Origin of the sequence: Chitinophaga sp. S165 (assembly GCF_003182155.1) — a bacterium.
GTDB lineage: Bacteria > Bacteroidota > Bacteroidia > Chitinophagales > Chitinophagaceae > Chitinophaga.
On record NZ_QGTG01000002.1, the window covers coordinates 576715 to 634385 of the forward strand.

Genomic DNA, 57671 nt, shown 5'->3' on the forward strand with positions numbered 1-57671 from the left:
CCATGGAATACGCCCTGGAGATGATCTTGTTAAGTTGTTCATCTTTCAGCCAGTAAGCCTCTCCTGAAACGTAATATTTCTCGACCATGTGCACGAACACGGCGTCCATACCCATGTATTTTGAAGTCTCGTATGTATAGGTTAGCCACCATACAACGAACTTGAACATCTCTTTATCTTTCCGCGTCTTTGCTACGATCTTGTCTGCCTCGGTGATAATAGAATCCGGGTCCATCGCCACTAACTGTGTAAAATAGCGGTTCAGTTTTTTCTCAATGATATCTGTTCTTACCAGTCTGCCGTCATTCAAATTCACGCTATCCCAGTAATGGGCTTTGTAATAGCGGTAGCCGAACGTAGAGTCTTCGCCGGGAGGCGTTGGCGGCACTTCAGGATCTTTCATAGCCCTGAAAATACTGGTGAGCAAACTTTTGGGGTATTGTCCAACTATATTGCTCCGGAAGTCCGTTAGTTTTTTACCCAGTTCAACCTGCATTGGTTTTGCTGCTGCACTGTCAGCAGCCGTACGTTTAGCAAACAGGGCATTGATCTGCCTGTCCTGTGGCGCGACCTCTTTTGACAGGAATTTATTATATGACTGGAAGATCTCGTTCTCTTTGGAGGTTTTGAACACCGTCTTGTTGATCAGGTCAGTGGTATCTATGCTGACAGAAAATTGCTGGTCCTTGTTGTCGAGCAGCATTTCAAAATAGCGTTGTCTGCCGGGAAGCAGCACAATATAGATCCCGCCCTGTAAAGGCTCCTTATTCTTCATTACAGCAATACCCTGTGCATTGATCTGGGCGGAATCAGCCATGTAAAAGCTTTTCCCCATATAATGCGCCAGGCAGATCTGGCCTCCGGTATATTGTTTTAACTGGAAAGTAAGCTGGTAGCCCTGCGCCTGTAGCTGCCAGTGGCAGAAAATGCAGGCGAGTAATATCATAAGTTTACGCATAGGATATCGGTTACTGTAAAAGTAGCAAGGAAAAGGCAATTTCAAAAATCAGTGATCAGCTAAAATCCTACCTTTGCACCCGTGAGGAAAAAAAATGTTATTCTTGAAAATGTCCCTGTAAGCGCTTATGCAGCAGAAGGGAAGGCACTGGCCCGGATAGATGGCAAAGTGATATTTATTGAAGGCGGAGTTGTACCGGGAGATGTCGTTGACGTACGCCTCGGTAAGAACAAAAAAGACTGGGCAGAAGGGAAAGCCATCCGCTTCCATTCTATGGCGCCTAACCGTGTTGATCCTTTCTGTGAACATTTTGGCAATTGTGGCGGCTGCAAATGGCAGATGCTGCCCTATTCCCTGCAACTGGAATATAAACAGCAGCAGGTAGCCGACAACCTCCAGCGCATCGGTAAACTGGAACTTCCGCCTATGCAGCCCATTCTCGGCTCCAGGCATACTACCCATTACCGTAATAAACTCGAATTTACTTTCAGTAATAAAGCATACCTCCCTGCAGAGGAACTGAATGAAGATGGCAGCATTCCCAGAAAGAATGCGCTTGGTTTCCATGTGCCAAAGCTATTTGACAAGGTGCTGGATATCAATACCTGTTACCTTCAGGCAGAACCGGTGAATGCCATCCGTAACACGATCCGCGAATATGCACTGGCTAATGAGCTTTCTTTCTACGACATCCGCGCCAAAGAAGGCTGGCTCCGTAACCTGGTGATCAGGATCTGTACTACTGGAGAGGTGATGGTCAACCTCGTGATCCATCACGAAGACAAAAAAGCCAGGGAAGCCTTATTTGAGCACCTGCTGGCAACCGTACCCGGCATTACGTCAGTACTGTATACCATAAATCCTAAACTGAACGATACCATCTTCGACCTGGAGCCGAAGGTCTATTTTGGAAAAGGATATGTAGAAGAAAAACTGGAAGACTTCACCTTCAAGATAGGGCCTAAGTCATTTTTCCAGACCAACACCTACCAGGGTGAGGCGTTATACCAGGTAACCAGGGAATTTGCCGGACTAACAGGAACAGAAATTGTTTACGATCTCTATTGCGGTACGGGCAGTATTGGTATTTTTGTGTCCCGGCAGGCCGGTAAAGTGGTAGGCATTGAACTGATAAAAGAGGCAATTGACGATGCCATCGAAAACGCTGCCCGCAATAATGTGAACAATGCACAATTCTTTGCCGGAGATGTAGTGGATATTTGCAATGATGCTTTCTTTGCCCAACACGGGCAACCAGACGTTGTCATCACCGATCCTCCAAGGGCCGGCATGCATGAAAAACTGGTTAATAAGCTACTCGAAATTGCTGCTCCCCGCATAGTATACGTAAGTTGTAATCCCGCTACACAGGCAAGGGACCTGGCGCTGCTGGATGCGATGTACAGTGTAAAAAGGATACAACCGGTGGATATGTTCCCACACACGCATCACATTGAGAACGTGGTGCTATTGGAGAAAAGAATTAATCATTAAAGAATAAGGTAGAAATGAGCGAGTTCAGGCCCGGCAGATTTGAGATACTTCCCACGGTGATCAAGAACCTTCTGATCATCAATGGCTTAGTGTTCCTTGCACAAAACACACTGGGAAGCAGCTTTGGAGTTAATAAGATTGATGACATCTTCGCATTGCATTACTGGGGATCTGATCTTTTCAAGCCTCACCAGTTTATTACACACCTGTTCATGCACGCTACCTGGGGGCATTTGTTCATGAACATGTTCACCCTCTGGATGTTCGGCGCAACACTGGAAAACATCTGGGGACCTAAAAGGTTCCTGATCTTTTATGTGGTATGCGGACTGGGCGCTGCACTTTGTCACATGGGCGTGCTCACATACGAGAATGTACGACTGGCACATGATGCCAAGGCATTCCTGAGTGATCCTTCCATTACCAATTTCAGGTTGCTGGACGACCGCTATGACCTGGACTCAGGCCGGTACCTCGCCGAAGGCACTAAAAATATCTTCTACCAGTTCCCGAACGATCCTGGTGTTATTAACGATACCAAGGCCTTTGTACGGCAGTTTGCCCATGATTACCCAGATAGCGCCACACTAGGTGCTTCCGGTGCCGTATTTGGGCTGCTGTTCGCATTCGGGTACCTGTTTCCGAATAATCTCATTTACCTTTACTTCCTGTTCCCTTTAAAAGCGAAATACTTTGTAGGGATTCTCATCCTCCTGGAACTGTATTCAGGTATCCAAAACTCTGCCGGAGATAATGTGGCCCATTTTGCCCACCTTGGCGGAGTGCTCTTTAGCTACCTTCTCCTCAGGATGTGGAACAGACATAACCGTCAGCATTTTTATTAAACATTAAAGATCTTGTGACATGATGCACGTTGAGGAAAGGACTAACACTCCCCTGTCCCTGGGAGAAGAAAAAAATATGGTTATCCAGCTGCTGCTGATCAATATTACCATATTCATCCTGCTGTTTTTCACAGAAGTCGTCTACCGTATGGAGGGCAATCCGTTGTCACGCTACCATAGTGATGTATTATCGCGCGTGGTACTGCCGGCCAATTTTGAAACATTACTGAACAGTCCCTGGGCATTGATCTCCTCCATGTTTACACACAATAGTTTCTGGATGATCGTCAGCAATATGATATGGCTGGCCTGCTTCGGCACCATGCTTCAGAACCACGCAGGTCGTGATCGTATACTTCCGCTGTACCTGCTTAGCGGAGTTGTAGGCGCCGTATTTTATCTGCTGGGCATGCAGTTCATTCCTGCTTTTCGGGAATTGCAACCATTTGCTACCATGACTGGCGCAGCGGCCCCGATCATGGCATTCGCCATTGGTGCAACTGTAGTAGCTCCCAAGTACAGACTACTGCCGAATCTGCCCATTCCCTTCTGGATCATCACGGCTATATTCCTGCTCGTGAATATCTATACACACGTCATAAACACACATGATATGACGATGCTGCCACCACTGATCGGTGGAGGATTGACCGGCTTTTTTTATATGCAACAGTGGAAGAAAGGCAATGATCTGGGTGCAGGCTTTAACAGGTTTATGCACAGGATCACGCATCTTTTCCACCCCAAGACGCATTTGCATATCGTCAAATAGCCTATTGACATTTCTATATATAAAGCCCTCCGGTATACAGAACCGGAGGGCTTTTCTTTTCCCGGTTTTATCACTATTTTTAATAAAACCCCCTATGTCGTGCCGTTTGTAGCAAAACTTCTACCCCGATTCCTGTTCTTATGCAATCTGCTGATCACTATCAGCCTTCTGCTTTCTGCCTGGCTTCCCTATCTCGATCCAAGGCAATATTGGCCCAGTGGGTTCGCTGGATTATTCTTTCTGATCTCCTGGACCATTAACTTTATCTTTATCATCCTGTGGCTGATCTGGAAAAAACATTATTACTGGATCTCCCTCTTTGGTGTAGTGTTGTCCGGAAATGCCTTATATAACAGTGTTGGTATGCGATTTTCTTCAGAGCGGCCAGTCAGTGACCCGGATAAAAAACAGTTCACCCTAATGACCTTCAACACCAGCAATATGGGCCTGAAAGACTACCGGGAAGACACTTCTCTTCAGCTGTCCATTTACAATACTTTGCGGCATGCCTCTCCCGACATTCTTTGCCTGCAGGAGTTCTACACAAATGAAGGCCCTGGCTTTTCCAATCACATTGATTCCATGAAACGTGTATTACAATATCCGTATCACTTCTTTACCAGGGATAAAACGCATTGGAATTACTGGCATTACGGCATTGTATTATTCTCCCGTTACCCGATAGTCAGGGCTAGCAGAATCCCCTGCGGATACAGCACTGCAGGCAGCGGTAGCAGTATTCTCCAGGCAGATGTATTGCTATATGGAGACACTGTGCGCATCATTACCGCACAACTGCAATCATATATGTTCCGGGACGATGATTATAAATTGCTGGAAGCAGGAGAAGGATCTTTCAGTTCAGTAAGAACGCTTGCATCAAAAATGAAACAGACTATTTACAAAAGAGCCGGTCAGGCGCGGCAACTGGCAGGACTGATCCTGTCAAGTCCTTACAAAGTGATCGTGTGCGGTGATCTGAATGATACGCCTGTTTCGTATACCTATTACACGGTCAGCGCCAATTTGCAGGATGCATTTCTTCATAAAGGATACGGTATCGGACGAACTTTATCCTTTCTTGCGCCCACACTGCGGATTGATTACATTCTGGCACAACAGCCATTAAAGGTTCATGCTTATACAACGTACGTCAGGAAAGACTTTCAGCATTTCCCTGTAATGGCAAGCTTATCATTATAACGAATGAATTCACCATTTCTCCTATCTTTAACCTAAAATGCGATAGGCGTTGAGATTTCTGAGGCTATTCACAAAAGGTTTCTTTTTATCGGTGAACACCATTGTAGTGCTCCTTTTTCTGGTGGCCTGCCTGGCTCCCTATGTATCGCCGGAGCAGTGGTGGCCTATAAGTTTTATTACGCTGTTCTTTCCATTACTCTTACTCGCGCTGGTGCTGTTCTTCATTTGCTGGCTGCTGTTCGATTTTAAATACTGCCTGTTGCCCATGTTGCCGATCCTGATCGGATGGAAGTCCATTTCAGCTTTTATCGCTTTTAACTATCCAACAGCGGGTAAACAATTTGCGAATCCCGATGGCAGTCTGAATATCATGAGCTATAACGTAGCCCAGTTCGGACTATACCGCGAAAAGGACAGTAAATACAACAGAGAGGCTATGTTCGCGCTGATTAAAAAACAGGAGCTGGACGTACTTTGCATCCAGGATTTTTATACCTCAGAAAAGAAGAATGACTTCAATAACAGGGAAGATATTTCCCGGGAGATGAAGCTCCCCTATCGATTCTTTTCCAGCGATTTTAACCGGGATGGCATGCAGCACTGGGGCTCTATCATCTATTCCCGGTATCCTATCATAAATACAGACAAGGTGAAACTGTCTCAGGGGCCTCTCAGCGAAAGCCTGATCTATGCTGACATTGTCCGCAACAATGACACTTTCCGTATTATTAATATGCACCTGGCATCTTACCGGTTCAACGAAAGGGATTACCGCTCTATAGAGAAGATCAGGAAACAGGAAGATACCGGGCTGGTGGCTACACGTAATATCGTTCAGAAAATGCGCGATGCCTATGTGGGCCGCAGCAGACAAGCGGATATTGTAGCAGCATTTATTAAGACAAGCCCTTACCGCGTGATAGTATGTGGAGACTTTAATGATACTCCGGCATCTTACACCTATTTCACGATCAGAGGGCCATTGCAGGATGCCTTTCTAAGAAAAGGAAGCGGTATCGGCCGGACATATGCCGGACTGGCACCCACCTTGAGGATAGACTACATATTTGCCGATAAATCATTCAAGATCAATTCATTCCGAAAAATCAACTCCGGGCTGTCTGATCATTATCCTGTAATAGCCAATCTTAGTCCTCCCCGGTAATGCCACTCACGAAACAATAATTATCTTTGCAATCCAAACAAAAGGAAGTGTAGCTTACACTACCTGAAATTATCTGATATGTCTGAGCTTAAAATATACAATTCGCTACAGCGGCAAAAGGAAGTATTCACATCTCTCTATCCCGGACATGTCGGTATGTATGTATGTGGTCCTACCGTATCGGGGGAATCACATCTGGGTCATGCCCGCCCATATATCACCTTTGACGTCGTTTACCGGTATCTCCAGTTCCTGGGATATAAGGTCCGCTATGTAAGGAATATCACTGATGCCGGCCACTTCGAAGAAGAAGGCCGTGAAGCAGAAGATAAGATTGCCAAACGCGCCCAGCTGGAAAAGCTGGAGCCGATGGAACTGGTGCAGAAATACACGAACCTGTTCCACTGGGCATTCAACCAGTTTAACTGTCTGGAGCCGAGCATTGAGCCCACGGCTACCGGTCATATCATAGAGCAGATCGAGATGATCAAAACGATCATGGAAAAGGGCTATGCGTATGAAAAGAATGGCTCTGTATACTTTGATGTAAAGAAATATGCTGAAACCCATGAATATGGGATTCTTAGCGGACGTGTACTTGAAGACATGCTGGAAACCTCCAACCGCGAGCTGGAAGGTCAGGATGAAAAGATAAATAATGTTGACTTTGCCCTCTGGAAAAAGGCTCCGCCTGAACATATCATGCGTTGGCCCAGCCCATGGGGAGAAGGTTTCCCGGGATGGCATATAGAATGTTCTGCTATGAGCAACAAGTATCTTGGCAAACAGTTCGATATTCACGGTGGAGGTATGGACCTGCAATTCCCGCATCATGAATGTGAGATCGCACAAAGCCAGGTTGCACATGGAAATATGATGGCCCGTTACTGGATGCACAATAACATGATTACCATCAACGGCCGCAAGATGGGTAAGGCATATAATAACACTATCAAACTGACTGAACTTTTTACCGGCAACCACCATTTGCTGGAAAGAGGTTATAGCCCGATGACCATCCGTTTCTTCGTGTTGCAGACACACTATCGCAGTACGCTCGACTTCTCAAATGAAGCCCTACAGGCTGCAGAGAAAGGACTACATCGTTTATGGTCTGCTTACGAAGTATTGCAGAAACTCACCTATGCTCCGCTGGACGGGCAGCCGGTGAACGAGGAACTGGATAAACAGGTACGTGACTGGTGCCACGAGTGCCATGAGTTTCTGAACGACGATTTTAATACTGCCAAGGTATTGGCTAACTTGTTTGAACTTGCCCCTGTCATTAACTCGATTAAGGGTGGACAGGTAAAGATCCACGAGTTGAGCGAAGAAACCTTCCAGCTTTTGCAGAAGACCTGGACGACCTTCCTTATAGAAATACTGGGACTACAACCTGAAACGCTTAACACTGACAACAGTAAGCTGGATGGTGTAATACAACTGCTAATGGAAATGCGCAAAGAAGCCAAAAGCCGTAAAGACTATGCCGCTTCTGACAAAATACGCAATCAGCTGTTATCTGTAGGTATACAACTGAAGGATGAAAAAGACGGTAGTATGACCTATTCCATACAGTAAAGCAGTTATGATAAAACAGCCATTTCTCAATATGTACAAGATATTCAGCATTGCTACAGGCGCGGCATTGTTAATGTTTGCCTGTAAGCAACCGGGAAAAACCAATCAGCAGGAGGAAGATAAAAATGCACCACAGGCTACCACTTCCAATGTAAAAGTGCCTGTATTTCAGGTAGACAGTGCGTATGCCTATACGGCCAAACAGGTAGGCTTTGGTCCGCGTATTCCAAACACTCCTGCCCAAAAGAAGTGTGCAGATTGGTTGATCGAACAATTGAAACCACTCGCAGATACCGTATACGTACAGCGCACAACAGTGATCGGTCCTAAAAAAGTATCGCTGCCATGCATTAATATCATCGCCAGTTTTAATCCTGCGGCTAAGCAGCGCATTCTGTTACTTTCTCATTGGGACACGCGTCCACATGCAGACCAGGATGCCTTTGATAAAACAAAACAGCTGGATGGTGCTGATGACGGCGCTAGTGGTGTAGGCGTACTGCTCGAAACAGCCCGCCAGCTCCATGCCGAGAAGCAACAAGTGGGTATTGATATCTTACTGACAGACGTGGAAGATTATGGTGTGAGTGAGGAAGAAAACAGTTTCTGCCTCGGCACACAATACTGGGCGAGAAATCCGCATGTGCCAGGGTATAAAGCCAACTATGGTATGCTGCTGGACATGGTGGGCGGCCGTGCATCTCAATTCTTTATGGAAGCCGGCTCTCAACAGTATGCATACGGACCGATGAAGATGTTCTGGGACGTGGCTAACCGGCTGGGGTATTCCGATTACTTCCGTTATGAAAATATCGGTGCCGGAATCACGGACGACCACGTATACGTCAATACGATAGCCAACATTCCAACATTCGACATTATCGCCCTGCAGCCAAACGGCAACTTTGTACCACACTGGCATACTAGCAATGATAATATGACGGTGATCGACAAACGTACCTTACAGGTAGTAGGACAAACGATACTTGAGGTTATATACAGGCAACCTTTCGAGTACTAAATATTCCGGAACTTCAGGCGCGGCAATGCTCCTGGTGATGCAAAATTCAATACCTTGCTTCATCAGGAGCATTCCCTTTTTAAATGTGAACTTATGAGACAGTCTACAGAAGAATATCTGATACATCTCAGTAAAGACAAAAAGCTCGCGGCCATCATGGCAGAGGCCCTTCCGGCACTTTCAAAGAGTAAAAACATCCCCCTGAGGCTGATCGCATCTATTATGAGCCAACAGTTAAGTGTAAAAGTGGCTAATGTGATCTACACACGTTTCCTTGCATTATATGATGGCAAAGAGCCTGCACCACAACAGGTACTTGATACACCGGCGCCTACTTTGAGGGCTATCGGATTGTCAAACGCCAAGGTAAGTTACGTACATAACGTCGCGCGGTTTGCGGTAGAAGAAAAGCTGACGGATAAGAAGCTGGAAAAAATGAACAATGATGAGGTGATCAAATACCTAACGCAAATTAAAGGTGTAGGTCGTTGGACAGTAGAAATGCTGTTGATGTTTTATCTGTGCCGGGATGATGTTTTTGCAATCGACGACTGGGGTTTACAACAGGCAATGATCAAAATTTACAAGCTGGATAATACCGATAAGAAAGCCTTTAAAGAAAAGCTGCTGAAGATCTCCGGCAAATGGTCACCATACAGGACTTATGCCTGTCGTTATTTATGGGCCTGGAAGGATATGAAACCTACTGCAGGGGAATAAATTGATAAAAAAACAATCCCCGCCCAGGAGAAGGCAGGGATATACGTTAATACTAACTAACCCAATGCTTATATCTAAAACTAAAACAACTCTTTTGAAGGCGGCAGTACTTAACTACACATTAGTGCCTGTTAAGCTTGTGCCTGTTGCTCTGCTAATTTCGCCTTGATCTTTCCTTCAATTTCTGCAGCAACTTCCGGATTATCCAGAAGCAATTGCTTCACAGCATCACGGCCCTGGCCCAGCTTGTTGGTATCATAACTGAACCAGCTGCCGCTTTTTTGAACGATGCCATATTCAACACCCATATCGATAATTTCACCCACTTTGGAGATACCTTGTCCAAAAATGATATCGAATTCAGCTTGGCGGAAGGGAGGTGCAACTTTGTTTTTTACTACTTTTACTTTAACGCGGTTACCCACAGCTTCATCACCATCTTTGATCTGGGTCATACGACGAATGTCCAAACGCACAGAAGCGTAGAATTTGAGCGCGTTACCACCGGTAGTAGTTTCCGGATTACCAAACATCACTCCTATCTTTTCACGCAGCTGGTTAATAAATATGCAGCAGCAATTTGTTTTTGAAATTGTAGCGGTCAGTTTACGCAGTGCCTGTGACATCAGACGTGCCTGTAAACCCATTTTGCTTTCTCCCATTTCACCTTCCAGCTCGCCTTTTGGTACCAGGGCAGCTACGGAGTCAATTACAACTACGTCCACCGCTCCGGACAAGATCAGACGATCCGCAATTTCCAGTGCCTGTTCACCATGGTCTGGCTGGGAGATCAGCAGCGCATCCACATCTACGCCCAGTCTCTGAGCATAGGAACTGTCAAACGCATGTTCCGCATCTATGATTGCGCAGATACCACCCTTCTTCTGGGCTTCTGCAATTGTATGTATAGCCACGGTAGTTTTACCGGAAGACTCTGGTCCATATATTTCAATGATCCTTCCCTTAGGGAAACCACCGATACCGAGCGCAATATCCAGACCCAGTGAGCCAGTTGATATTACTTCCATCGGATCTGTGCCTTTCTCTCCCATCATCATCACGGATCCCTTTCCGAAATCCTTTTCAATCTTATCCATCGTAAGGCGCAGCGCCTTGAGTTTGTCAGTATTGGCTGTAGACATTTTAGTAAGTTTTTTTACAAATTTAATGGTGTGCTAAGTTATGATCTAATTTTCTATTATCCTAAAATTTTTAGCATTTTGGCCATAAATACTAAATGTTATAGTAAATAGAATCAACCTTTCACATTTATTGTTATGCTGTTTATAAAAAGTTTAAGGGCTAACGCACAACAGAAGCATATGTCAATGTTCAAATAACACTACAAAGATGAGCAGGCTGCACGCACTGGATGTGCGTAGCAAAAAAAAGTTTTTCAGGCTGTTTTATCCTGCTATACCATATGCTATCAGCTGTGAGATAATGCCCAGTATAAAACCGGCATAGATTTCCGCCGGGGTATGGGCTCCCAGTAGAAGACGGGCAGTACCAACTACGCCAGTGATCAGGAACGCCACCATCAGCACCAGGCTGATATTCATGTTCATTCCTATCATCAACATCAGCAGGAAACCAACAACTCCTCCCCATCCTATCGTATGCATACTGATCTTAACATAAGTATTAGCCACCATACCAATTACGATGGCTAGAAAAATACCCAGGAAGAATGCATTGAAAAAAGGAGGCGCTACGGCTTCACGCTTAAAGGCGAAATAAGTCCAGAAGTAAAAAGTAGTGCAGGCTATATAAGGAATGATACGGTCCTTTTGTGACCGTAACTGGAAAGACGTCACAAAACCCAGCGCCTTGCAAAGGGCCACCACAAATAAAGGCAGGAACAATGTTGAGAACAGTACCCTGATAAACAGCTTGTCAAATGCAAAGCGAACGCTGTCCTGTTTGAACAGAACAAAATATTCGGGCATCGCGTTCGCCAGGAACATGGTTACCAATATTGGCAAAAATAAGGGATGCGACAGATAAGAGATCACTTCCGCTGCCTTACGCAATGCAGGTGAAAATACCGGCTTTTCCTGCCGTGAATCATCAGTTGTGGGTATAATTACTTGTTCCATTCACAGATTTCCGTCGCTTCAGGGCAGGACCGGTTGCCACGTCGTTAAAGTTCTTTTCTCAACCTCGCCACCGGAATATTCAGCTGCTCACGATACTTGGCCACCGTACGGCGGGCAATATTGTACCCCTTATCCTGCAGCATTTTGGTCAGGTTCTCGTCGCTGAGCGGCTTCCGTTTATTTTCCCCCTCTATCAGGTCAGATAATATCTTTTTTACCTCACGGGTAGATACTTCCTCCCCGCTATCGGTCGATAACGATTCACTAAAGAAAAATTTCAGCTTAAAAGTACCGAACTCCGTCTGCACATATTTACTGTTTGCTACACGGCTGACGGTAGAAATATCCAGCTGGGTAATGTCGGCAATATCTTTCAGGATCATCGGACGCATGGTCGTCTCATCCCCTGTCAGGAAGAACTCCCGTTGATATCCCATGATGGATTCCATTGTTGACAGCAGGGTATGCTGCCGTTGCTTGATTGCGTCAATAAACCATTTGGCTGCGTCAATCTTTTGTTTGATGAACAAAACTGCTTCTTTCTGACGCTTATCCTTTTTGTCTCCACGGTCATATTCTTTCAGCATGTCCCTGTAGCCTTCCGAGATCCGGAGGTCCGGGGCATTTTTGGAATTCAGTGTCAATTCAAGCTTACCATTATTATTCAGGATAAAGAAGTCCGGCACTACATAGCTCTCCGCTTTGTTCAGTGTAGCAAAGTTACCCCCCGGTTTCGGCGTCAGCCTGATGATCTGGCCAATTGCCTCCTTTAGGGTTTCATCACTCATATTCAGCCCCTTCTGGATCTTCTCATAATGCTTCTTGGTAAATTCGTCGAAGTAGTTTTCCAGGATCTGGTAGGCTCCTACAACTCCAGGATCATCCTGCGGCTTCCGTTTCAACTGCAGCAGCAGGCATTCCTTCAGGTCCGTTGCACAAATACCCGGCGGATCAAATTCCTGTATCCTGCGTATCAGTTCTCTGATCTCTTCTTCATCTGTCGCAACATTCTGGGAAAAAGACAGATCATCCACTATCGCACTTACTTCCCTGCGCAGGTAACCGTCGTCGTCAATACTGCCGATGATCTGTTCTGCGATGCTATTCTGCCTGTCATCCAGTTCCAGCATTCCCAACTGGCTCAAAAGATGCTCGTGGAAAGAAGTTTCCACCCTTACCGGGATGGTTTTGTTCTCATCCTGGTCAGGGTAATTATCATCCCGTAGCTTATAGTCGGCTATATCGTCATCTCCTTCACTTACATATTCGGAGATGTCAATATTATCATATTCGTTTTCGCTCCCATCAGGCTCAAACTCATCTTCCCCTTCTTCATTGTTGTTAAATTCTTCCTGGGGGTCCTTAAATTCATCCTCATGCGCCTCTTCCCCGTATTCCAGGGCAGGGTTTTCCTCCAGCTCCTCCTTGATACGCTCCTCAAGAACGGCAGTAGGTACCTGCAGCAGTTTCATCAGCTGAATCTGCTGCGGCGACAATTTCTGTAATAGCTTCTGCTGTTGTGTCTGCTTTAACATAGTCTAATCCTATCCAAGGGCAAAATTAATAAACAATAGTTTTTACCTAATCCTGTGTTTCCTCCGGGGAAACCACTCTTACAACCGTATACTCTTTTACCGGAGCATCAAAATCCAATTCCAGCTGCTCTTCGGGCAACAATCTAAATGATTTCCTGTGAAATGGCGTGTCACCATGCTCACGGATAGCGTCCCTGTGATATTGTGTAGGATATCCTTTATTCTCCAGCCAACCAAAATGCGGGTACTGTTCATGCAGTTGCTGCATATACTCGTCCCGGTAGGTTTTTGCCAATATGGAGGCTGCTGCTATGGAGGCATATATGCCATCGCCCTTGATGATACAGGCATGAGGAATATTTCCATAGGGTATAAAACGATTCCCGTCCACTAATATATAACCCGGTTGCTGCTTCAGTTGTTCCAGCGCCAGGTGCATTGCTCTGAAAGAAGCCTGGAGAATATTGATCCTGTCAATCTCCAGATTATCCACACTGGCCACCGCATAGGCTATTGCTTCCCTTTCCACTACAATACGCAGCTTATCCCGATCGGCAGCTTTCAGCTGCTTCGAATCATTCAGCAGTTTATTTCTGAACTTAGGCGGTAATATTACTGCCGCCGCAAATACAGGTCCGGCCAGGCATCCTCTTCCCGCTTCGTCACAACCGGCTTCAAAAGCAATATCTTTTTGGTGATAAGAACGTAACAAGGCTTTTTAGTATGATTATTGTGGTAAAGGTAGGGAATTTCATTTCTTATCCCTACCGGAATAATTCTTTGAAATCCGCTTTAAATTCCTTCCACTCCTTATCCGTCTTCTCCATCAACACATTAATATCTTTACGTGTACTATCCCAGGTACTTGCACTGCTGCTTTTTAACTCCGTCAGTTTACCATCGATCTGATCTCTCAGATCTGCCAGTTTAGCCCTCGCTTTTTCACTTTTTTTAGAGCCGTCTTTTTTGAGCTCCTCCATTTTCAGATCTATTTCCTCTCTGCGTTCTTCCAGGTCTTTACGCAAACTATCCCGCTGGGCATCCATATATTCCCCGGCGGCGGCAGCCGTTTCCCTGACATCCTGTCCAATTTTTTCCACACCTTCCTTCATTTCTTCTTTCTTTTCCTCCTGCCTTGAACCTTCCTGGCAAGCCATGAAAGCCGCTGCTGTCAGCAAAAACAATATTCTTTTCATAAGTAGGTTTTAAAGTGAGCTTATGTGTACTGAACCTGTGAACTACCTGTTTTGCAAATGCCATTCCAGTTTTCCCCCCGGCATTACTTCACCATTTACCACAGACAGTATGGCGCATATTGAAAAATTAGCTAGGTTTGAGCCTGCTTTTTCTAAAAAACAAAACCAATTATGAAAAAAAATCTCCTGCTCCTTCTGTTACTGCTGGCGGCACAATTCGCCAAAGCAGATGAAGGAATGTGGCTGCCCTATTTATTGGGACAGCAAGTGTACAATGACATGGTGAAGAAAGGCCTGAAACTGACGAAAGAACAATTGTACAGTATTAATAAAGCGTCTGTGAAAGACGCAATTGTCATTTTCGGCGGTGGCTGTACGGGAGAAATAGTGAGCAACCAGGGGCTGATCTTTACCAATCACCACTGTGGTTATGATGCTATCGCTACTGCCAGTTCAGTAGAACATAACTACCTGAAAAATGGCTTCTATGCGCTTGACAAGCAACAGGAAATCCCCGCAAAAGGACTCTCCGTGCAATTCCTCGTACGGGTGGACGATGTAACCAAACAGGTGCAGGACGCTCTCAAAGGCATGAGCGGCCAGGAAAGACAACAGCTTCAGCAGAAAACCCTTGCTGATATCGTTAGCCAGGCCATCACCGGCACCAACTACGAAGCAAAAGTATTACCTATGTTCAAAGGCAACCAGTACCTGCTCTTTGTCTATGAACGTTATAAAGATATCCGCCTCGTGGGCGCTCCTCCCGAAAGTATCGGCAAGTTTGGCGGAGATACCGACAACTGGGAATGGCCCCGTCATACCGGCGACTTCTCCATCTTCCGTGTATATGCCGACAAGGATGGTAAACCGGCCGAATATGCCGCCGGCAACCAGCCATTAAAACCTAAACACTTCCTGCCAGTGTCTATCAAAGGCATCAAGGAGAACGATTACGCTATGATATTTGGCTATCCGGGCGGTACCAACCGTTATGAGAGCTCTGAAGGCGTAAAGCTGAAAATAACTGTGGAAAACCCTGCCGTGGTGTCACTTCGCAGCGTTCGCCTGAAATATATGTTCGAGCAGATGAAGAAAGACCCCGCTATCAAGCTGAAACTGGCTTCTTCCTATGCCGGCATTGCTAATTACTGGAAATTCTTCGACGGCGAAACAAAACAGCTTGAGAAGTACCACGTGCTGGAAGATAAACAACAGCAGGAAGCTGCTTTTGAAAAGTGGGCGCAGGGTAAAACCGAATATGCCAATATCTTCCCTGATTACGCTGCTTCCTACAAAGCATGGACCCCATACGCTAAACACCGCGTATATATAAACGAAGGTATTATGGGCTCTCCGCTGGCTGCTTTTGCAGGTAGCCTGCAGGCTGTGGAAAAAGCACTGGTAACGGCCGGTACATCCACAGACGCAATCAAACAAAGCATTCAGGCGGCAGATAAGGCACGTACCGCCTTCCTCGAAGAAGAAGATAAAACAAGCGACCAGAAAATACTCGCAGCTACCTGCCACCTGTTCTACACAGATATCCCGGTGGCACAACATCCTATCGGATTCTATGATGCCATCAAAGCGAAATTCGGTAACCTGGACGACTCCAATACCTACCGCCTCTGGTCTTCCGCACTGATGTCCGGTTCCATGATCCTGAACGATGCACGCTGGAAAGCATTCATCGCTAATCCTGACGCTGTAACGCTGCAAACAGATCCGGCTTTTGCTTATTCCAGTGCGTTCATCAAGAACTTCAGCAGCAAATATTTGCCGCTGTATAACCAGTTCGTGACCAAAAACAATGACCTGGGCCGTGCTTACCTGAAAGGAAGAATGGAAATGGAACCGGCCAAGAAATGGTATCCTGATGCGAACTTCTCCATGCGTCTCACCTACGGCCAGGTAAAACCATACGCTCCCCGCGACGCTGTTGCGTACGATTATGTGTGTACCATGAAAGGTGTAATGGAAAAATATAAACCAGGCGATTACGAATTTGACCTGCCGGAAAACTATGTTTCCCTTTATAACAAGAAGGATTTCGGTCAGTACAAGGACCTCCGCAAAAACGATATCGTTACCTGCTTTATCACTACCAACGATATCACCGGTGGTAACTCCGGCTCTCCTGTGCTGAATGCGAACGGTGAACTGATAGGTCTCGCCTTCGATGGCAACTACGAAGCACTCAGCCACAAGATCCAGTTCGACGCGGTATACAACCGTACTATCTGTGTGGACATTCGTTATGTGCTGTGGTGTGTTGATAAACTCGGCGGTGCTAGTAATATCATTAAAGAATTGAAGCTGATTAAATAATTAATTCAGGATTCACAATTCATGGATCAGGGATCTGGAATCAGGAATTTTTGCAAAACACTACAGCAAAGATCCTGACCACAGGTCCCTGTTTTTTTCGAGCACTTATACTCAATTTTCACCTTCAGGTATTAATACGCATTGTTAATCCGTGAGTTCTCTTTATCTTCGCGTCCGATTTAATTGAAAAAACCAACAGTCGCGGTTAGCCTCCATGCACTAGATGCGCTGTTTTAAACCCTGAACCCCAAAAAAGAATAACGTATGTTTTACAAGAAAATGAATGTGGCTGTTATAGCCATGGTGATGTGCTGTCTGTACAGTTGTCATGTAAATCCTTCCGCCGAAAAAACAGCCTTACGTATTCAGGATACACTTCCTGCAGGTACTGATATCGTATTGACTATAAAAGGTAAAGGTTTCAGTCATGTTACAACTGATAACAAAGTAATAGTAGATGGTGTGGAAGCCGCTATCATCAGTGCATCTGACAACCAGTTAGTAGTAAGCGTTCCTGCTAGGAAAGCAGCTAAAATAGCTGTAACCGTAAAAGTAGGTAATGAAGTATCTGATACTGTCCTTGTGGACAATCAGATCATCATGCTGGCCGGTAGATAATATGAAAATGCGGCGTATATCCATGAAAGCACTTCGCTTGTCACGGTATACGCCGCATTAATTTATAGTCGTTATTATTTTTTTACTGCCACTTTCTTGAATCCTTCAAACAACATCGCGATCCTTCCGCTATCGCGGAATTGTATCTGCTGTCCTTCAAACTTCACTGTATAGGTCCTGTCACTCAGCATGCGCAGGAAAGCACTTTCCCTTTCATTGGCCTGTGCGTCCATACAAGCCATCCGGGTACTCATTACTTTACCGAATGAGATCTCATTTCCATCCAGTTCATATTCACCGCCTACTTTGTTACAACCGCCATTACCACTAAAGCGATGTGTCGCAGTATCAAATTCCAGCCATATGGGTGATCTTTCCTGAGCGGTGCCATTCATATTGACAAGGCTCCATCTTTTGTCCTGTATGCTGCCGATCTGCTGTTTTGCAGCCTTTTGCTGATTACAGGTATTGGCAAGGAGTACCAGGAGCATCGCTGTTAATCTGATCATGATCTTGAGGTTTAATGATGTTACGATACCTGCTGAAGAACAAAAACCACTCCATATAGTTTACAGCTTGCTGATCTTTCGGAGTACCTCTTCATAATAGGCCCGCTTATCCGTAGCGGATATTTCGATCACTTTTACATCATTGGCCGCCAGCATTTCCAGTTTAAACTTGGCGTTCTGTACCAGTTCAGCAGGGATATAATAATATAGTGCATTCCTGACAGGAATGGTATTCTTCTGAAATTTCTGCCTGGCCCGGTACGTCAGCAGCCACCAGAGGTCTGTCTCCACAAAATCGAGCGAAAGGCCAAATATGTGAATATCCTGCATAAAGAAAAAGTCCAGCCAGGAATCCTCGTTTACCGGCAAATGCTGACTTATACGCTGTACCAGCGACTGACGTGGCGCCTGCGGACTCGTATATGTCGTGCCGGACACGACATAGTTCCGCATCTGCTGCAGCTGTCCGCCATAATGTTCAAAACCGAGGTTGATGCTCAACGGATTCAGGCAATCGCCATGTATATGCCAGTAATCCGTTTTCCCTATTTTATATTTCCGGAAAATGCTGAAGATCCTCTCCAGTATCAGGCCATCATTCTGCGATGGCAGTTCACCTTCCAGTGTAAATTCATAATTGGTGGTCAGAATATGCGCTGGCGCCAGGTTCCGGATGGCCGCGTGTATATCATTCTGCTCAATTTTTAATGTTTTCTTGGCAATAAAGGACTTCAGTTCTGCTTCCCTGATGTGTTGCCGGCGGATAGCCGTCAGGAAGATCTCTTCGTACAATAACGGGAATGGCTTTCTGTCGTCCAGTTGTATGCAACCGTCTGGCAGGCAGAATGTAACAATGTCATTGAGAAGATCTTTCCAGCTTTGACCTTTCGACATGTTATTGATGTCATTGCCAATGAGTAAGATGGGGTTTTTCATGACGTCGTCTTTTAGGTTATTCTATCGCACTCTCTGTATCACCCTGAACGTGAGATTTATTCTTTCTCCTGATACTTTAGTTGTTTTGGGTACCTGATGTTGCCAGTGATGTTGCAGGGCGCCTTTCATGATCAACAGCGATCCATGCTGCAATTCCAGTTCATATTTCAATCCGGCCTCCGGGTGACGTAACATAAAACGCCGGACTGCTCCCAGGTTAACGGAGGCAATGACCGGATTCTTTCCCAATTCCGGTTCATCGTCTGCATGCCATCCCATAGAATCTTTTCCATCACGGTAGCGGTTCAGTAAAACGCTGTTAAACCGTACGCCTGCTGCGGGTTCTATTTGTTCTTTTATCTTCAATAGTTCATCTGTCCAGCCTTCGGGCGTATAAGTTTTTCCGGAAAAAGCATAGGTGCTGCCGGTATCTCCATACCATGCCATCAAACGGGGAAACAGGACAGGCTTTCCGTACATCATCATGCTTTCCTGCTGCCATTGGATCTTTTCCATTAACATATGCAGGTGTGAAGTTGCATCCTGCAGGGAGAAGAACTGCGGATAGTACACCAGCTCACCATCTTTCAGGGTAATATGCTGACTGGCGGGATCGCTGAATAATGGTATTTGCGGCTCCATCAATACAAAGATACAAAGAGGCTGCGCATCTGATATGCGTGCCGGGTCAACAAAAAAGCCGCCCCGTTATTCACGAGGCGGCTTATATCTTCAGGACGTTTCTGCTTACGCAACTCCGTCTGCTTTCATTACTTTAGAATTTCTCTTTCTGTCTTCCTCATCCAGGTAAACTTTACGCATACGGATGTGGTTTGGCGTAACCTCGATACACTCATCATGCTGGATGTACTCCATACATTCTTCCAGTGTCATCAGAGTTTTAGGTGCAATGCTGGTTGCAGCATCACTACCACTCGCACGCATGTTGGTCAGCTTCTTACCTTCATTCGGGTTTACTACCAGGTCACCAGGTTTGTTGTTCTCACCGATGATCATGCCTTTGTACACTTCTTCTCCCGGATCAACAAAGAAGAAACCTCTGTCCTGCAGTTTATCCAGGGAATAACCTGTAGTGGTACCTGCTTCTTTCGCGATCAACACACCATTGTTACGACCTGGGATTGGTCCTTTCCATGGTTTGTAATCGTTGAAACGGTGCGCCATTACAGCTTCACCAGCAGTGTTGGTCAGCATCTGCGTACGCAGACCGATCAAACCGCGGGAAGGAATTTCAAATTCCAGGTGCTGCATTTCGCCTTTGGTTTCCATGATCATCATTTCACCTTTACGACGGGTTACCAGATCGATCACTTTACTCGCAAACTCCTGCGGAACGTCAACCACCAGGGTTTCATACGGCTCACATTTTTTGCCATCTATCGTTTTCAGGATTACCTGAGGCTGACCTACAGTCAACTCAAATCCTTCACGACGCATTGTTTCGATCAATACACCTAAGTGCAGGATACCACGGCCATATACCAGGAAACTATCAGCACTGTCTGTATCAACTACACGCAATGCCAGGTTCTTTTCAGTTTCTTTTACCAGACGGTCACGCAGGTGACGTGAGGTAACGAACTTACCGTCTTTACCAAAGAACGGAGAGTTGTTGATACTGAACAGCATGTTCATGGTCGGTTCATCCACGCTGATAACAGGCAATGCTTCAGGAGCATCGAAGTCAGCGATGGTGTCACCGATATTAAAGTCTTCGAGACCAACTACTGCACAGATATCGCCTGGCTGTACTTCAGTCACTTTCTTTTTACCTAATGCTTCGAATACGTAAAGTTCACGTACACGGGATTTCTTGATGCTGCCATCTGTCTGTACCAGAGAGATCGGCTGGCCTTCTTTGATGGTACCACGTGCTACACGTCCTACGGCGATACGGCCCAGGAAGGTAGAGTAATCCAGGGAAGTGATCTGCAGCTGCAGGTTACCTTCCGGGATTTTTGGTTCTGGTACGTGTTTCAGGATACCTTCCAGCAGTGGAGTGATATCTTCACACTGTTCCAGCGAATCGTTGAACCAACCGTTCTTACCAGAACCATAATAGGTCGGGAAGTTCAGCTGCTCTTCGCTGGCGTCCAGGTTAAAGAACAGTTCGAATACCGCGTCATGCACCTCATCAGGACGGCAGTTCGCTTTGTCAACCTTGTTGATAACAACAATAGGTTTCAGATTCAGCTGCAGTGCTTTCTGGAGTACGAAACGTGTCTGAGGCATCGGACCTTCAAAGGCGTCTACCAGCAGGATCACACCGTCTGCCATTTTCAACACCCTTTCTACTTCACCACCGAAGTCGGCGTGGCCTGGGGTATCGATCACGTTAATTTTCACCCCCCCGTATTCAACGGATACGTTCTTACTCAGGATGGTGATACCACGTTCCTTTTCCAGGTCGTTGTTGTCCATGATCAACTCACCTGTTTCCTGGTTTGCCCTGAAAACATTGGTGTGATGCAGGATTTTATCAACCAGGGTAGTTTTACCGTGGTCTACGTGCGCAATGATTGCTATGTTACGGATATTCATAAATCTTGTTCAATTTGTTCCGGTTGGTCGACACAGGTCTGCCAAAGAAGGCGCAAAGTTACAATAAAATGTGGAAAAAGTGGGGATACGCTTTTAAATAATTGTGATCATTTATCCAAATGATTCACCGAAAATTTAAGCTCCTGGTTGGTAATACTCTAAATAACAACATGTTACGCCCAAACATCCCGGATTCCTGTTCACCTGTTCCTGGTACAAAAATACCACTTAAGATCCATAGATCTCACTTTTAACACTCATGCCCAGCCCGCTTTCCATACATCACATTCTTTTCACTTACCCTTGTTACAGGCACTACTTTTGTTCAGGAACCCATATTTACTCATCAATTTGTGAATAATGACACGAAGACTAATTTTTGTTACCTGTTTCCTGGCTTTCACATTTCTTTTCAACAACGCTAACGCACAAACCATTACTCCTTACGACGCCGAACTGGCAGGATATCAGTACCCTTATCCCGTTAGCCATATCACGCTGAACATACAGGGGCAATCCCTCCAGATGGCCTATATGGATGTACAACCCGTAAAGCCCAATGGAAAAGTGGTCATGCTATTGCATGGCAAAAACTTCTGTGGCGCCTATTGGGACAGCACCGCTGCTGATCTGAGTAAGAACGGTTACCGTGTGATCATTCCCGATCAGATAGGTTTTGGTAAATCTGCTAAACCCGCACATCTGCAATACAGTTTCCAGTTGCTGGCACAGAATACGAAAGCCCTGCTGGACAGTCTGAAAATTCCTAATACTGCCGTTTTAGGCCATTCAATGGGCGGTATGCTGGCCACACGTTTCACGCTGATGTACCCACAGGTAGTGGAAAAACTCATCCTGGAAAATCCTATCGGACTGGAAGACTGGAAAGTAAAAGTCCCCTATCAATCCATAGACAAATGGTACGAAGGAGAATTAAAGCAGAACTTCGAAAAGATCAAGCAATACCAGCTGGACAACTACTACGCCGGACAATGGAAACCTGCTTTCGAAAAATGGGCCGTTCTGCAGGCAGGTTGGACGGCAGGTGCTGATTATCCTCGTGTAGCATGGAACGCTGCGCTCACTTACGACATGATCTTTACACAACCTGTCTTCTATGAATTTGAAAATATCAAAGCCCCTACCCTGCTGATCATCGGCCAACGTGACCGCACTGCGCTTGGCAAAGCCAGCGTGCCGGAAGAAGTGAAGAAAACAATGGGGAATTATCCCGAACTGGGACTGAATGTCAGCAAACGTATTCCAAACGCTAAACTGGTACCGATACCTGGTATAGGCCACTCGCCACATATCGAAGCTTATCCGCAATTTATTCAACCGCTGCTGGAGTTCCTGAAGTAGTTACTCCGGCTGCTGATCTAAGGAATATTTCTAGTGTGTTTCTTCCGTTAGCAACGGACGGCCAACATTATTCATCACGCTGTCGAAAGAAGCCTGATTAGTAGGATTATCCAATGCTCCGGCAATGTCGATCTTTTCACGGGAAGTCAGGTGCCAGCTTAGTGCTGCCGCCTTGTCTTCCTTCTGAGGAACATACTGGAAAATGACACGATGGAATTTACCCGGAAAATATCCTTCGAGGAAAGTCAGCTCATTATCCTGCACAAAATCCTGCATGGCGCTCCAGTGCTGCTGCATAGTGAACAATGGGTCAAACATCATGTCATTCAGCTTCATCGACTGTTTGATAGACTTAATATCGTTCTTGCGGGTATCTCTCACCTGTATAAAAACAATGCCGTCGGTATTCTCATTGATCCAATTGCGGAAGGTGTGCAGGAAACGCATAGATGCCTCCTGGCCGAAATTATCCCTGATGCCTGCATCCATCACATCCACGATCGGTGTGCTGGGCAGGAACACATTTGGCAGCACATAAGGGAAGGTGGCGCACATCCTGATAGCGCTAGTTATACGCAGGTTGCCCGCGTCCTGATTGGCAAAATACTGGGAGAAATCAACACCATCCACATCACGTACATTCCTCACTTTAGGTGAATATTCCGGTGCACACAAATAACTGACTGGTTGAGGCGAAATGATCAGACGGCGGCCATCAGCATTGATGGTTGCATTCCAGATCAGCATCGGGATCTGCGCCTGCTGTTCCGGCTCTCTATAGTCGTTAATCGTGCCGTCAAGCACATTTCCTGTATTGCTGTTCAGTTGCATTTCAAAAGCAAATCCCCTGTCTTTTGCATACCGGTTATTGCCGATCTTGAACGAGCGGAATGGTGTAATAAAATCATTCACTGCCATAGATGTGAACACACAGTTCAGCAGGTCGCGGGAAATACGCTCCGTATACGAACTGTCCTGCATATTGATTGCCTTCCCATGCTGCTTTTCCATATACAACGCCCGGAAATAAGATGCCCCCATCATACCGCCCGAGGCGCCCGTCATCAGGAAGGTATTGTTCATCAACTCGCCCTTCATCAGTTTATCCAGCCGCTGTAATACGTTCATACTCCAGGTAGCAGACCGCAAACCTCCTCCACTGAAATTAATGACGATCATTTTCGGTTTGCCCGGACCTTTGTGTTTAGCCTTCCAGTTTTCCAGGATCTTGATCGTTTGTTGCTTATCCCGTTCTGCGCGTTCCCAGGTAAAGAATTGCTGTAGTGCCGTTACACTGTATTCCGGCCGTTCCTTCCGCGCCTTATAGTCCAGCCCATATGCCTTGTTGCGATTATCCAGCAAATCGTTTTCCACCATCCAGTTCAGCGCGAACAACATTACCAGCACCATCGGTATCGCCCAGCTTTGTAACAGGTACGCATATGCGCCGGCCACTCCGATCAGGAACGCAAAAAAGATCATCACACTTGCACCTGCCGGGATCCTGAATACAGGATAATCCATCAGGAACGCCAGGATGACCAGAAAGATAAGTGCACAGCCCACGGTGATCATAGCCGCAAAATGATGTTGCTTCAGTATACTGTCGAGGTAATGTTTGTTATAGTGATCTACATTCCTGGCCCGGCGGATCTTCCAGGGTGAGTTAAAATAGTTATGCACAGGTAACGCGTTCTCATCCTTCTCCTGCGTAGGCTTCAGCACCAGTCGCAGGAAATTGCGCGGATTGCCGAACTTCTTTTCCAGCCTGCGGCCAATGTTCCTGTCCGCATTGAAAAAATAGAAAAAACTGAAGAAGACGATGAAAAGATATCCGCAGATAAATCCTTCTGTAAGCAGTAGTATTTCAGGTACAGAGCTTAACTGCTGATAACGCTGATATTCCCAGCCACGGAAAAGCAGGTTCACCATGAAGGCTATAGGAAAGATCGAATTGTTCAGACAGTATTTAAAAAAAGGTTGTGCAGTGGTCGCAAGGAATTTGAACCGGCCAGTGTGAAGAATGAAAGTAGTGATATTCCAGCTCATCACGAACAGGCCTGTTGCTAATCCTAGTATGGATGTGCTATAGAAGTTCACATCGCCGAGGTACTCAGGTGCGAGATACAAAGCGTCTCCCCCAAATACTTTGGCGAATTCCCCATTGATAGTGCTGAAAAGTATAGCCCAGAACACCAGCAACACCTGGTACTTGCGGAAATGCAGCAAGAACAGTTGTATAGGAAAAGAGTAGAAGAGCCTGACCAACAATGATTTCACTTTCATCCGTTACGCTAATTACTCTAAACTTACGAAAAAGTTTAACATGTTCTTAGCCGGATCTTCGATCTCCTATCCTAAACTGCTTTATTTCTGCTGAGATAGAGGGTCCATACCAGAGAGAGCAAGAGCAACATCCCTACGCCCTGGTGTAATATTCCCTGTAGGAGCGGAATTCGTACCTGGCTACCCAACAGGGTCAGCACACCCAGCATTACCTGTAGCAATACCAGCAGCAAAGGCAGATAGCGGATACGGTGCAGCAAACTGTGCCCGGGCGCTTCAGAAGCTTTCCACCACCAGATAACGATCAGAATGGTGATCAGATAGGCCAGTCCACGGTGAATGAACTGTATGGTAATAGCATTATGTGTTATATCGGTTAGCAGACTTCCCTGGGTGAACATGGTTGACGGCCACCACATGCCATTGATGTCCGGCCAGGTATTAGCCACCAGCGCAGCATGTAAACCAGCCATGAACGCGCCGAATATCAATTGCAGCGTCAGTATGCCCAGCAGCCAGAGATTAAGCTTACGCATGCCCGGTACCTTGACGATCTCCCGCTTATCGGTGCTTAACTTCAGCGCAAACCAGTAGGTATAGCACAACAGTATCAACGCGGCAATGAAGTGAACAGCAAGCCGTATATGGCTTACATAGAGATCTTCCATATTCAGGCCGCTCTGAACCATAAGCCAACCGATAGCGCCCTGCAAAGCCCCCAGAAGGAACAGGATGATCATTGGCTGGACCATAGAGCGGTCAATCTTCTTCTTAATCAGAAAGTAAATGAATGGTATGGCAAATACGATCCCGATAAACCGGGCCCAGTTACGGTGCAGCCATTCCCAGAAATAAATGGATTTGAAATCAGCGAGCGTGAAGTGACGGTTCACATACTGATACTGAGCGATCTCCTTGTATTTGTCAAACGCTGCCTGCCAGGCTGCTTCCGTCATCGGAGGCAGTGCACCTAAGATCGGTTTCCACTCAGTAATAGACAGCCCGGAGCCTGTCAGCCTGGTAATTCCCCCCAGTAAAACCTGGACAATAAGCATTCCCACACCTATATAAAGCCAGATGGCCACCGGCCGCTGCTGTTGTAATCTCGATTTTTCCATAAACGCCAGCAAAGTTAGGTATCAATTGACAATTAAGAATGACATTCGTCATCTCCCCTTTCCATTTTCATAATCCTATCTTAACCTACCCGTAACTTTCCGTTAATGTATCCCATCGATCTTTGCGGCGATTTAAGGAACCATGTATTAGCTAATACAAACAGAGAACATCATCTAACAAAAAAAATCACTTTTGTATGAAACGTACAGCGTTTTTATTAGCCGCTATACTCATTAACATATCTTTTGCGAGCGCCCAGGAACCTACCTATGCATACAATAACACCAAAGTAAGCACGGTAGCGGACAATGACGAAACCCCTTCTCCGGTAACAGCATTTAAACTCAAAGTAGCCCAGCTTGATCCTGAAGCACTTGTGTTTAAGATCACTGTTGAAAATCCCGGCATCGAAAGAGTAACCCTGAGTATCAAGGATGCGAACAACTACACCCTGCACCAGGAATCATTGCCTGTTACCATGTTGTATGTGGCCAAATTCAACATGCAGGAATTACAGGATGGCGCCTATACCTTCGAGATCAGAAGAGGCAGGAACAGATTAGCAGAAAAGATCGTAAACATCAGAACGGAAACAAGCATCAACAGAACAGTATCAGTACAATAACATCCGTACAAAAAGATATTGCTACCATAAAAAAAGATAGTGCCAGATGAATGGCCGCAATGGCATACTTCACCTGGCACTATTGCCTATTTATCCCTGATCATACCTATTTCCTGCCCATCGCTTCGTACAGCACTTCCATGATATTCTCCCTCACATGCATTGTCATGAGCTTTTTGTTATTTCCACCGGCCGGGCATACACGATTACTAAGGAAAATGTACACCAGCTGTGACTGTGGATCTACCCAAATGCAAGTGCCGGTAAAACCGGTATGACCATATGTTCGTGGCGATGCGCTCTTAGCCGGGTACGCTTCTCCACGTTTGCCATTATCTTTTTCCGGCTTATCGAACCCAAGTCCGCGGCGGCTTAATGAGCTATTATAGCCGGTGAACAATTCCAGCGTCTCTGCTTTGATATATTCCTTCCCATCGTATTTACCTCCGTTCAGTAGCATCTGCAGGAGAATAGCCAGGTCTTCCGCATTGGAGAACAGACCAGCATGTCCTGCTACCCCGCCAAACATTGCAGCACCCGGATCATGAACATCCCCGCGGATCCATTGACGGCGGAAGATGGGTTCACTTTCCGTTGGCGCAAGCTGCGATAACTGGAAACGCTCTCTTGGGCGGAACCCTGTATTGGCCATGCCCAGCGGCTCATAAAATGTTTCCCGTACATAACGGTTCAGTTTCTTTCCTGTAAGCTGTTCTACTATTTCTCCCAGGAAGATATAGTCATTGTCACTATACACATAACCTTGTTGTGGTTTCAGGTTGCTTTCCAGGATACGGCGATGCATTGTATCCACATAATCACGTCTCATATACATACGTTCCGCCACCCTGACAGAAAACATAGAATCCGGATAGGCATGGAACAATGCAGTGTCCGGAAGGCCTTTTGCATCTACTACTTCTTTATAGAATGGGATAAAAGCCACTAATCCTGCCTGGTGCAGCAGCACGTCACGAATGCGCAGTCCCGCCTTGTCAGTACCTCTCACCCAGGGCAGATAATCGCCCACTGTAGCGTCCAGACTGAGTTTTCCCTCATCGTACAAACGCATCACGGATATTGTGGTAGCACAGATCTTGGTTACAGATGCAAGATCGTATACGGCGTTGGTGGTAACTGGTTCCCGTGTGCTGTAATCGAAGTGACCAAAGGTTTTATCGTATACTATCTTCCCGTCTTTCATCGCCACTATTTCACAACCCGGAGCTGCGCCTTTGGCGATCATTTCTTTAGCCAATACATCTATCTTCTGCAATACCTGGCTGCTCATACCCACTGTCTCCGGTTTCACGTGCTGCAGTTCCGTTTTCACCACAGGCGGAGGCGGCGCCTGTACAATACCGGTACCGTATGGGAAGTTTGCACATACTGTTACGGGCAGTTTGCCTTTTGCCGCCTGCTGGCCGAATAAAATTGCCGCCGCAGTACGTTGTGTAATCTCATCGTCTTCGTAAGCTGCAATAATTGTCGGGGCATCACAGAAATACTGGATGGCATAAGGATTTCCAAACACTACCGTAGCTGATGGCATTTCCTGTTGCAGTTGCTGAATAAGCAATCGCTCGGAAGCACTGATGCCGAATTTATTAGCCGGACGACGGGAGTAATTATGCAGGCTGATGATGACTGCCTGATAATCACGCTTCAGACGTTCAACCACCTGTCCCACCTGTGCTTCAGACTGGCGGGCGGTGAAAATGTACGAATTCACATCCGGGCGGATAGCTTTGATAGTTTGCAGGAACGCGTTATTTACATCCGCTCCCACGGCAATAACTGCCACCTTACCAGGTGTATGTTGAGAGAACGGAATAAGGTTGTTATCATTCTTCAGAAGCGTAATAGCATGCTGACCAATGCTTTTGGTCAGGGAATCTGTAGCCGCGTTCAGATCACTGGTCAGGTTATTCACATCTATGAACTGCGGTTTGTTCAGCCCCAGTTTATATTTAGCCAGCAGTACTTTCTTCACACGCTGGTTCACTTCATCCCAGGAGATCTGTCCCCTTCTGATAGCACGTTTAATAGCATCTACACTGCCGGACGCGGTAGATGGCAGCATCATCATGTCATTTCCAGCCAATAGCGACTGGGCTGCTTCTTCACCACCGGTGTAGAACTTGGCTATTCCCTTCATTTCCAACGCATCCGTGATGACGATACCTTTATAACCGAGTTCCCCTTTCAGGAAGTCTGTAATGGCTTTCCTTGAAATGGATGTGGGGGTATTGGGCGTACTATCAAGGGCCGGGATATAGAGATGCGCCATCATGATACTCTGCACACCAGCTTCTATGGCACGGCGGAAGGGGTACAACTCCAGCGAGTCAAGCTCCGCCCTGCTTTTGCGGATCACCGGCATATCCAGGTGAGAGTCCACATCCGTGTCTCCATGACCCGGGAAGTGTTTGGCGACCGCCATTATGTTCTGGTCCTGCATTCCTTTGATGATCTGCACACCCAGACGGGCGACCTGGAATTTATCCTGACCAAGAGAGCGGTCATTGATCACCGGATTGTTCGGATTGTTATTCACATCCATATCGGGCGCATAATCCACATGAATGCCCAGGCGGCGGCATTGCATTGCCAGCACCTGTCCATACCTGTAGGCCAGCGTACTGTCCTGCATAGCGCCCAGCATCAGCTGACGTGGCAGGGGCGTTACACTGTCCAGGCGCATACCCAGCCCCCATTCGCCGTCAATGGCGATCATCAGAGGGGTTTTGGAGATGGATTGGTAATAGTTAGTGAGATTAGCCTGCCGTACCGGTCCTCCCTGGAAGAAGATGAGACCACCGACCTTATTATCCCGGATATCTTTTGTGACTTTTCTGATATGATCTTCCCCGAGGTTAGAATGCGCCCTGATCATGATCAGCTGGGCAATGCGCTCCTCGTCATTAAGGGATTCGAAGACACTGTCTACCCAACGGGCAGCAGCCCCATCATCCTGCATCGTTTTCCGAGGTTTTCCGCTTTTCACTTCCTTTTGCACATGTTGCTTTGGCTGCCCGGGTCCTGATCCGGGTCTTTTTCCGCCCGCGGCGGATCCCCTGGGCACACTGCCCCCTAAGCATAAACAGGAGAGACCTAAAATCATTAATTGCTTCATCATCATCGACTAAACTTACAAATTATTACTCCATAGTACATAGCTTCGGACTACAGATGTGGAATTTTTTATGTTTAAACAGCTAAATTTTTTTACATGACAATTTCAACTACGGATACGTTACGGCAGTAGAAATGTTTATATTTACGTTAACCTGTGATATGATTTATTAAAATAATGCCTGTAAAGTCGCCGCGTTGACCACCTTACATCAGCAGTGAACTTCTTAAAAATAATCCATTATTTACAGCAAATCATTGAAACATATCTAGGATATTTCTTAAATATTTTACGTTATTCAAGCAATTGCAATTTTAGTTACCAATACATTCAATTGTTTGCTATATTTGCAATCTTGCTAAAGTCTTTTTAAACACATGGTCAATATCATTTTATTTGGCCCTCCCGGTAGCGGAAAGGGCACTCAGAGTGCTAACCTGATTAATAAATTTGGACTCATCCACCTGTCCACCGGCGATTTATTGCGCAGTGAGATTGAAGCCAAAACACCACTCGGCCTCGAAGCCAAAAAGGTGATGGACCAGGGTATACTGGTGCCGGATGAGGTGGTGATCGGCATGATCAGCTCCAAACTGGATGCCAACCCGGACGCAAGAGGTTTTATTTTCGATGGGTTCCCACGTACTACTGCACAGGCGGAAGCACTGGATAAATTACTGGCCCTGAAGAAAACAGCCATTTCTAACGTACTGGCGCTGGAAGTGCCTGAGGATGAACTGATCACCCGCCTGCTGCACAGAGGAACTACCTCCGGCCGTACAGATGATGCCAACGAAGATGTTATCCGTGCCCGTATTGTGGAATATCACAATAAGACCGCTCCTGTTGCCGACCACTATGCCAAATATGGTAAGTTCAAAAAGATCAAGGGCGAAGGTTCTGTTGAAGAAATTTTTGAACGACTGAGCAAAGAGATCGAGAGCCTGCTGGTAGAGGAAAAAGTGTAATCACACACTCCCATATATTTCAAACGCAAAGATTGTAAGTAAGCATTTTAGCGCGTTATGCGTAGTTAAAGTGGCTGAACTTAACGATCTTTGCGTTTTTATATTTAACATCTCCCCCTACGGAGGTGTTACATTAAGCATAAATCAAATACTTTGGAAAGAGGCAACTTTGTTGATTTCATAAGGATCTTCGCTAAATCCGGTAAAGGAGGCGCAGGTAGTGCACACTTCATGCGTACCAAATATAACCCGGAAGCAGGTCCTGACGGTGGTGACGGCGGACGTGGCGGACATATCATCCTGAAAGGGAACTCCCAGTTATGGACCCTGCTGCATTTACGCTGGTATAAGAACGTAGTGGCGGAAGACGGCGGTAATGGCCGGGACAACAATAGTACCGGCCGTAATGGTGAGGATATTTTCATTGAAGTACCCCTGGGAACGCAGGCATTTGACGAGGAAACAGGTGAAATGGAAGCTGAGATCCTGCATCACGGGGAAGAAGTGATCTGGATACCAGGTGGACAAGGTGGCCGTGGAAACAGCTTTTTCAAGTCTGCCACCAACCAGGCCCCTGATTATGCCCAGCCGGGTATGCCTAGTATTGAAGGCTGGAAAGTGCTGGAGCTGAAAATATTAGCGGATGTAGGGCTGGTAGGCTTCCCGAATGCAGGTAAATCCACCCTGCTGTCAACAATTACTGCTGCAAGGCCTAAAATAGCCGACTACGCGTTTACCACCCTAACCCCTAACCTGGGTATGGTTCCTTACCGTAATGACCGCTCATTCGCTATTGCCGACCTTCCAGGTATCATTGAAGGAGCCCACGAAGGGAAAGGACTGGGACACCGTTTCTTGCGTCACATTGAAAGGAACTCCGTTCTCCTGTTCCTGATCCCGGCAGACAGCCAGGACCATCGGAAAGATTTTGACATCCTTCTGAACGAACTGGAGCAATACAACCCTGAACTGCTGGATAAACAATTCCTGCTGGCCATTAGTAAAAGCGACATGCTGGACGATGAGCTGAAAGAAGCGATCGCTGCAGAACTGCCTCCTAATGTACCGCATGTGTTCATCTCTTCAGTGACCCAACAGGGGCTGTCCGAGCTGAAAGACATGCTGTGGCATGCACTGAACAGTAATACAGAAGGTAAAAATTAAAAAAAGGAACCCGGAGTAGAACGGACAATTGTCACATTCAACTCCGGGTTCCTTTATTATATCGTTTAGCAAGTTCCGTTAGGACCCTGATTAGTTCTTAAGCCCCAGATATTTCTGCACTTCCTTATAATTGTTCCAATCAATCTTCGCTTTACGTGCTTCTGTACCTCCTGGTATCAGTATATACCGGTATTGCTGGTATTTTACGCCGCCTTCCGTATATGTACTGGCGTCAAGCGTATTGGTATTCAGCTGAATGGTATTCAGATAGAAGATCGGATTAATGCTGACAAGACTGTTAACGTCAAAATACGGTAATGGGAAAATAACCGGGTCTGCAGCAGAGTTAACGTTGAAGTAAACCTTGATCTCACCATTGGTCAGCATATCCTGATCAAGTCTGGGCACGTCTATTATTCCTGAAATACCAAAGGTATCGATAGTGCCATCGCCATTATGGACAGTGTCCCAATCAACTTCGACGTCTATCCAGTCGGAATAGATCACGTTAGCGGTTCCCTCAGGACCAGCGGGACCGGCGGGGCCACCTGGACCAGCGGGACCAGCAGGGCCGGCGGGACCGGCAGGACCAGCATCTCCATCTTTACCACATGACACGGCTAATAGTGTAAAAGCCAATAGAAGGCAGGAAATAATGTTTAAGGACATTCGTTTCATAGCGTTAATTTTTCGTTTTATGAATTGGGTACTGTTTACCAGATGTACGACTAGTGCTCAAAAAAGAATAGACAGTGTAAGCGATTCAGGGGCCGCAGAACTAACAACTTATGTTGCTACACTTTACAGAATTATTACGTTACACTAAATATACAAAAGAAACGGTGGTTTTAAATATCTTAGGGAATAGAAATTATTCATGTCATGAATGAACGTTCTATGGAAAACGCCCTGCAGGAAACCAACCTGTTAAATGCCCGCCTGCGGGAAAAACTGGAGAAGACCGGTAGCCTGAAAGGCCGGTTGAAAGCCGAATTCACTTCTACCCTGCTGCTTTCTTTAAGTTGCATCAGAACACGGGATAATAAATCCATGTTATTGTGGGACTTCGATTATCCGTTACTGAAAGCCATCAGAGACTACATGGAAGTATGCGCTCCCGATACAACCGTTCTGGAAGTGGATATAGACCTCACCACCGATACTTTTCAATATTCATATCTGAACAAGGCGCAGCAACAGCAACTTAAACAAATCGCCGCCAAACAGGCCGAAAAGGAAGAACACCAGCGGGAACTGGACCGGAGAGCACAGCTGGCTGCTGATACCACCCCTATTGGCCCTGAACTGGCCACCAAAGTAGCAGCCGCCCTTCATCATGGCAGCATCGGGCACAGCCACCGGGATTACTGCGGCATGGGCCTTGAGTACCGGGATGGGCTATACTGTTATGGCTCCTTATGGGATGGCAGCATGGATAAACCAACACGGTCCTTTGCCGACAAACAGGCTTTTATCAACTGGTTAAGCAAACAGTCCAATGCCTCCCTTGCCAACCTTGATGCAGACCGGTCCATCTACTGGGGCAACCAGGTTATCACCCGTGACAGGCTTCAACAATTTCTCACTTTCGGTGGGGCATAAATCTGCATTTATTAGTTACTTTACAAAAAAATACCCTGTGAAATATTTTATTACTGCATTCATTGCCGCATGTGGTATCAGCGCATGCCAGTCATATACCCCGCCCCCTGACGCTACGGTGAACTCTGCACTAACCGAAACCCAAAAGCAGGAACGGATGAAAGCAAGGATCCTTGGTACTTATAAAGGAGATTTCGGTGGCAGCCCCATTTACATCACGATCAACTACTGCAGCAATAACAAACTGGCCGGTTACGATACCCATAAGGGATTGAGAAGGAATTTAAGTGGTACGATCACCGACAAGGGGCTTAAATATGTTATTCAACTTTCAGAGCCCGGCGACCATGAATTTGACGGTGTGTTTTCTTTGGTAAGGGACGTCAACATCAATGAGCTCAAAGGAGTCTGGAAGCCTGTAAACAGTAAATCGTTGACTGAAAAACAGTTACATCTTACTGAACTGGATTTCGGAGAGCGCGGCGCTGGCTTTTATAACGGCGATCACAGTGATTTTTACCTCGGCGGCGACGGGTCCTGTATCCTGAACTATTACGAGAAAATAAATGATTCCACCTTCTCCCCTCAAATGATCACACTAAGAGGTACCTGGGAAAAGAGATCCACTAACGAATTGTTGGTGAACTGGCAACCTAACCCTGCTTACGAATCACGGACTACCACATTTGCCCTCGAATATGTACCGGCAGGCGGTGAAAGAGAGGACTCTGTCATTTTTGCACTCAAGGGAGATATTTTCAGCTTTGATGCAAGTGAATACTAATCCATGCCCTCCCTGACCAAACGTATTGTCTTCTACCTGTTTGCAGCCATCATCCTGTATACTTCCTGGCTGATGCTGTTATTAAGTTTGCCATACACGTCCCTCGGACGGTATGTAGACTTCCTGATAACCAAACAGCTGGTTTATCACATCCGGCATTGGCGGCTCAGTTTCTATGTGCATGTTTTTACCAGCATTACCGTACTCATAACGGGGCTACTGCAATTCAGCAATTATCTTTTAAAAAAATTTCCCGGCCTGCATCGCAGGTCCGGGAAAATATATGTTTTAGTTGTCCTGGCTTTCAGTGGCCCGTCAGGACTGATCCTCGGTTTTTATGCTAATGGCGGCCTTCCGGCGCGTGTCAGTTTTGTGCTGCTGGCTTCTTTATGGTTGCTCACGACGTTCCTGGGCTGGCGTTACGCTATTCAACGCAAATGGCGTTTGCATACCGGCATGATGGTCCGTAGTTATGCGCTTACCTTATCCGCCATTTCCCTGCGGTTTTATGCCCTTCTTATCGGTACGTTTAATATTCCTATCCGTCCCGTTCCTGCTTACATCCTGATCTCCTGGCTTAGCTGGACATTGAACCTGCTGATAGCAGAAGCTATTATCCGATGGGGACTGGGATATCTTAAAGGCGCATTCCCAGCAGATCATCCTTCCTCACAAAATGACCATCGTCTGTAATACTGTACAATTGCTTCTCCAGGAATTGCACATCCAGCAGTTCATTGCCTGAATAACCAAAATCTTCCGGATTCTTTTTAAATATGTGCTTAAAAAATCCTATTTCGATATTGCCGTTCTGTGTTAGCGTGGCTACACGCACGGGATCTGCTATTTTTTCATGCCCTCCTATGAGTAACTTATCGATTAGCTTACCAACATGGTCAAAGCTGACGATATAATATTCCGGTGAAATTCGATCGTCTATTATAACGTTCTTCACAGCATATATGAGTGTTTTCACACTGTCGTTCGCTTTTGCCAGGCCTACATGATAAAATTCAGATCCCACATCACGGGAGAATTGTTCCGTTTGCCGCATTTCTGCCACGAAACGTTCGTACTCGTATGAAATGTAGTCTTCCCCTAACTTTTCTCCATACTTCTCATCCAGTACCAATGGATAAGATACCGGTTCGAATTCATGCCAGAACAGGTTCCACTGCAGTTTATCCGGATCAGTCGCGCCGCTCATTGCGGCAGCAACAGTACGCTTAAAATCATACATGTTATTTCTCACGTAGGATAGATCTTTATCCTCATAGATGTTCTTAACGTTGCTGTACCCGAATTCAATTGCCGATATAAGGTAGTACCGTGCCAACGTCTCATCTGCAGCCCTGGAATATACACAAGCCAGGTTATACAGCACTTTCGAAGTTGGTTTGTAGTCCAGCGCATCTGCAATCTCATAGGCAGAGGCCGCGTTTTTCAGACTATCAATGTCGGCCAATGCATTTCCCAGCTCAAAATAAGCTCTTGCCTGGGGCTGTTCGAGGATCGATTTCTTAAACAATTTAATCGCCTCTTCCGGCTTTTTCTTATTCCGGTAAAGGTCTACCCCATCCAGGAAATATTTATCGGATACTTTGTTTTTTCCCTCTTTTATCGAACCGGCATTCAGGATAACATCCTTATCAAAGATCTGATCCTCAAGGATCACAGCAGTAAGTTGTCCCTTTTCTGCAGTTGTTTGTCCAGTCTTCGTAGTAGAGTTAGTTGGGGCGTTGCAGGCAAACAAGGTAACTCCTGCCACCAGCAGTATTGCATATCGCATAGGAATATTCTTTATCAAATAAAGATAAAGATAATATATCAGCTGTCCAGCACCTTCATTCGGGGACTACGAAAGTATATAGCTAATCGTTCCCAATAGCATTTGTATTAGCTCCGTATCGGCTTAATATAAGCTTATTATAATGGTACCAAAAGGATATTAAAAGGTCGTTTATATATCAAATCGATATTGAAGTGACCTTTTAGTGATCTTTTAGTGCCATTTTAGTAAGCTTATACGTACCTTAGAGATACAAGACAATAGACTTGCTATAACCCTCAAAAAGAACCTTTTATGGCCATTGTTAAAGACAATATCCTCATGCAACTTGTCCGGGGCACCCTCGGCAAGCAAATCACGATCTACGAACGGAATGGGCAGATCATTATGGCGAAGAAACGCGGCCCTTCAAAGAAAAAGCCTACGCAGAAGCAGTTGGAAGCCAGGCATAAGATGACCGTCGCTTCGATGCGTGCGCACATAATGCTGGAAGATCCGCAGATAAAAGCTTACTACCAGTCGCTGGCAGGGCCAGGTCAAAATGCCTATAATATGGCGGTCAAGGATGCTTACCACAGTCCTGAGATCCAGAATATCAGGTTAGAAGATGAGGAGGTAATAGTGACTGCCAAAGATGAATTCCGGGTAGCGGAAGTGGAGGTAAAGGTAATAGACGGTGACGGTGTTATTACTGAGAGTGGCCGGGCAGTTTTAGGCCGGAATGGAGTAGATTGGTATTATAAAGCCACTGCGCTACCTGCAGGCGGTAAGGTCATTGTGGCAGTGAAAGATCTGCCGGGGAATCCAACGGTGAAGGAATTGCTGCTTACATAAACCCCCCTTTCACTGTTTGCGAATGGCTTCTTTCTGATCAGGGAGCTTTATCTCCGTACCCTTGAATATTTAAATAGGGTGGCAGACAAACAGAAAACCACTGGCAATGTTATTACCAGTGGTTCAATTACGTTTACATGGAGCCAACCATGGGATTCGAACCCACGACCTACAATTTACGAAACTGTTGCTCTACCGGCTGAGCTAGATTGGCATACAGTTAACGCAATAATAGTCCTTTTACCTGCAAGGTAGCAGCGGTACTGTTATAACAGTCCGCCTAAAGGTCCCAGCATGCCACCGGCAATCCCTTTCATTTCGGATTCCCAGGCGTTTTCTGCATTTTTCAGGGCCCTGTTCAATGCTGTGATCATCAGATCTTCCAGTTCTTCCTTGTTATCTTTTTCCAGCAGACGTTCTGCTATGTCAATACTTTTCACCTCACGGTTACCGGTCACAACTACCTTAACAGCACCGTCTCCAGACTCGCCGTCAACGGTGATCAGGGCCAGGCGTTCTTTACTTTCTTTCATTTTTGACTGCGCTTCCTGCAGTTTTCCAAATAGATCTCCGAACATGGTTAGTTGATTTAGGCCGCGAAGATATTCCTCTTTTCTTTATCTTAACAGCTTAAATGTACAGGATGTTGGAAACAAAAGTATGTATTGTTGGCGCTGGCCCTGCCGGAGCTGCGGCAGCCCTCCAGCTGGCGCAACTTGGTATTGAATGTATCGTAGTTGACAAAGCCGTATTCCCGCGGGATAAGGTTTGTGGCGATGGATTAAGTGGAAAAGTAATTACAGCCCTGAACCGGATCGATCCTGCCATTGCAACCCGACTGAAAGAAGCTAATTTCAAAGTGAACAGCTGGGGCGTTACGTTTGTGTCTCCGGGCAGACACAGCCTGGATGTTGGCTACCGCCCTGACTATAACAGCAATAACACGGGCCATAAGGAAACGCCTATTGGTTACGTATGCAAGCGCATGGACTTTGACAATTTCCTGGTAGATGAGATCAAACGCCGTCCAGAGATCAAGTTACTGGAAGGTGTGACCATAGATAAGTACGAACTGAAAGAAGACGGGTACATCGTTTCCGGCAGTAATGGTTTCCAGGTAAAGGCGCAGCTGCTCATCATCGCGAACGGTGCGCACTCCTCCTTTACAAAGGAAGTGGCTAACATTACGATGGAACCCAAACACTATGTCGCCGGTATCCGTGCTTATTACAAGAACGTAAGCGGCAATAACGCTGATAATTTTATTGAACTGCACTTCCTGAAAGACCTCCTCCCAGGTTACTTCTGGGTTTTCCCGCTGCCAAACGGTGAAGCGAACGTAGGTGTGGGTGTGCTCAGCGAAGCGGTACGCAAAAAGAAAATGAACCTGAAGAAGTCCATGCTGGACATCATTGCCAACGATCCTGTATTCAAAGAGCGTTTCAAGAACGCCGAACTGGTAAGCAGTATCGAGGGATACGGCCTGCCGTTGGGCAGTAAGGTAAGGGTCATTTCCGGCGAGCGTTATATGCTGGTAGGAGACGCTGCTTATCTCATTGATCCTTTTACCGGCGAAGGTATCGGCAATGGTCTGTATTCCGGTCGTATTGCTGCATTACAGGCTGCAGAAGCGCTGAAGGCAAATAACTGTTCTGCTACGCAGCTTGCGGCTTATGATGCAGAGGTATACCGCATTATGGGACCAGAGCTGAAACTGAGCCACAGGTTACAGAAGCTGATCAAATACCCGTGGTTGTTCAACACCCTTATGAAAGTGAGCAGCCGTAACAAACAATTGCAGGAATTACTTTCCTGCATGTTCTATGAGGTGGACCTGCGCAAAAAGCTGGCTAAACCTTCGTTTTATGTAAAAATGTTATTAAACCGATAGTGAAGAAAACACTTATTCTAATATCCCTGATAACTGGTTTCCTGATGTCATCTGCATCCGCACAACAGGCTTTTTATACACGCAAGAGCAATGGTTTGCTGGACCTTACGCCCCAGGGCGCGGCCCATCTTGCAGAACTGCCCTTGCGTTGCATGCAGCAGGAATTTCCTTATAAGACAGGCGTTGTCTTTTCAGACAGCACACTTGTTACAAGTCCGAAAAACTATCATCCGGCATTTTATGGCTGCTTTGACTGGCATAGCAGTGTACATGGCCACTGGATGCTGGTCCGTTTGCTGAAGTCATTTCCTGGCATGCCCAGGCAACAGGAAATAATTACCAAACTATCGCAGAACTTAACGGCAGACAATATCACTAAAGAGCAACTGCTTTTTAAGAATAAAGAGAACAAAGGCTTTGAACGGATCTACGGTTGGAGCTGGCTGCTGCAACTGCAACGGGAACTCCTCACCTGGAATGATCCCCTGGGCAAACAACTGGCTGCCAATGTACAACCGCTGGCTACCCAGTTCTCTAAAGCCTATATAGATTTCCTGGAGAGGCTCGTATATCCGATCCGTGTGGGCGAGCATACCAATCTGGCATTCGGGTTGTCCCTTGCATGGGACTATGCCGCTACCGCGAATGATACAGCCTTGCAACACGCCATCCGCAAGGCGGCTATGCGCTTCTATGCAGCAGACAAGAACTGTCCGGTAGCGTGGGAGCCCGGTGGTTATGACTTCCTTTCTCCCTGCCTGGAAGAGGCAGACCTCATGTGGCGCATTCTGCCCGCAAAAGAATACCAGGCCTGGATCAAGGCATTCCTGCCGGAATTATTCGCAAAACAGCTGACCGTATTTAAGGTCGCCGAGGTGAAAGATGTCACCGATGGTAAACTAGTGCACCTGAATGGTCTTAACTTAAGCAGGGCATGGTGCCTTTACGGCATTGCACGGCATGTTACAGAAAACAGGACAGCGATACTGCAGTTGGCGAACCTGCACCTGGAATCGGCCATACCACATGTTGCCAGCGGCAACTATGCGGGAGAACATTGGCTGGCCTCCTTTGCAGTATATGCGCTGACCACAGAAAATAACTAACTGTTTTTTTATCTCTATGTACCGGATACTGCTGCTCATTCCCTTACTCATCTGTTGTTTCTATGCGGGGGCCAATGCTCAGCAAAAAAACTTTTCTGTTACACCAGCCCCCACCTGGCTGGTTCCCTATAAACCGGACCTGCGTCAGCAACCGGATGACCGTGATGTTTCCAATGGCTACTATACACTGCTGCTTGAAGAACAGCAAAATGTAGAGCAATCGGCCGTATACCATCATGTGATCAGGCAGATCGTTTCTGAAGCCGGCATTCAAAATGGCGCTGAAATAACGGCCGACTATGATCCGGTATATGAAAAGCTACATTTTCATAAGATCCTCATCCGGCGTAAAGGGAAAGTGATCAATCAATTACAGGCCTCCAAATTCAGGATACTGCAACAGGAAGATGATCTCTCGAGATTTATTTACAGTGGCTTATACACCGCCTATTTTATCATGGAAGATGTGCGGAAAGGAGATCAGATAGAGTTTGCCTACACCATAGAAGGCAGCAATCCTATTTTCGAACATAAGTTCACCAGCCTGTTCTATCTGAGATCTCCGAATCCAGTTGTCAACTTTCATAAAAGTATTATAGCATCTCCCGACAGGGAGATCCGGTTTAAGACTTTCAACGGCGGCTCCATGCCAGACAGGCAGATGGTGAACGGCATGCAGGTTTACAAGTGGGAGATGACCAATACAGGGTCTATGGAATTAGTTGACGACGTTCCCAGCTGGTTCGATAACTTCCCTGCAGTACAGGCCACGGAATATAAAGACTGGCAGGAAGTGATCCAATGGGGGGACCATGTGAATACGGTACCACCTCCAGGTGCAGCGCTGAAAGCCAAGATCGCAGAATTTAAAAGAGAGGCAGGCAACAACAAGGAGAAATACATGTTGAAGGCCATTCGTTTCGTACAGGACGATATCCGTTATATGGGTATTGAGATGGGCGAATATTCTCATCGTCCCAATACCCCCGACAAGATCTTGCTGCAGCGTTTTGGAGACTGTAAGGATAAGTCGTTACTGTTGGCCACTATCCTGAAAGCTAACGGCATTTACGCCAACATGGCCTACGCGGATACTTACAACAAAGGTCATGTAGCCGACTATCTGCCGGCGCCAGATCTGTTCAATCATGCTATTGTTTATGCAAAGCTGGACAACAAGGAATACTGGATAGATCCGACCATCAGTTATCAGCGGGGAAACCTCTCCATGTTAACCGTACCCGATTACCAGCAGGGCCTTATTATAGATCCTGCGGGAAAGAATGGTTTCACCCCTGTGACAAATACCGGTAGAGATAAGGGTAAGACTGTCATCCATGAACATTTCCAGCTACCGTCCGACAAAAAGAACAAAGGCTCACTGACAGTTAACTCTGTCTTTACCATGCAATATGCTGACGAGCAGCGTGATGGACTGGCCAACACCAGCCGGAAGGATAAAGAAAGCGCTTACCTGAATTACTATAAGAACTTCTACGGCAGCATCAGCATTGATTCTCCAATGCGGGTGACAGATCTTTCTGATAGCAACCGTATAGACGTACGTGAGCGTTATATTCTTCAGTCGCCGTGGAGCACAGACAGTACAAAGCAACATGAGGCGACCTTCGATATGAAGGCGAATATCCTCATAAATGCCTTGCCCGCCAGCGTAGAAGATGACAGGGAGCCTGCGCCGCTGGAATTACGTTATCCTTTTTCACTGGATTACACGATCACGATAGAAATGCCGTCACAGGTAGCTATCGATGAAAAGGAGCTGCATATCAAAAATGACTACTACTCTATTCATTTTGTGCCCACGGTGGCTAACAACGTGGTCACTATGCATTACACGTTTGAAACTTACCAGGACCATATACCGGAAAGTTTCCTTGACACGTATGCCAAAGACAGGGAGCAGATCGAGGAAACGCTCGTATATCCTTTCAGCTGGGACACAAATGAAGGAATACAGGGAGACGTTCCTTCACAGGGATTGAACTGGCTGATCATTGGTCTGGCAGTTTTCTTCACGACGGTATTCGCCCTTCATGCCCTGCGTTTTTCCAGGGTATCTATATTGCCGGTTAACGACAATCTGTACGGCCCGGGCATTCAAGGATGGATCGTATTACTGGCAATCGGCGTATTTACCAATCCACTGCGCATCTTTAGCAACCTGATAAAATCGCCTGTATTCACTAACGGTGTCTGGCTACAGCTTGACAAGGCCGCTAACGCCACACATAACGTTACTGTACTGCAACTGTTGCTGGTGATTGAAATTGCGTGTATCATCGCCCTATTGGTTTACAGTCTGCTGCTGGTATCTCTTTTATATAAGAAACGTGATACATTCCCTAAGGCAATGATCATATTCTTTCTGGCCAACTTCGCCTTTCTCGTGGCAGATAATCTGGCGTGTTACTACATATTTGAAAAGACAAAACTGGAGGATGAGGATGTGAGGGATATGGTAATATCGTTTGTTTCGGCCGCTTTGTGGATACCTTATCTGATCAGGTCAGAACAAGTGAAGGAGACGTTCATTATGCCACATGAGAAAGACATCCCGAACAGGAATTGATATTAAAGAAAACAGGAATTAAGCATAAGTCTTAATTCCTGTTTTCTATTTTTCCTAGATCGTTTCTGAATCGTAGATCAGCACCTTATCCCAAAGGTGTTTGCAGTTCTCCACAAACGCCAGGTGCACAGGGTGTTTCTGATATACATCGTGACCTGCTTCGTCATTGAACACGGTCAGTTCACAGTAGCTGTAACTCCTATCTATTACCGGACGATCAGTAGATGCAGGTTTACCCACATTGAACATTACCAGCGATTCTATCACTTTCAGCGATTGTACGCCTTCTTCAAATTTCTTGATATCAGCTTCTGAAAGACCTGGCTTCAGCCAGAAATTTACGACGTGTACAAACATCTCTATATAATTTAAGTGTATAAAACAATATTGTTAGCTGATGGCGTTAATGTATCTGCTTACACTGCTCCTGTTTACGATATACACCAGTACGATCACCAGTAAAGCTGCACATGCAGTGCCAACAGAAAGCCATTGTGAAATGAACATGTCATGAGTGGCAAGTTTCGCGGAAGCAAACCATTGAAGGGCGGCTACCAGCAGCAATGCTACTATTCCGATCGTAATATACAGCGGAACGAACTGACGCATCAGGTATCGTTGTAACTGACGGGGCGCAGTGCCCAGTGTTACCAGCAACTGTATTTCCTTTTTGCAACTGGCTATTACCAGCTGTATGAACATACTGAATACGACCAATGCAAAGGCCAGCAGGACCAAGCCAAAGAAGCCTATTACAGATACGATCATCTGCACGATCAGTTTTGTTTTACTGTATTTGATCTTATCCTGGTTCGTAGTATATCCTTTCTCTTCCAGGTACTTTGACAGCAAAGGATTGGAAGGGTCTTTCGTTTTGATGATGACACGGGATGGAGCAGCCGCCTGTCCGCTGCCAAACTTACTGTTAGCCCAGTCCATAAAACTGCCGGGAACCAGGAAGGAAGAGATGCGGTCGGAAAAACCGACAATACGACCGGTGAACTCCTGCGTTATCAGTCCCTGGGAAATAGTGACCTTCATCGGTAATGCTTTCACTGTTTCCTGTGAGATCTGTGGCAGGTCCTGGCTTAAAGCAAATCCGAAGTTATAGAGGTTGAGAAAGTCGTTCGGAAGGATGATGGGAATCGTATTATCAGCAGGCGTCCATTTCCATTCATCGTTCTTCACATCAATGAAAGAATCGGGCACTGACTCAAAGAACATATCGGTATAGAAGTGCAGTTCTCCGGGAGCGGCCGCAGTTACTTTATACTGATTGGAAGTAATAAAGCCAAAGGCTTCTGTAAAAGGCTGTTGCTTAAGATCTGCTATTTCAGCGGGTGTGAATTCACTCTTGGCATTCTGCCCCATCATGGCATTCGTGATCTTCTTGTTGATAACCAGGAAGTCCGCACTTTCATTTGCATTCCGCTGGTTATGCAGCAGCTGGTCAAAGTCAGTATGTGCCTGAATAGCGATGAGCAGGAGTATCATAGCAATGCCCAGCCCACCGGCAGCCATGAACAGGCGGGCCTTACCGATGCCGGTCTGTATGATCTTTTTGAGTAACTGGTAGAAGGATGGCATCATAAGTTATAGTGTGTGTCATATACAAACCTGTTATCATTGTCCAGGTCTGTTAAAATGAACCCGGCATTGCGGGCTTTACATTCTTCAGCAATCAGCAAGGCTGCGCGTTGTGCGTTCTCTTCATCAAGATGGCTGAACGGCTCGTCCATGATCAGCCATTGGAAGGGCTGTACCAGTGCCCGGATAATCGCTATGCGCTGGCGTTCTCCGTAAGAGAGCGTTTTGCCGCTCTGGTTCAGTACATGGGTAACATTCAACCGGGCAGCCATTTCCTTTACTTTTTCAGCAGTACAATACGGCGCCGCATTCATGACCCGCTTCAATTCGATATTCTCCAGTGCTGTCAGCTGTTCGAAGACACGCAGGTCCTGGAATATCACGCTTACCTGCTCCTGTCTCATACCGGCAATAGCATCTCTGGAATAACTATCCCAGGTCTTTCCATTCACCAGTACCTGACCTGTATAATCTGTCCTGATGTGGTACAGGTAGTGGACAAGGGTCGTTTTACCGGTGCCGGAAGGTGCTTTTATTTTAGTGAAACCACCTGGGGTGAAGGTGACCTGCCTGTTCCAGATATCGGAGGAACGCTGCATGATCTTATCGCGCAACGGAACAGGCACCAGGTTTTCTAACTGTATCTGCATGTAACTGGTGTTCTTAAAATGATGACCCAATATAGAGCTTTTTCCAAATGAAAATGTCCATGACGGAAGTATAACCGTCATGGACATTAACTATCATTATCTGACAGATCAGTGATTCTCTTCTTCTACAGGAGCAGTCTCTACTACCGGTGCAGCAGCTGTATCGACAGCTACTTCTCTTGCAGCATCTGCTTTCTTCTTCTCTTCCAGGTACTTGGCAGTCTCGGTACCGAGGTTTACCAATTGTACCAGGCTGTTCTCATTTTCATTCTTGAAGTTCAGCACTATTTCAGAATGCTGTGTTTTACCGTCGAAAGATTTACTCAATGCAGTCATATCTTTCAGCAGGTTCTTGAACTTACCGGCCAGTACACGGCCATCAGCAGGGATATCTTCGTCAGGAATGTTGTTAACGATCTTTTCAAAGTTTACGTAAGCACCCATTGGGTTGCCTTTGATCTTGCTTACGAAATCATTGTCCAGACCACCGGCCTTGCCTTTGCCGGCCAGGTATTCCTGCAGTACAGCAGAGTCAGAAGCGCTGGTTACCAGTTTATCAGTAATAGAGATAGCCGGTACACCTGGCAGGTTCTGTTTCATAACATAGTTGTTACCTTCTTTGGTAAAGACGCCTTGTACCATCGGAGAGGACATTACTTTCTCGAAGGCAGCCTTATCTCCTACTTTCATAGCGAATACCCATTTGGACTCTGGTGTAGTAGTTGAATCTCCTTCGATGTATAAGCTTGGCTTTTTCTTCACCTGGAAGTCAGAAGCAACGAATACCAGCTGACCTTTAAAGGCGTTCAGGATATCGTCCAGGGTCAGGCCGGAGCTCTGTAATCCCATGTTAGCAATACCATCCAGACCGGTGCTTTTTACGATATCACCGATCATGCGGAAATCAAAGCCATACACAACGAAACCGGTGATATTCTGTGAAGGATATTTTTCCAGCATTTCAAGGTCAGCTTCCAGATTGCCATATTTCTTATAGATGCCAGCCAGGTCTTTTCCTACGTAGGAAACACCATCCACAACTACTTTACCTTTCTCAAAGTTTACGGCGCCGGTGTAATAGCAACCAGCCAGTAATGTTTTAAGATTAGCCGGCATCATGCCTGCCTGCGCGTTATAGATAGGCTCCGGGTTTACATAAAAACTCAGGTCTGCGTTGTTTTTCAGGAGGTCGCTGAATGCTTCGATAGAGCTGGCTGTTTCATCTTTCTTCAGGTGGAACAGGTGATCTACTTCTGCGATCCAGGGCTGCATATCATCCTCCGCAGTTACGAGGCTAGCCGGCTGGGCACTGTTTGTATCCGTAGCTTCTTCTTCATCATCGCCTGGCACTGGAAGACCACTTGGAGGCAATGCTTTCTGCATAGCATCTCCTTCAATACCTTTCAGGTAGATCACAGTTTCTTTGTTCCATGCAATTACGCCACCCTGTTTGTCTTCAAGAATATACTTAAAGTCGGATTTTGTTTGCAGGGAGAAGTTGCTGACATTTTTCTTCAGGTATTCTTCGAATTTCGAACCATCTTTCAGTCCGCCGGTCAGCGTGATGTAAGACTGGTTTTTACCGTACACTATAGACACGAAAGACTGTGCCTGCAGGTCCAGTCCTGAGTTTTCGATATCTTTCCAAAACTTCTGCGCTTCACTGGCAGTATCTTTTTCCTGTACTGCAGCAAAGAGCTTATCCATTGTTATACCGTTGGTAATCAATTTCTTGCTGATCTGTTTGCTGTTTACGCTAAGTACAAGGCTGGCTGTTTTGGGAATATATTTGCTCTGCTCCGGCACCTTTGAACAGGAGGATAGCAGGATAGCTATAGCTGATACAGCTAGCAAAACCTTTGAAAACATTTTTGTCATAATTAGGGGGATCAAAATTAAAAATGAGTGAATAGGACGCTAAAATACTTCCTTTTTCGTTTACTACCTTATAAAGGCCTTGTATAAATTAATGATTTTATTTATATATTAGCGTTTGGGACGTTTTTGCCGGCTTATACGAGAGGGCTGCGATAAAACATTCATTTCTACGTTATTATTATAAAAATAAAAGCTGCAATAGTTTTATACCTTTGTATAAAGAGGTCAACATGATTATAAATCCTATTATTGAAGAGCTGTTATGTACTTAATCCTTTTGCAATACATCCGTCCGGTAGCTGCCGTAGAGCATTATATGGAGCAACATAGAGCTTTTCTGGAAAAGTTTTATAAGAGCGGGCAATTTATTCTGGCAGGACGCCGTAAGCCCAAGTCCGGAGGGTTGATCATTTGCAAAGCTTCGAGCCGTAAAGAAGTGGAGGCGATCATCGCCGAGGATCCGCTGGACAAATACCAGCTGGCGCTTTATGAGATTATCGAATTCGAGCCAACATCCTATGTTAACGAGTTACAGTCTTATCTTTCGTAGTCAGGGTGCCTGATTACGTATGCTGTTGTTACAGGCACATCCGCAATCAGGCATTTACCAGTTAATGTTTTTCCTTAAAGTTTTTATCGGCTTCTTTGGCTTTCTCGAAGTCGAGTATCACTGAGTTGATGCAATAACGTAATCCTGTAGGAGGAGGACCGTCGTCAAATACGTGTCCCAGGTGTGCCTTACAGCGGCCACACATTACCTCGGTACGATTCATACCATGAGTATTATCAGGTGCATAGATCACGCTTCCCTTGGTAATCGGCTCAAAGAAACTCGGCCATCCACAGCTGCTTTCAAATTTGGCATTTGAAACAAACAGCGGATTACCACAAGCAGCGCAATAATAAGTACCAGCGTCTTTACTGTTCCAGTATTTTCCGGTGAACGCCCATTCGGTGCCTTTTTCCCGTGCTATATTGTATACTTCAGGCGATAAGCGCTCTTTCCATTCGTCATTTGAGAGGCTTACTTTGCTGGTGTCCGTTCTTGAGTATACTTCACTCTTTTTCTGTTCTTCCATAGACTTATTTTTTGGCTCCTGTTGAGAGTAGGTGCAATTGCTAACTAAGATGGAAAGGCTCAAAATTATCAGATTCCTCCAGTTCATGATTAAAATAATTTATGATTAACGTCTTATTAACAAGACTGTCGTGTGAATAAATTATATTCCTACGCCATAAATAAAGATACGAATTGGTGGCTGGTCCGGTTCAGATGCAGGCCAGCAGAAGCATTCATTTAACAATTCTATAGCAACTGTTTTTTATATAGGCATTGTATTCTATACTTCTTTACCCCCACTTTACCCCCATGACCGGTATCAAACATTAAACTTTCCTAACTTTACAGCAAAAGGCACATAATAAGTGGCGGATATCATCAATCTATTACCAGACAACATAGCCAATCAGATAGCAGCAGGGGAAGTGATACAAAGGCCTGCGTCAGCAGTAAAAGAGCTGTTGGAGAATGCCGTGGACGCAGGTGCCTCGGAGATACAGCTCATTATCCGGGATGCCGGTAAGGAATTGGTACAGGTGATCGATAACGGGAAAGGGATGAGTGAAACGGATGCACGCATGTGTTTTGAAAGACATGCTACTTCCAAGATACAGACCATAGACGACCTCTTCTCGATCCGTACAATGGGCTTTCGTGGTGAAGCGCTGGCATCCATTGCAGCTGTTTCACAGGTTGAACTGAAAACACGTCTGCGTGGAGCAGACATTGGCACATACATAGAGATCGACAACAGTGCGGTCAAAAAACAGGAGATCTGCCAGACAGCAGAAGGTACCAGTATCGCAATGAAGAACCTGTTCTTCAACGTTCCTGCCCGCCGGAATTTCCTTAAAAGCAACGCTGCCGAAATGAGGCATATCGTGGATGAATTCATCCGCGTAGCCATGGCTTTTCCACAAGTCCAGTTCACGCTTACGAACAACACACAACAGCTGTTCTACCTGGAAAAAGGCTCCCTGAAACAACGTATTATCTCCATACTTGGCCAACACTATAATGCCCGGCTGGTTTCCGTTAATGAAACCACCGACTATATGGACGTTCACGGCTTTGTCGGTAAGCCGGAAACGGCTAAAAAGACCAGGGGAGATCAGTTCTTCTTTGTGAACAACCGCTTTATCAAAAGCCCGTACCTGCATCATGCTATCATGAATGCTTTCGCGGAAATGATACCGGCGGACAGCTATCCGTTATATGTCCTGTTTATAGATCTTGATCCCGGCCATGTAGATATCAACGTACATCCTACCAAACAGGAAATCAAGTTTGATGATGAGAAGGTGATGTACGCCTTTATACAATCTGCCGTGAAACACGCACTGGCGCAATTCAATATCACGCCTACGCTCGATTTTGAACTGGACCCCGGTATCCAGCAACTGGACGCTGTAAGCAAACCATTCACAGAACAACAACAGGCGAAGTCCGTCAACACCTCTTTGTACAAGAGTTTCACACAGGCTAACCAGGCACACACCATCGATACCAACAACAGCAATCTCAAACACTGGAGAGACCTGTATGATATCGGCAAATCAACTGCTACTACCTATTCTGGCGACGTTATTGGGGGAATGCCTGATGAAACGCCAGTCTCCACTTCCGCTCCTGTCGAAAACCGTCCTTCTGCCGCATCTATGATAGATGAGCGCTGGCAGGATACGACCATCGACCAGAAAGTACCCGTACAGGTACATCAGCAATACATCCTTTCACAGATCAAATCGGGCTTCATCCTGATAGATCAGCAGGCAGCGCACGAGCGTATCCTGTACGAACGCTATCAACGCGCTTTACAGGAAAGTCCCGTACCTACTCAGCAAAGCCTGTTTCCGCAAACATTGCCATTGCTACCGGCAGATGCTGCATTGATCACAGAGATGCTACCAGACCTGCAGGTACTGGGTTATGACCTGGAGCCTTTCGGCAATAATACATTTGTTGTAAGAGGTACTCCGGCCGACATTCAAAGTGGAAATGAGCAAGCCAGTATAGAAGGATTGCTGGAGCAGTTCAAGAACTTCAGCCATGAGCTCAAAATTCCCCGCAGGGAACAATTGATCCGCTCTATGGCACGCAACAATTCTATTCCGGCAGGGAAGTCATTGTCTACCCGCGAGATGCAGAATATCATTGATGAACTGTTTGCCTGCGCAATGCCTAACTCAGCACCGGGAGGCAAGTACACGTATATTTCCTTTAAACTGGCCGATCTGGCTAAGATGTTCGGATGATCTTTACAGGGCAGGGAATATATCTTTCAGCGCTGTATATAACTTTCCATGCACGGCATACGCTTTCTTATAAACATCGGCGTATTCCGGCGCGGGGGAGAAGACCTTTTCTGTAACAGCAGTAAAGCTGGTGTCTATTCCCAGTGCCTGAAAACCGAGACGTACCGCCCCCATGGCAGATGCATCACTTTCCTGGCGCAGGTACATAGGCCGCTGAAATACATCCGACATTAGTTGTACCCATTCCGGTGAATGTGTAAACCCTCCGCTGACAGAGATCTTTTCCACCTTACCAGCGGTTTCTTCCAATGCTTCAGTAATACTAAGCAGTCCGTATGCCATACCTTCCAGTAATGCACGCATAAAGTGCCAGGTTGTATGTTGTGGTTGTACACCTATAAATGCTCCTTTCGCATGTCCATCCCACACTGGCGCGCGTTCACCATGCAGGTACGGCAGGCATAACAACCCTTCGGCGCCGGCTGGTGTACTTAATGCCTGTTGCAAGCCGGCATCCACTTGCAATGGCTTCTCTGTCACTGATTGCAGGAAGGCTTCCAGGTACCATTGTAAAACTACTCCCCCGTTATTGATTGCACCACCGGTTACAAAATGGCCTGGCGTAAGCACATAGGTGAATAATCTGCCCTGCTGATCGGTTAACGGCCGGTCAATAGCCATACGTACAGCCCCACTTGTTCCGATTGTGAGTGTGGCATGTCCTTTATCCAGCGCATTGCTGCCCAGTTGTGCCAGGCAACCATCGCTGGCCCCTGCCACGAAACGGGTACCAGGAGAAAGCCCCAGATCACGGGCTACATTCTCTGATAATCCGTCAATAAAACTATCGCTGCTTACGGCTTCCGGCAGCTGCCCGGGCGTAATACCGGCAACTTCCAGGGAGGCCTGGTTCCAGCTCAATTCATGAATATTAAACAATCCGGTGGCCGACGCAGTGGAATGATCCGTAATATATCTGCCAAAGAAATGATAGAGGATATACTCCTTAATGCCAATAAAACAGCTGGCAGACTGAAAAACCTCGGGCGCCTGCTCTTTCCACCAGATGATCTTACAGAGGGGAGACATTGCATGTACAGGGGTGCCTGTTTGCTGATGTAAGCTGGTGGCGAGAGGGGTACTACGTAAGCGGTCGGCCACTGACTGGCTTCGGTTATCGGCCCAGATGATCAACGGGGTCAACGCCTTACCATTCTTATCCATTGCCATCACGCTGTGCATGGCGGTGCTGAACGATACGGCAGCCGGAGGATCTTTCATGATAGTCGCCACGCTTCGTATGCCGTTCTTTACTGCTTCAAGTATCTGGTCAGGGTCCTGTTCACTATGCCCGGGTTCCGGCTGGTGGATGGGATATTCCTGCTGTGAATGGGCCATCACCTTCCCGTCTTTCCTCACTGCGATCACTTTGGCGCTGCTTGTTCCGAGATCCACTCCTATTATATATTCCATTACTATGATTTTATAACATTCCTTTTATACTTTTTTACTAGTAACCTTAGAAAATAATTTATAGATTTAAAACCACATTAGGTCAAATAAATTATCCACGATATGGCTTTTCAGATCAAACAGAAGGGACCTGTATATGACATTTGCATTGTTGGTTCGGGTGCCGGAGGCGGTATGGCTGCTAAAATTCTTTCTGAAGCCGGTCTTAAAATAGCCCTTTTGGAAGCAGGGCCAAAATATGATCCGGCAGATCCTCAACAAATTACTCAATTAAAATGGCCCGACGCTTCACCACGCAGGGGCGCATCTACAACCCGTCCATTTGGTGATTTCGATGCTGCCTATGGCGGCTGGGAAATTGAAGGGGAACCTTATACAGCGAATGCAGGTACTAAATTCGACTGGTTCCGTTCCCGTATGGTAGGCGGAAGGACCAATCACTGGGGACGTATCTCCCTGCGGTTCGGTCCACGGGATTTCAAGCACAAAAGCTATGATGGTCATGGAGACGACTGGCCACTGAGCTACGAAGATGTGGCGCCTTACTATGACCGTGTCGATAAAATGATCGGTGTATTTGGTACCAAAGAGGGTATTCCCAATGAACCGGACGGCTATTTCCTGCCACCTCCCAAACCGAGGTTGCATGAACTGATGCTGCAAAAGGCGGGAGCAAAACTGAACATACCGGTTATTACAGCCCGTATGTCCATGCTGACCCGCCCGGTGAATAAAGAGCGTGGCGCTTGTTTCTTCTGCGGACAGTGTAACCGCGGCTGCCAGGTATATGCAGACTTCTCCTCTTCTTCCGTGCTGGTAAAACCTGCGATGAAGAGCGGGCATGTAGATCTGTATGATAATGCGATGGCCCGTGAAGTGCTGACCAATAACGAAGGCAAAGCTACCGGAGTTGCTTACGTCGATAAAACTGATCTGCAGGAATACGTGGTACAGGCAAAGGTGGTAATACTTGCAGCAAGCGCCTGCGAGTCCGCCCGTTTGCTACTGAACTCAAAATCGGCACAGCATCCTAACGGATTGGCCAATTCCAGTGGTGTGGTAGGTAAATACCTTCATGACTCCACCGGTTCTTCCCGTGCGGCTTTCCTCCCACACCTGATGGACCATAAACGTTACAATGAAGACGGCGTTGGTGGTATGCACGTATATGTGCCCTGGTGGGAAGATAATAAGAAACTTGACTTCGCCCGTGGCTATCATATTGAATTTGGCGGCGGTATGCGCATGCCTTCCTATGGCGGATTCACCGGCGTTGAACGCTTCAACGGAAAATATCCCGGCAAAGATGGTAAGCTTAAACCGGCAGGTGGCTATGGTGCTTCGCTGAAAGACGACTACCGTCGTTTCTATGGCGCCACCGTTGGCTTTGCAGGCAGAGGAGAATGTATAGCGCGCGAAGACAATTACTGCGAGATAGATCCGAAAGTGGTAGATAAATGGGGTATTCCCGTGCTGCGTTTCAATTATACCTGGAGCGATCATGAGATCAAACAGGCCAAACATATGCAGGATACTTTCGAGCAGCTGATCCATGAAATGGGAGGCACACCGCTCGGTACCAAACCAGGTGCAGAAACAATGTACGGTCTGGAAACACCCGGCAGGATCATTCACGAAGTAGGTACCACCCGTATGGGCGATGATCCTAAACGTTCAGTGCTGAATAAATACAACCAGGCGCATGATGTAAAGAACCTGTTCGTTGTAGATGGAGGTCCGTTTGTGTCACAGGCAGATAAGAACCCTACCTGGACAATCCTGGCCTTATCTATGCGTGCATCAGAATACATCATGGGAGAACTGAAGAAACAAAACATTTAACACGACTTAACTCATCAAGATATGGACAGAAGGGAATCACTCAAAGCGCTGACCATCGGCTCCCTCTCAGTAGGCGCCATTCTAACCGGCTGCGACGATAAAAAGCCGGCAGGAAAGGAAAAAGATGCGGTAGGAAAATTGCCCTCTTACGGCCGTACCGAGCCTGAAGCTGCCAGAGATGCTGCCCTGATGGCAGAAACATTCTTTACTGCCGCAGAGATGAAAACGATCACGGTACTTTCCGACATCATTATTCCGGCAGATGATCGTTCCGGAAGCGCCTCTGAGGCCAAAGTGCCTGAGTTCATTGAATTCATGGCCAAAGACCAGCCACAGTTCAAGCTACCGCTGAGAGGCGGTCTGAAATGGCTGGATGTGCAATGCGCCAAACGTTATAACAACGCCTTTACGGATTGTACCAAACAGCAACAACTGGAGCTGATAGACCAGATCGCCTATCCGGAACAGGTAAAGCCTGATATGGTACAGGGAGCGGCCTTCTTCAGCCTGATGCGCGACCTGACGGCCAATGGGTTCTTCACTAGTCAGGCAGGCATTAAAGACCTTGATTATAAGGGTAATACACCAAATGAGTGGGACGGCGTTCCTGCGGATGTGTTAAAGCACTACGGGCTCGCCTATGATGAAAAACTGCTGCCGCTCTATCTGAAGATGGAGGACAGGAGTAAGATCATGACATGGGATTAATTCCCGCACATAATTTATTAATAATATTTTCTCTCATTTTCTTTTATATTGATCGGTAAATTTTGTTACATATGGTCCAGGAAAAAAATAATCAGGGAAGTCATGAATCCCGTAGATCATTCTTAAAGAACGGCGCCCTGGCGGCAGCCGGCTTTATGATAGTTCCACGTCACGTATTAGGAGGTAAAGGTTTTATCGCTCCAAGCGATCGTTTACGTGTAGCCGGTATCGGTGTAGGTGGTAAAGGTGAAAGCGATCTGTCTGAGATCGCAAAAGGCCCGGCAGACATTACATACCTGTGTGATGTTGATACCCGCAGAGCGGCTAACTCCGTTGCCCGTTTTCCCAAAGCGAAATTCTACAAGGACTTCCGGGAAATGCTGGATAAAGAGCATAAAAATATAGATGCAGTTACCGTTTCCACTCCAGACCACCAGCACGCAGTAGCCGCAATGGCAGCCATGCAACTGGGCAAACACGTGTACGTTCAGAAACCGCTCACCCACGATATCTTCGAGGCGCGTGCATTGACCGCTGCCGCCAAGAAACATAAAGTAGTGACCCAGATGGGTAATCAGGGTGCTTCCGGCGATGGCGTACGCAAGATGATGGAATGGTACAATGCTGGCCTGGTAGGTGATGTTCACACTGTATACTGCTGGACAGACCGTCCGGTATGGCCACAGGGTATTCCATGGTCTTCCATGAAAGCGGAAGTGCCTAAAGAACTCGATTGGGACCTCTGGTTAGGTACTGCTCCTTACAAAGATTACATCGACAAACTGGTTCCCTTCAACTGGCGTGGCTGGTGGGATTATGGTACCGGTGCATTGGGCGACATGGGCTGCCATATCATAGAGCCTCCGTTCCGTATACTTGGCCTGGGTTATCCTAAGTCAGTAGAGTGTAGCGTTGGTAGCGTGTATGTGGATGAGTTCAAACGCGGATATTTCCCCGAGAGCTGTCCTCCGTCTTCTCACGTGATCCTGAAATTTGATGGCAAGAACGGTAAAGAGATCACCCTTCACTGGATGGACGGCGGTATCCAGCCTGAACGTCCGGAAGAACTGGGCCCTAACGAAGTAATGGGCGATGGCGGTAACGGTGCTATCCTTATCGGAGATAAAGGTAAAATGATGTGTGGCACTTATGGTAGAGATCCTCAGTTGTTGCCTACCAGCAAGACCAAAACTGACACTACTAAACAAACCATCGAACGTGTACCGGAAGGGCACTACGTTCAGTGGGTAAATGCAGCTATTGCCGGTTACAATAGCCCGAAGAACAAGATCATCAGCTCTCCGTTCTCTATTGCTGGTCCGCTTACAGAAACACTGTTAATGGCGAACCTGGCGATCAGAAGCTTCGACATCAAGAAAGAGAAGGATGGAAAAACCAGCTACCCGGGCCGTTACATCAAACTGCTGTGGGATAGTAAAGAGATGAAGATCACCAACTTCGACGATGCTAACCAGTTTGTAAAGAGAACTTACCGTCAGGGTTGGAGCCTGGGTGTATAGTCTTTTACAACCAAATAATAATCAAAGGGAAAGGCAGTACTGCCTTTCCCTTTTTCTTTGGAAACCAGTCATTTAAGTGCTATATTTAGTATATGGGCAATAATCCCAGTCCATGTACGTATGCATTTGTTAAGATTGTCCCCAATATTGCCAGCTTTACTGTTGTTACTGACAATAAGCGCCTGTAGAAAAGAACATTCTCAGGAGGGCGCACCTCCTGACCCGGAGCCACCGCCTACAGTAATAGTACAAACCAGTGTAGAAGGCAGGGTGCTTAATGAGCAGTTACAACCGGTACAAAACGCAACAGTAAGCGGCGGAGGGGAAAGCACAACAACAGACGTGAACGGTCACTTTCTGCTGGAAAATGTCGACCTGCCGGATAATGCGGCAGTAATAAGTGTGGAAAAGAACGGCTACTTCAAAGGTTACCGGACGCTCATGGTACGGAAAGATCAGACACAGTATATCCAGGTAGAACTACTGCTCGAGAACCAGGCCGATATCAATGCTGCTACTGGCGATATAATAGCATTTCTACAAGGTACGCTCACCTTTCCGGCTAATGCTGTTCTCTCCGGAGATAATCAGCCTTACAACGGCCAGGTAACAGTACGGTCCATCTATATAGATCCCGAAGGCGGTACCTTTGCCGACCAGATGCCCGGGGACCTCCGCGGCATTGGCACGAACCAGAAAGAAACAGGGCTACGTGCATTCAGCATGATCCTTTTCACTATGGAAGATGGAGCGGGTGCAGCTGTTTTCCCAGATCCCAACAAGCCAGTTGCTGTCCGGATCATGATCCCTTCTGCATTGTCGGCCAGCGCTCCCCAGGAGATTCCCTTATGGCACTTCGACGAGACGACAGGTTTCTGGAAAGAGGAAGGTGTGGCCACCCGTCAGGGTACTGATTATGTAGGCAATGCCACCAAAACCGGATACTGGTTATGCGCTACGACCATCCCACAGATCACATTGACGGCCCAGGTCGTAGACCAGCGGGGATCCGGCGTATCGAATATGCGTGTTACCCTGCTCACTAAAAATAACTTCATACCCACCTATGGATTTACCAACAGGGACGGCATCTATTATGGCAAAGTACCTTCCGGCAACCAGCTGATCATGGTCATTACAAGCAACTGTTCAACCGTGCTCCATCAGCAGGAAATCGGCCCTTTCAATGCAGCTACAGAGATCGACAATATAAGCGTCCCGCTTCCCCAGAATATCACGCTCGTAATTAACGGCAAGGCGAAAGACTGCGATAACTTCAACGTGGTAACGGGGAAGGTGATCGTTAATGTGGATAACCGGAATTATTCAGCTAACATAACACTGGGCAATTTCTCCCTTACTGTTCTGCGTTGTAGCGATCAACCGGCCAATCTTACCTTCATCGCTACAGATGGCCGGATTAACCGGACATCTACTACAACAATGAATGTTACCAGCGGCACGATCACCCCTACACTGGACATCTGTAACTGACATTAATCTGGCAGTCAATAATTTATCTTTGTAACTCCCGTAACTTTTTTTACTACATTTACGGACTTACGATCCTATGCCCCTATACCACTATTAACTATTTCATCCGTATATGCTGTATAGGTTACTATTTTTTACTGGAACTCTGACCATATTGTCTATGTATGCCTGCAAGAAAGAAAAGAGTATAGAAGGGCTTGTGACAGAAACTCATTGTGGCTATTCTCCTTATTCCGACGGATCTTTCTTTAACTATCTGTATACTAACAGCAATGGCGACAGATCAGAATATAGCGTTATGGTAGATGGAGACACAACTATTAACGGACAACAGTATTCAGTTCTCTACGATGGTAGCGCGAACCAGTTTATCCGTTGTAATAACGGCAGTTATTTCCTGTATGAG

Annotated in this window: 50 protein-coding genes and 1 tRNA gene (2 of these 51 only partly in view); 28 read left to right on the top strand and 23 right to left on the bottom strand. The window is 46.4% G+C overall.

The window, feature by feature from the left end:
* On the bottom strand, positions 1-958 hold the 5' portion of the coding sequence (locus C7475_RS10520) for a redoxin domain-containing protein (protein WP_110053316.1). The gene continues 449 nt to the left of window position 1, outside the view; 958 of the gene's 1407 nt are visible here — the first part of the coding sequence; its start codon is at positions 956-958; the stop codon falls past the left edge of the window.
* 81 nt (positions 959-1039) lie between these two features.
* On the opposite strand from C7475_RS10520, the gene rlmD reads away from it, so the two are divergent.
* The 8 genes from rlmD (at position 1040) to C7475_RS10560 (ending at position 9759) form a co-directional block, all read left to right on the top strand.
* Complete coding sequence (rlmD, locus tag C7475_RS10525; RefSeq protein ID WP_110053317.1) at positions 1040-2452, top strand: 23S rRNA (uracil(1939)-C(5))-methyltransferase RlmD; 1413 nt, start codon at positions 1040-1042, stop codon at positions 2450-2452.
* Positions 2453-2466: 14 nt separating this feature from the next.
* Positions 2467-3297 (top strand): rhomboid family intramembrane serine protease, encoded by an 831-nt coding sequence (locus tag C7475_RS10530; RefSeq protein WP_110053318.1) that lies wholly within the window; start codon positions 2467-2469, stop codon positions 3295-3297.
* Between the two features lie 19 nt (positions 3298-3316).
* Positions 3317-4069, top strand: coding sequence for a rhomboid family intramembrane serine protease (locus tag C7475_RS10535; RefSeq protein ID WP_110053319.1), 753 nt, complete (start codon positions 3317-3319; stop codon positions 4067-4069).
* Between the two features lie 99 nt (positions 4070-4168).
* A complete protein-coding gene (locus tag C7475_RS10540) occupies positions 4169-5272 on the top strand; it encodes an endonuclease/exonuclease/phosphatase family protein (RefSeq protein ID WP_110053320.1) in 1104 nt (367 codons plus the stop codon).
* Positions 5273-5321: 49 nt separating this feature from the next.
* On the top strand, positions 5322-6437 hold the full coding sequence (locus tag C7475_RS10545) for an endonuclease/exonuclease/phosphatase family protein (RefSeq protein ID WP_146217518.1): 1116 nt from the start codon (positions 5322-5324) through the stop codon (positions 6435-6437).
* Positions 6438-6515: 78 nt separating this feature from the next.
* Positions 6516-8018, top strand: a complete 1503-nt coding sequence (gene cysS / locus C7475_RS10550; protein ID WP_110053322.1) for a cysteine--tRNA ligase — start codon at positions 6516-6518, stop codon at positions 8016-8018.
* A gap of 31 nt (positions 8019-8049) precedes the next feature.
* Positions 8050-9039, top strand: coding sequence for a M28 family peptidase (locus C7475_RS10555; RefSeq protein ID WP_199236205.1), 990 nt, complete (start codon positions 8050-8052; stop codon positions 9037-9039).
* A 93-nt stretch (positions 9040-9132) separates the two neighbouring features.
* Complete coding sequence (locus C7475_RS10560) at positions 9133-9759, top strand: DNA-3-methyladenine glycosylase (protein WP_110053323.1); 627 nt, start codon at positions 9133-9135, stop codon at positions 9757-9759.
* 131 nt (positions 9760-9890) lie between these two features.
* Here the strand turns inward: C7475_RS10560 and recA are convergent, their stop codons facing one another.
* From recA to C7475_RS10585, 5 genes are all read right to left on the bottom strand, one after another.
* On the bottom strand, positions 9891-10901 hold the full coding sequence (gene recA, locus C7475_RS10565) for a recombinase RecA (RefSeq protein ID WP_110053324.1): 1011 nt from the start codon (positions 10899-10901) through the stop codon (positions 9891-9893).
* 264 nt (positions 10902-11165) lie between these two features.
* A complete protein-coding gene (locus C7475_RS10570; protein ID WP_110053325.1) occupies positions 11166-11858 on the bottom strand; it encodes a phosphatase PAP2 family protein in 693 nt (230 codons plus the stop codon).
* A gap of 44 nt (positions 11859-11902) precedes the next feature.
* Positions 11903-13393 carry an RNA polymerase factor sigma-54 gene (gene rpoN, locus C7475_RS10575; protein ID WP_110053326.1) on the bottom strand — a complete coding sequence of 497 codons (1491 nt, stop codon included), beginning with the start codon at positions 13391-13393 and terminating at the stop codon, positions 11903-11905.
* Positions 13394-13439: 46 nt separating this feature from the next.
* Positions 13440-14105 carry a ribonuclease HII gene (locus C7475_RS10580; RefSeq protein WP_110053327.1) on the bottom strand — a complete coding sequence of 222 codons (666 nt, stop codon included), beginning with the start codon at positions 14103-14105 and terminating at the stop codon, positions 13440-13442.
* A gap of 52 nt (positions 14106-14157) precedes the next feature.
* Complete coding sequence (locus C7475_RS10585) at positions 14158-14589, bottom strand: hypothetical protein (protein ID WP_110053328.1); 432 nt, start codon at positions 14587-14589, stop codon at positions 14158-14160.
* 171 nt (positions 14590-14760) lie between these two features.
* Here C7475_RS10585 and C7475_RS10590 point away from each other — a divergent pair, with 171 nt between their 5' ends.
* Together C7475_RS10590 and C7475_RS10595 are read left to right on the top strand one after the other, a co-directional pair.
* Positions 14761-16917 (top strand): S46 family peptidase, encoded by a 2157-nt coding sequence (locus C7475_RS10590; RefSeq protein WP_110053329.1) that lies wholly within the window; start codon positions 14761-14763, stop codon positions 16915-16917.
* 264 nt (positions 16918-17181) lie between these two features.
* Complete coding sequence (locus C7475_RS10595; protein WP_110053330.1) at positions 17182-17535, top strand: IPT/TIG domain-containing protein; 354 nt, start codon at positions 17182-17184, stop codon at positions 17533-17535.
* 74 nt (positions 17536-17609) lie between these two features.
* On the opposite strand, the gene C7475_RS10600 is transcribed toward C7475_RS10595, so the two are convergent.
* From C7475_RS10600 to typA, 4 genes are all read right to left on the bottom strand, one after another.
* Entirely contained in the window at positions 17610-18044 is a 435-nt protein-coding gene (locus C7475_RS10600; protein WP_110053331.1) for an META domain-containing protein, read from the bottom strand.
* A gap of 60 nt (positions 18045-18104) precedes the next feature.
* Positions 18105-18980, bottom strand: coding sequence for a hypothetical protein (locus C7475_RS10605; protein ID WP_110053332.1), 876 nt, complete (start codon positions 18978-18980; stop codon positions 18105-18107).
* 21 nt (positions 18981-19001) lie between these two features.
* The gene (locus C7475_RS10610) at positions 19002-19622 is read right to left on the bottom strand and encodes an alpha-ketoglutarate-dependent dioxygenase AlkB (protein WP_110053333.1); all 621 of its coding nucleotides are present in this window, start codon (positions 19620-19622) and stop codon (positions 19002-19004) included.
* A 105-nt stretch (positions 19623-19727) separates the two neighbouring features.
* The gene (gene typA / locus C7475_RS10615) at positions 19728-21542 is read right to left on the bottom strand and encodes a translational GTPase TypA (protein ID WP_110053334.1); all 1815 of its coding nucleotides are present in this window, start codon (positions 21540-21542) and stop codon (positions 19728-19730) included.
* 360 nt (positions 21543-21902) lie between these two features.
* On the opposite strand from typA, the gene C7475_RS10620 reads away from it, so the two are divergent.
* The gene (locus C7475_RS10620) at positions 21903-22904 is read left to right on the top strand and encodes an alpha/beta fold hydrolase (protein WP_110053335.1); all 1002 of its coding nucleotides are present in this window, start codon (positions 21903-21905) and stop codon (positions 22902-22904) included.
* Positions 22905-22934: 30 nt separating this feature from the next.
* Here C7475_RS10620 and C7475_RS10625 read toward each other — a convergent pair whose 3' ends face one another.
* Positions 22935-25190: a patatin-like phospholipase family protein gene (locus tag C7475_RS10625; RefSeq protein ID WP_110053336.1), complete on the bottom strand. Its 2256-nt coding sequence runs from the start codon at positions 25188-25190 to the stop codon at positions 22935-22937.
* Positions 25191-25261: 71 nt separating this feature from the next.
* Positions 25262-26308 (bottom strand): COX15/CtaA family protein, encoded by a 1047-nt coding sequence (locus C7475_RS10630; RefSeq protein ID WP_110054032.1) that lies wholly within the window; start codon positions 26306-26308, stop codon positions 25262-25264.
* Positions 26309-26505: 197 nt separating this feature from the next.
* Here C7475_RS10630 and C7475_RS10635 point away from each other — a divergent pair, with 197 nt between their 5' ends.
* A complete protein-coding gene (locus tag C7475_RS10635) occupies positions 26506-26934 on the top strand; it encodes a hypothetical protein (protein WP_110053337.1) in 429 nt (142 codons plus the stop codon).
* Positions 26935-27040: 106 nt separating this feature from the next.
* Here the strand turns inward: C7475_RS10635 and C7475_RS10640 are convergent, their stop codons facing one another.
* The gene (locus C7475_RS10640; RefSeq protein ID WP_233259818.1) at positions 27041-29914 is read right to left on the bottom strand and encodes a glycoside hydrolase family 3 N-terminal domain-containing protein; all 2874 of its coding nucleotides are present in this window, start codon (positions 29912-29914) and stop codon (positions 27041-27043) included.
* 533 nt (positions 29915-30447) lie between these two features.
* Here C7475_RS10640 and C7475_RS10645 point away from each other — a divergent pair.
* Both C7475_RS10645 and obgE read left to right on the top strand, forming a co-directional pair.
* Positions 30448-31038 (top strand): adenylate kinase, encoded by a 591-nt coding sequence (locus tag C7475_RS10645; protein ID WP_110053338.1) that lies wholly within the window; start codon positions 30448-30450, stop codon positions 31036-31038.
* 153 nt (positions 31039-31191) lie between these two features.
* Entirely contained in the window at positions 31192-32202 is a 1011-nt protein-coding gene (gene obgE / locus C7475_RS10650; RefSeq protein ID WP_110053339.1) for a GTPase ObgE, read from the top strand.
* 90 nt (positions 32203-32292) lie between these two features.
* Here obgE and C7475_RS33145 read toward each other — a convergent pair whose 3' ends face one another.
* On the bottom strand, positions 32293-32880 hold the full coding sequence (locus C7475_RS33145) for a hypothetical protein (protein ID WP_199236206.1): 588 nt from the start codon (positions 32878-32880) through the stop codon (positions 32293-32295).
* Between the two features lie 204 nt (positions 32881-33084).
* On the opposite strand from C7475_RS33145, the gene C7475_RS10660 reads away from it, so the two are divergent.
* From C7475_RS10660 to C7475_RS10670, 3 genes are read left to right on the top strand one after another with little or no spacing between them, the layout of a single operon-like run.
* Positions 33085-33804, top strand: a complete 720-nt coding sequence (locus tag C7475_RS10660; RefSeq protein ID WP_110053341.1) for a hypothetical protein — start codon at positions 33085-33087, stop codon at positions 33802-33804.
* 37 nt (positions 33805-33841) lie between these two features.
* Positions 33842-34588 carry a hypothetical protein gene (locus tag C7475_RS10665; RefSeq protein WP_146217519.1) on the top strand — a complete coding sequence of 249 codons (747 nt, stop codon included), beginning with the start codon at positions 33842-33844 and terminating at the stop codon, positions 34586-34588.
* Positions 34589-34591: 3 nt separating this feature from the next.
* Positions 34592-35281 carry a DUF2306 domain-containing protein gene (locus C7475_RS10670; protein WP_110053343.1) on the top strand — a complete coding sequence of 230 codons (690 nt, stop codon included), beginning with the start codon at positions 34592-34594 and terminating at the stop codon, positions 35279-35281.
* Here C7475_RS10670 and C7475_RS10675 read toward each other — a convergent pair.
* Positions 35226-36377, bottom strand: a complete 1152-nt coding sequence (locus C7475_RS10675) for a tetratricopeptide repeat protein (RefSeq protein ID WP_110053344.1) — start codon at positions 36375-36377, stop codon at positions 35226-35228. The two genes, C7475_RS10670 and C7475_RS10675, sit on opposite strands and share 56 nt — an antisense overlap.
* A gap of 294 nt (positions 36378-36671) precedes the next feature.
* Here C7475_RS10675 and C7475_RS10680 point away from each other — a divergent pair, with 294 nt between their 5' ends.
* Positions 36672-37211 (top strand): hypothetical protein, encoded by a 540-nt coding sequence (locus tag C7475_RS10680; protein WP_110053345.1) that lies wholly within the window; start codon positions 36672-36674, stop codon positions 37209-37211.
* 138 nt (positions 37212-37349) lie between these two features.
* On the opposite strand, the gene C7475_RS10685 is transcribed toward C7475_RS10680, so the two are convergent.
* Positions 37350-37425: transfer RNA gene (locus tag C7475_RS10685), tRNA-Thr, on the bottom strand.
* A 52-nt stretch (positions 37426-37477) separates the two neighbouring features.
* Entirely contained in the window at positions 37478-37789 is a 312-nt protein-coding gene (locus C7475_RS10690; protein WP_110053346.1) for a YbaB/EbfC family nucleoid-associated protein, read from the bottom strand.
* A 65-nt stretch (positions 37790-37854) separates the two neighbouring features.
* On the opposite strand from C7475_RS10690, the gene C7475_RS10695 reads away from it, so the two are divergent.
* Genes C7475_RS10695 through C7475_RS10705 form a run of 3 tightly spaced genes read left to right on the top strand, consistent with a single transcriptional unit; the run spans position 37855 to position 42798 of the window.
* Entirely contained in the window at positions 37855-39102 is a 1248-nt protein-coding gene (locus tag C7475_RS10695) for an NAD(P)/FAD-dependent oxidoreductase (protein ID WP_110054034.1), read from the top strand.
* Positions 39103-39146: 44 nt separating this feature from the next.
* Positions 39147-40208, top strand: a complete 1062-nt coding sequence (locus C7475_RS10700) for a DUF2891 domain-containing protein (protein WP_110054035.1) — start codon at positions 39147-39149, stop codon at positions 40206-40208.
* Between the two features lie 16 nt (positions 40209-40224).
* On the top strand, positions 40225-42798 hold the full coding sequence (locus tag C7475_RS10705; RefSeq protein WP_110053347.1) for a DUF3857 domain-containing protein: 2574 nt from the start codon (positions 40225-40227) through the stop codon (positions 42796-42798).
* A gap of 54 nt (positions 42799-42852) precedes the next feature.
* Here the strand turns inward: C7475_RS10705 and C7475_RS10710 are convergent, their stop codons facing one another.
* The 4 genes from C7475_RS10710 to C7475_RS10725 all read right to left on the bottom strand — a co-directional run bounded on the left by C7475_RS10710 (position 42853) and on the right by C7475_RS10725 (position 46904).
* Entirely contained in the window at positions 42853-43155 is a 303-nt protein-coding gene (locus tag C7475_RS10710; RefSeq protein WP_110053348.1) for a Dabb family protein, read from the bottom strand.
* A 33-nt stretch (positions 43156-43188) separates the two neighbouring features.
* Complete coding sequence (locus C7475_RS10715) at positions 43189-44388, bottom strand: FtsX-like permease family protein (protein WP_110053349.1); 1200 nt, start codon at positions 44386-44388, stop codon at positions 43189-43191.
* Positions 44385-45035, bottom strand: coding sequence for an ATP-binding cassette domain-containing protein (locus tag C7475_RS10720; RefSeq protein ID WP_158286479.1), 651 nt, complete (start codon positions 45033-45035; stop codon positions 44385-44387). Before C7475_RS10720 ends, C7475_RS10715 begins: the two co-directional genes overlap by 4 nt.
* 108 nt (positions 45036-45143) lie before the next feature.
* On the bottom strand, positions 45144-46904 hold the full coding sequence (locus C7475_RS10725) for a DUF4836 family protein (protein WP_158286480.1): 1761 nt from the start codon (positions 46902-46904) through the stop codon (positions 45144-45146).
* A 271-nt stretch (positions 46905-47175) separates the two neighbouring features.
* Here C7475_RS10725 and C7475_RS10730 point away from each other — a divergent pair, with 271 nt between their 5' ends.
* Positions 47176-47463, top strand: a complete 288-nt coding sequence (locus C7475_RS10730; protein ID WP_110053352.1) for a YciI family protein — start codon at positions 47176-47178, stop codon at positions 47461-47463.
* A 61-nt stretch (positions 47464-47524) separates the two neighbouring features.
* Here the strand turns inward: C7475_RS10730 and msrB are convergent, their stop codons facing one another.
* The gene (msrB, locus tag C7475_RS10735; RefSeq protein WP_110053353.1) at positions 47525-47992 is read right to left on the bottom strand and encodes a peptide-methionine (R)-S-oxide reductase MsrB; all 468 of its coding nucleotides are present in this window, start codon (positions 47990-47992) and stop codon (positions 47525-47527) included.
* Between the two features lie 346 nt (positions 47993-48338).
* Here msrB and mutL point away from each other — a divergent pair, with 346 nt between their 5' ends.
* On the top strand, positions 48339-50228 hold the full coding sequence (gene mutL / locus C7475_RS10740) for a DNA mismatch repair endonuclease MutL (protein WP_110053354.1): 1890 nt from the start codon (positions 48339-48341) through the stop codon (positions 50226-50228).
* 3 nt (positions 50229-50231) lie between these two features.
* Here the strand turns inward: mutL and C7475_RS10745 are convergent, their stop codons facing one another.
* Positions 50232-51701: a gluconokinase gene (locus tag C7475_RS10745; protein WP_110053355.1), complete on the bottom strand. Its 1470-nt coding sequence runs from the start codon at positions 51699-51701 to the stop codon at positions 50232-50234.
* Between the two features lie 102 nt (positions 51702-51803).
* Here C7475_RS10745 and C7475_RS10750 point away from each other — a divergent pair, with 102 nt between their 5' ends.
* The 5 genes from C7475_RS10750 to C7475_RS10770 all read left to right on the top strand — a co-directional run.
* The gene (locus C7475_RS10750; protein ID WP_110053356.1) at positions 51804-53543 is read left to right on the top strand and encodes a GMC family oxidoreductase; all 1740 of its coding nucleotides are present in this window, start codon (positions 51804-51806) and stop codon (positions 53541-53543) included.
* 21 nt (positions 53544-53564) lie between these two features.
* Positions 53565-54251 (top strand): gluconate 2-dehydrogenase subunit 3 family protein, encoded by a 687-nt coding sequence (locus C7475_RS10755; protein ID WP_110053357.1) that lies wholly within the window; start codon positions 53565-53567, stop codon positions 54249-54251.
* Between the two features lie 71 nt (positions 54252-54322).
* Positions 54323-55771, top strand: coding sequence for a Gfo/Idh/MocA family protein (locus tag C7475_RS10760; RefSeq protein WP_110053358.1), 1449 nt, complete (start codon positions 54323-54325; stop codon positions 55769-55771).
* Between the two features lie 120 nt (positions 55772-55891).
* Positions 55892-57265, top strand: a complete 1374-nt coding sequence (locus C7475_RS10765; protein WP_110053359.1) for a carboxypeptidase-like regulatory domain-containing protein — start codon at positions 55892-55894, stop codon at positions 57263-57265.
* 160 nt (positions 57266-57425) lie between these two features.
* Positions 57426-57671 carry the beginning of a hypothetical protein gene (locus C7475_RS10770; protein ID WP_110053360.1) on the top strand. 351 nt of this gene lie beyond the right edge of the window, so the window shows 246 of its 597 coding nt (coding positions 1-246); its start codon is at positions 57426-57428; its stop codon lies off the right edge, out of view.

Bases quoted from the DNA above. Each gene is read 5' to 3' on its own strand.
- cysS (WP_110053322.1), top strand. From the start codon at position 6,516: ATGTCTGAGCTTAAAATATACAATTCGCTACAGCGGCAAAAGGAAGTA.
- C7475_RS10690 (WP_110053346.1), bottom strand. From the start codon at position 37,789: ATGTTCGGAGATCTATTTGGAAAACTGCAGGAAGCGCAGTCAAAAATG.
- C7475_RS10535 (WP_110053319.1), top strand. From the start codon at position 3,317: ATGATGCACGTTGAGGAAAGGACTAACACTCCCCTGTCCCTGGGAGAA.
- C7475_RS10635 (WP_110053337.1), top strand. From the start codon at position 26,506: ATGAAACGTACAGCGTTTTTATTAGCCGCTATACTCATTAACATATCT.
- C7475_RS10585 (WP_110053328.1), bottom strand. From the start codon at position 14,589: ATGAAAAGAATATTGTTTTTGCTGACAGCAGCGGCTTTCATGGCTTGC.
- C7475_RS10590 (WP_110053329.1), top strand. From the start codon at position 14,761: ATGAAAAAAAATCTCCTGCTCCTTCTGTTACTGCTGGCGGCACAATTC.
- C7475_RS10670 (WP_110053343.1), top strand. From the start codon at position 34,592: ATGCCCTCCCTGACCAAACGTATTGTCTTCTACCTGTTTGCAGCCATC.
- C7475_RS10560 (WP_110053323.1), top strand. From the start codon at position 9,133: ATGAGACAGTCTACAGAAGAATATCTGATACATCTCAGTAAAGACAAA.
- C7475_RS10675 (WP_110053344.1), bottom strand. From the start codon at position 36,377: ATGCGATATGCAATACTGCTGGTGGCAGGAGTTACCTTGTTTGCCTGC.
- C7475_RS10600 (WP_110053331.1), bottom strand. From the start codon at position 18,044: ATGATCAGATTAACAGCGATGCTCCTGGTACTCCTTGCCAATACCTGT.
- C7475_RS10595 (WP_110053330.1), top strand. From the start codon at position 17,182: ATGTTTTACAAGAAAATGAATGTGGCTGTTATAGCCATGGTGATGTGC.
- C7475_RS10765 (WP_110053359.1), top strand. From the start codon at position 55,892: ATGCATTTGTTAAGATTGTCCCCAATATTGCCAGCTTTACTGTTGTTA.
- C7475_RS10750 (WP_110053356.1), top strand. From the start codon at position 51,804: ATGGCTTTTCAGATCAAACAGAAGGGACCTGTATATGACATTTGCATT.
- C7475_RS10620 (WP_110053335.1), top strand. From the start codon at position 21,903: ATGACACGAAGACTAATTTTTGTTACCTGTTTCCTGGCTTTCACATTT.
- C7475_RS10625 (WP_110053336.1), bottom strand. From the start codon at position 25,190: ATGAAAGTGAAATCATTGTTGGTCAGGCTCTTCTACTCTTTTCCTATA.
- C7475_RS10640 (WP_233259818.1), bottom strand. From the start codon at position 29,914: ATGCAGGATGATGGGGCTGCTGCCCGTTGGGTAGACAGTGTCTTCGAA.
- C7475_RS10530 (WP_110053318.1), top strand. From the start codon at position 2,467: ATGAGCGAGTTCAGGCCCGGCAGATTTGAGATACTTCCCACGGTGATC.
- C7475_RS10710 (WP_110053348.1), bottom strand. From the start codon at position 43,155: ATGTTTGTACACGTCGTAAATTTCTGGCTGAAGCCAGGTCTTTCAGAA.
- C7475_RS10730 (WP_110053352.1), top strand. From the start codon at position 47,176: ATGTACTTAATCCTTTTGCAATACATCCGTCCGGTAGCTGCCGTAGAG.
- C7475_RS10715 (WP_110053349.1), bottom strand. From the start codon at position 44,388: ATGATGCCATCCTTCTACCAGTTACTCAAAAAGATCATACAGACCGGC.
- rpoN (WP_110053326.1), bottom strand. From the start codon at position 13,393: ATGTTAAAGCAGACACAACAGCAGAAGCTATTACAGAAATTGTCGCCG.
- C7475_RS10720 (WP_158286479.1), bottom strand. From the start codon at position 45,035: ATGCAGATACAGTTAGAAAACCTGGTGCCTGTTCCGTTGCGCGATAAG.
- C7475_RS10745 (WP_110053355.1), bottom strand. From the start codon at position 51,701: ATGGAATATATAATAGGAGTGGATCTCGGAACAAGCAGCGCCAAAGTG.
- C7475_RS10755 (WP_110053357.1), top strand. From the start codon at position 53,565: ATGGACAGAAGGGAATCACTCAAAGCGCTGACCATCGGCTCCCTCTCA.
- C7475_RS10660 (WP_110053341.1), top strand. From the start codon at position 33,085: ATGAATGAACGTTCTATGGAAAACGCCCTGCAGGAAACCAACCTGTTA.
- C7475_RS10760 (WP_110053358.1), top strand. From the start codon at position 54,323: ATGGTCCAGGAAAAAAATAATCAGGGAAGTCATGAATCCCGTAGATCA.
- C7475_RS10680 (WP_110053345.1), top strand. From the start codon at position 36,672: ATGGCCATTGTTAAAGACAATATCCTCATGCAACTTGTCCGGGGCACC.
- C7475_RS10705 (WP_110053347.1), top strand. From the start codon at position 40,225: ATGTACCGGATACTGCTGCTCATTCCCTTACTCATCTGTTGTTTCTAT.
- C7475_RS10700 (WP_110054035.1), top strand. From the start codon at position 39,147: ATGTCATCTGCATCCGCACAACAGGCTTTTTATACACGCAAGAGCAAT.
- C7475_RS10645 (WP_110053338.1), top strand. From the start codon at position 30,448: ATGGTCAATATCATTTTATTTGGCCCTCCCGGTAGCGGAAAGGGCACT.
- recA (WP_110053324.1), bottom strand. From the start codon at position 10,901: ATGTCTACAGCCAATACTGACAAACTCAAGGCGCTGCGCCTTACGATG.
- msrB (WP_110053353.1), bottom strand. From the start codon at position 47,992: ATGGAAGAACAGAAAAAGAGTGAAGTATACTCAAGAACGGACACCAGC.
- C7475_RS10725 (WP_158286480.1), bottom strand. From the start codon at position 46,904: ATGTTTTCAAAGGTTTTGCTAGCTGTATCAGCTATAGCTATCCTGCTA.
- C7475_RS10570 (WP_110053325.1), bottom strand. From the start codon at position 11,858: ATGGAACAAGTAATTATACCCACAACTGATGATTCACGGCAGGAAAAG.
- C7475_RS10555 (WP_199236205.1), top strand. From the start codon at position 8,050: ATGTACAAGATATTCAGCATTGCTACAGGCGCGGCATTGTTAATGTTT.
- C7475_RS10610 (WP_110053333.1), bottom strand. From the start codon at position 19,622: ATGGAGCCGCAAATACCATTATTCAGCGATCCCGCCAGTCAGCATATT.
- C7475_RS10630 (WP_110054032.1), bottom strand. From the start codon at position 26,308: ATGGAAAAATCGAGATTACAACAGCAGCGGCCGGTGGCCATCTGGCTT.
- C7475_RS10695 (WP_110054034.1), top strand. From the start codon at position 37,855: ATGTTGGAAACAAAAGTATGTATTGTTGGCGCTGGCCCTGCCGGAGCT.
- typA (WP_110053334.1), bottom strand. From the start codon at position 21,542: ATGAATATCCGTAACATAGCAATCATTGCGCACGTAGACCACGGTAAA.
- C7475_RS33145 (WP_199236206.1), bottom strand. From the start codon at position 32,880: ATGAAACGAATGTCCTTAAACATTATTTCCTGCCTTCTATTGGCTTTT.
- C7475_RS10605 (WP_110053332.1), bottom strand. From the start codon at position 18,980: ATGAAAAACCCCATCTTACTCATTGGCAATGACATCAATAACATGTCG.